Source organism: Sphingomonadaceae bacterium OTU29LAMAA1, assembly GCA_024072375.1.
Lineage (GTDB): Bacteria > Pseudomonadota > Alphaproteobacteria > Sphingomonadales > Sphingomonadaceae > Sphingomonas.
The window spans coordinates 3,870,743-3,927,865 of sequence record CP099617.1; the positions used below are offsets into that span (position 1 = coordinate 3,870,743).

A 57,123-nucleotide genomic window follows, 5' to 3' on the forward strand; every position below is an offset into this window, starting at 1 on the left:
GATGGGACGAAGGATGACGAAGCGGTTCGCGAGGTGGCGCGGCGGATGATCGTCGGCGCCCGGGCCGAAGGCATGGGGTCATCGCGTACGTGAACGCGTAGCGAGGGGAGCACAAGCAGGGAGGGGATCATCGCCGACGCAGGGATGAGGTTCGCTCCTGCTCGGTCATCCCGGACTTGTTCCGAGGTCCGCCGGGCGGCAAGGGATTCAGATCGAGCATCTGGCCCATCCTTCGCGGTCGGGTGGACCCCCGAGCATGTCCGGGGTGACTGAGGGGAAGTAATACAGTGATGATGACGACGGTATCTGGCATCCGCAATTGCGACACTATGAAGAAAGCGCGGGCGTGGCTGGATGCCGAGGGCATCGCCTATCATTTCCACGACTATAAGATCGCCGGGGTCGATCGCACCACGCTCGAAGGCTGGGTTGACCGGATCGGTTGGGAAGCACTGCTCAACCGCGCGGGGACGATGTTTCGCAAATTGCCCGAAGCGGACAAGGTCGGGCTGGATGCCGGCAAGGCGGTTGACCTGATGCTCGCGCACCCGTCGATGATCAAGCGGCCGGTGGTCGCGCATGGCGATACGCTGCTTGTCGGGTTTAGACCGGCGGAATGGGCGGCTGCATTCGGACGCTGACCCCCGCCCTGACTGGTTGCGCTTCCACGACGAACGGAGCAGCATGGCCCCAGCCAAGGAGAGGGGTGGAATGACCGGCTTTCACAAACCGATACCGGGATGGTTTCGCGTGATCGCGGTGATGCTGACGATCTGGGGCGTGGTCGGGGTGTTCGCGTGCGTGCAGCAGTTCCGGCTGGGCGCGGAGGCGATGGGTCCAGCGGACGATTACTACCGGCGGCTCTATGCGACGTTTCCGGCATGGTACAATTGGATATATGCGGTGGCGACGGGAAGCGGATTGCTTGCGGCGCTGGCGCTGCTGTTCGGGTCGCGGCTCGCACGGCCGCTGTTCGTGGTGTCGCTGATCGCCATCGTCGTTCAGTTCGGCTGGCTGTTCCTCGCGACCGACATCATCGCGGTACGTGGCGTAGCGCAGGTGGTGCCGTTCCCGGCGTTCATCGCCATGGTCGCAACTTTCGGAGTGTGGCTGTCGGATCATGCAGGGCGGCGGGGATGGATCGGGTGAGCGGGGCGCGGTAAAGCAAGACATGTCCACCACCTACACGATCGACACCGCGACCAGTCGCGCCAATCCGACGCCGGCGCCGCTGAAGCGGCTGACGGTGCCCGCGATCCGCAAGCGCAAGGGCGGCGAGCCGCTGGTGATGCTGACCGCCTATACCGTGCGGACCGCGCAGTTGCTCGATCCGCATTGCGACATGCTGCTGGTCGGCGACAGTCTGGGGCAGGTAATCTATGGTCTGCCATCGACGGTGCCAGTGACGCTCGAGATGATGGCGGCGCATGGCGCAGCAGTGGTGCGCGGCAGCTATCATGCGGTGGTGGTGATCGACATGCCGTTCGGCAGCTACGAAGCCTCACCGCAACAGGCGTTCGAGAGCGCGGCCTATCTGCTGAAGCAGACCGGCGCGGCGGCGGTGAAGCTGGAGGGGGGCGAGGCGATGGCACCGACGGTGCGCTTCCTGTCCGAACGCGGTATCCCGGTGATGGGGCATGTCGGACTGACGCCGCAGGCGGTGAACGTGCTCGGCGGCTATGGCGCCCGCGGCAAGACCGATGCCGAAGCCGTGAAGATCGTCGCCGATGCGACTGCGGTGGCAGACGCCGGCGCCTTCGCGGTGGTGATCGAGGGCGTGATGGAGCCGATCGCGATCCGCATCACCGAAGCGGTGGCATGCCCGACGATCGGCATCGGCGCGTCGGCGCAATGCGACGGGCAGGTGCTGGTGGCGGAGGATATGCTTGGCCTTTTCGAACGTACCGCGCGCTTCGTAAAGCGCTATGAGGACATGGCCGGCCGCATTTCCGCCGCAGCGCAGACCTATGCCGCCGAAGTGCGGGCGCGCAGCTTTCCCGGACCGGAGCAGATCTATCCGCCGAAAAGCTGATCGTTACGCTCCCTTTTGTTTCCCGGCCGCGACCGCTAAGGATGCGCGCCATTCCCCCGTATCTTGTTCCGGAGCCCTCCTTGGCCCTTACGCCGCAAAACAACGAAGCGTTCCTGCGCGAAGTCGACGACGAGTTGCGCCGCGACCAGTTGATGACCTTCTGGGAACGATACGGCCGTTGGACGATCGGCGCGATCGTGCTGGCGCTCGCCGCCTTCGCCGGGTTCCTCTACTGGCAGCATCGCAGGACCGAGGCGGCCGGGGTGCAGGGCGAGCAATTGCAAGCGGCGTTCGATGCGCTGGGCAACAGCCAGCCGGATCAAGCGGCGAAGACGCTGGCGCCGGTCGCCGCGTCGAAACGTGACGGCTATCGCGCGCTCGCGCGGATGACACAGGCCGATATCCTGTTGAGCAAGAAGCAGGACAAGGCCGCAGCGGCCAAATTCGCCGAGGTCGCGGCGGATACCGGCGTGGCGCAGCCATTCCGCGATCTGGCGCTGATCCGTCAGACCGCCGCCGAATATGACGCATTGAAGCCCCAGGTGATCATCGAGCGGCTGCGGCCGCTGGCAGTCCCCGGCAATCCCTATTTCGGCAGCGCGGGCGAACTGGTCGCGATCGCCTATCTGAACAGCGGGCGCAGGGATCTGGCGGGACAATTGTTCAGCCAGATTGCGCAGAACGACACGGTGCCCGAATCAATCCGTCAACGCAGCATTCAGATGGCGAGTTCGATGGGCGTCGATGCGGCTGCGGCCGCCGCCGCGGACGTCCGCGTCGTTACGCCCGCCAGCCTGCCCGCGGCACAACCCAAGGAAGCACCTGCGCAATGACGACGAAGTTCCGGGCCTCCGTAGGGATCGCTGCGCTGATGGCGGTGTCTGCTTGTGGTATTTTTAAGGGCGGTGGGCCGAAGAAGACGCCGACCGTTGGCGAACGCATTCCGATCCTCGCGTCGGAGAATGCGATCGAGGCGGACAAGACGATCGCGGACATCCAGGTGACGCTGCCTGCGGCGGTGGCGAACGATGCGTGGACGCAGCCGGGTGGCAATGCCGCCAAGTCGATGGGTCAGCTGACCCTCGCCGACAGCCCGTCGCGGGCGTGGCAGGCGACGATCAACGGCGGTTCCGCCCGCGAGCGGCTGGGTGCCGCGCCGGTGGTCGCCGACAACAAGCTGTTCGTCGTCGACGTGCAGGCACGGCTGCATGCCTTCGCTGCCAATACTGGCGCGAAGCTGTGGGATGCGGCGGTGAGCACCGGTGACGAGAACCGTCCGGCGCGGTTCGGCGGCGGCGCGAGCTACGAGGGCGGCCGGGTGTTCGCGACCGACGGCGTCGGCGACGTGGTCGCGTTCAACGCCGCGGATGGCAAGGAAGTGTGGCGGGCGAAGCCGGGTGGTCCGCTGCGTGGTGCGCCGACCGTCGCAAATGGATCGGTCTATGTCGTCAGCCAGGACAACCAGATCTTCGCGCTCGATCAGAGCGACGGCAAGGTGCAATGGGCGCAGTCCGGCACGCTGGAAACGCAGGGCGTATTCGGCGTCGCAGCGCCGGCGGCGGACAATCAGACGATCGTCGCCGGATTCTCGAGCGGCGAGCTGAACGCCTATCGCTACGAGAACGGCCGCGTGCTGTGGGGCGATGCGCTGTCGCGGACCTCGATCACGACGTCGGTGTCGAGCCTGTCGGACATCGACGCCGCACCGGTGGTCGACAATGGCCGCGTCTTCGCGGTCGGCCAGGGCGGGCGTATGGTCAGCCTCGATCTCGCGACCGGCCAGCGACTGTGGGAGCAGAATTTCGCCGGCATATCGACGCCGTGGATCGCGGGCGAATGGCTGTTCGTCGTCACCGACGATGCGCGGCTGGTCTGCCTCGCGCGATCGAACGGCAAGGCGCGCTGGATCGCGCAATTGCAGCGCTTCAAGAACGAGAAGAAGAGCAAGGGACCGCAGGTCACCTGGTTCGGCCCGGTGCTGGCGGGCAACAAGCTGGTGCTGACCAATTCGCTGGGTCGGGTGGTGTTCGCGTCGCCGAACGACGGCAGTGTGACGAGCACGATCGAGGCGAAGGACGTGTTCGCCCTGCCGCCGATCGTCGCCAACGGGACGCTGTACACGCTGGGCCAGTCGGGGAAGATTTCCGCGTATCGGTGACGTTCAACTCCTCTCCCGCGAGGGGGAGGGGGACCATTCGGCGTCCGCCGAATGGTGGAGGGGGAGGTAAGCGGCGTCTTCGGTAACGAAGTTCCTCGCTTGCCTCCCCCTCCGTCACGGCTTCGCCGCGCCACCTCCCCCTCGCGGGGGAGGACTTGTATTGCGGCCTCGACGCAGTCGGTTCCCTTATCGCGCCACTTCTTCTAGGAGCGCGGGATGTCCCGTCTCCCTATCGTCGCGATCGTCGGCCGTCCGAATGTCGGCAAGTCGACGCTGTTCAACCGTCTCGTCGGCAAGAAACTCGCGCTGGTCGATGATCGGCCCGGCGTCACCCGCGACCGGCGTGAAGGCGATGCGCACCTGATCGGTCTCGATTTCCGCGTCATCGATACCGCGGGCTACGAGGATCACGACGCGCAGACGCTACCCGGCCGGATGCGATTGCAGACCGAAGCGGCGATCGGGCAGGCCGATGTCGCCCTGTTCCTGTTCGACGCACGCGCCGGCATCGTGCCGCTCGACGAAGAGATCGCGCGCTGGCTGCGGTCGTCGTCCACCCCGGTGATCCTCGCCGCGAACAAGGCGGAAGGAAAGGCGGGCGAGCAGGGTATCCTCGAATCGCTGGCCCTCGGTTTCGGTGACCCCGTTCAGCTGTCCGCCGAGCATGGCGAGGGCATGGGCGACCTGTTCGAGGCGCTGCTGCCGCATCTGGAGCGCGCGATGGCCGCCATGCCGGAGGAAGAGGACGACGATCGTCCCGACGCACCGCTGAAGCTGGCGATCGTCGGCCGGCCGAATGCGGGCAAGTCGACGCTGATCAACCGCATGCTGGGCGAGGACCGGATGATCACCGGTCCGGAAGCCGGCATCACCCGCGATTCGATTGCGGTCGACTGGCTGTGGCAGGATCCGAAGGGCGAGCCCCGCCCCGTACGGCTGATCGACACGGCCGGCATGCGCAAGCGCGCCAAGGTGCAGGACAAGCTGGAAAAGCTTTCGGTCGCCGACGCGCTGCACGCGGTCGATTTCGCGGAGGTCGTCGTGCTGCTGCTCGACGCGACGCTGGGGCTGGAGGCGCAGGATCTGCGCATCGCCGACAAGGTGCTGGAAGAGGGCCGCGCGCTCGTCATCGCGCTGAACAAATGGGATATCGCCGAGAATGCGTCGTCGCTGTTCAATGGCGTCAAGCGGGCGCTGGAGGACGGCCTCAGCCAGGTGAAGGGCGTCACCGTGATGACTGTGTCGGGTGCGACCGGCAAGGGCATCGACCAGCTGATCCAGGCATGTTTCGACACGCGCGAGGCGTGGTCGAAGCGGGTCGGTACGGGCGAAATGAACCGCTGGTTCGAACGCGCGATCGAGGCGAACCCGCCGCCTGCACCGGGCGGCAAGCGGATCAAGATGCGTTACGTGACGCAGGTGAAGACGCGGCCGCCCAGCTTCGTGATCTTCGGCACGCGCGTCGACCAGCTGCCGGCGAGCTACGAACGCTATCTGGTCAATTCGATGCGCAAGGAACTCGGCTTCGGCGCGGTTCCGGTGCGGATCACGTTTCGCGCTCCCAAGAATCCGTTCGACAATAAGGATTAGGTCGAGCGCTCGGCAACGTCATGTTTACCGATGTGCAGGTAACACCGGGCCGAACCTGAGTGGGGTCGGGCCCGGGGCCGAGGGAGAAGGCAGTGTCGTTCGTAGGCAGCACGTTGGTGGATTGGGCGGCGTTCGCGCAGGCGCGAAGTGAGCTCGGTGCCGGGTTCGTGCGCATCCTCGGCTATTTTCGCGAGGACGGCATCAAATCGGTCGCCGCGATCGAACAGGCGATGCGCAGCAACAGCGCCGCCGCGATGGTCATCCCCGCGCATACGCTGAAGGGGGAATCACGGCAGTTCGGCGCCGATCCGCTGGCGGCACTGGCCGAGACGATCGAGGAGATCGCGCGCGATTGCGTCGAGCGTCAGGATACCTGCGAAGAGGCGCTTGAGCACGTCGTCCGGTTGCGCCCGCTGTTCTTCGAAACGCTCAATCTGCTGGAACGCGAGGCCAATCCGCTGGTGTCGCGGCGCCCCGCGGGCAGTGGATTCGGACGCAAGCCCGCGGGTCTTTGAGTGAGGGTTCCGCGGCGGTGGCGCACTGACCCGCACGATTGTCCGTCGGTTATCGATCCGTCATCGCGAAAATAGCGGAGAAATCCGGAGCGGCATCGGGATGTGCCCGATGGCCTCGGCGTTCCCGGGATGACAGCATTCCGGCAACCGGTTCGTGTCGCCGCGCCGGGATTTCCACACCACCGATGCCGGTGACGGCGTGCCAAGCCCTGGCGGGCCGCCTCTCGACGGACGATGGCGGCGCGCGCATAGCTTCGGGGTGATCATCGCCCTTTCGCACGGTCCGTCATGCCCCTAGCCGGCGTCAGCGCTGCCGACGAGATGGTGCCACGCGCGGTCGACCGGTCGCGACTGTTGCTGTTCGGGCTGCTCGGCTTTTCCGCCGGCTTGCCGTTCTACATGTTCTCCACGGTGCTGGCGCTGCGGCTGACGCAGCATGGCGTCGGGCTGGTCGTGATCGGCTTCTTCGCCTGGATCACGCTGTTGCCGACCGCCAAGTTCCTGTGGGCGCCACTGCTGGATCGTGTCGGCGTGCCCGGCTTCGCGCGGTTCTGGGGCAAGCGGCGCGGGTGGATCATGCTCGCGCAGTTCGGCATCGCGACGTCGCTGGTCGCGCTGGCGATCGGCAGCGACGATCGCAGCCTGCCGCTGACCGCATTGGCGGCAGTGCTGCTGGCGTTCTGGACGACGACGCTGGAGGTCGCGGCGGATGCATGGCGGATCGAGGTTGCGCCGACCGCAGGCGACCAGGGGCCGATCGTGGCCGCCAATCTGTGGGGCTATCGCAGTGCGATGGTCGCGGCGGGCAGCGGTGCGCTGATCTTCGCCGACGGGGCAGGGTGGGCGGCCGCTTACCTGTTGATCGCCGCCGCCGCATTCGTACCGTTTCCCATCCTTGCGACGATGCGACCCGACGTGGCCGGCGGGGGTGGGCGGATGGTGGCACTCGCGACCGGACTGGCGGCGAGCGTGCTGATCCTGCTGGGTGTGGCGGCCGCGGCCGGCATGATCGGGTGGATCGTGCTGAGCGTGGCCGATGCGTGGGGCATCGATTCGCGCAGCAACGTGACGCCGGCGGTGCTGATCGTCTGCCTGTTGCCCTTCGTCGCGATGGCGCTGGCCTTGCCCCGTATCCGCCGCGCCGCGCCGCAGGATCCACTGCGCCGATCGGCGGCGGTCGGTCCGTATGTCGATGTATTCTGGCGATATGGCTATGGCGCGCTGGCGGTGCTTGCGTTCGTCTCGCTCTATCGCATGGGCGACGTGCTGGCGCTGACCCTGTCCAAGCCGCTGGTGAAGGCGGCGGGCTATAGCCTGCGGGCGATCGGTATCGCGGACGGCGCGGTGGCGTTGGCGGCGAGCATGGCGGGCGTGGCGCTGGGCGGCTGGCTGGCGACGCGCTGGCGACAGGGATGGGCGCTGGCGCTCGGCGCATTGCTGGCGGCGTTGGGCAATTGGGGGTTCGTGTGGCTGGCGCACCAGCCCGCCGGCACCGCCGTGCTCTATGTGGCGACGGCACTCGATCAGTTCGGCAACGGGTTCGCGGGGGCGGTGTTCGTCGTCTACCTCTCGATGCTGGTCAATCCGCGCTATCCGGGCGCGCAATATGCGTTCCTGTCGGGGTTCGCCTTTCTGTTGCCGCGGCTGCTGGCGGGGGCATCGGGGTCGATGCAGGCGGCGATCGGCTATGACGGATTCTTCCTGCTGTCCGGTGCGCTCAGCCTGGCGGCGATCGTGCTGCTGCCGTGGGTGACGCGCCTGCGCCCTCATGCCGACGACACGGCCGCGTGATCGACGTGGCCTTCGCACCCGCCGCGGCGGCGGTGGCACGGGGAGACCTGCCCGGCGCGATATTGGGGCTGGTGACCCGCGCGGGTGTGCGTGCGGTGCGAACGGCCGGGCATGCTGTGCTGGTGCCCGGACAGGAGTTGCTGACCCGCGATCACTGGTTCGATCTCGCTTCGCTGACCAAGGTGATCGCGACGACGACGATGATCCTGACGCTCGCCGAACAGGGGCGGATCGGGCTCGATCGCCCGCTGACCGACGCGATCCCGGATCTGCGGCAATATGACGTGGAGGGGGCGGCGGAGCGGCAGCTGACGTTTCGCGACTGCCTGTGTCACCGGACGCATCTGCCGGCGGTGGCGCCGATCTACACGTACGGCGACGATCCACAGCGGCTGCGCGCGTTCGTCCTGCAACGCGAATGGCCGGCAGGGCCGGCGGTCTATTCCGACATCAACTTCATCCTGCTCGGCATCGCGATCGAGCGGATCACCGGTGCGCCGCTGCGCGCCTGGCCGTTACCCGAGGGGTTGGGATATGCTCCGGTCGACGGCCCGGTCGTGGCGACCGAGGCGTGCCCGTGGCGCGGTCGGGTGCTTTGCGGCGACGTGCATGACGAAAATGCGGCGGCACTGGGCGGTGCGGCGGGACATGCCGGCTTGTTCGGCACCGTCGACGGCGTGCTCGATTTCGCGCGGGGATTGCTCGACGGCACCGGTGCGTCACCCGCGCAGTTGCAGGCGATCGTCGAGCGGCAGCAGGGCGACCGCACCTGCGGCTGGGAGCGGCGCTTCGCCGGCTGGCATGGCGGGGAGGCCTGTTCGGACCGGACGATAGGCCACACCGGCTTCACCGGCACGGGGCTGTGGATCGACATGGATCGCGGCCTTGCCTGGACGTTGCTGACCAACCGGGTGCATCCGACGCGGCATCGCGACAGCGGCATCTTCGCCTTGCGTCCCGCGGTCGGCGATGCGGTGATCGCCGCATATGACGCCGTCTGACGCCGGTCGGGACGCGCTCAGTCGATCGATCCGGTCGCGAGATAGCGGTTGAGCCAATCGCCGATGGCGGCATTGTCGCCTGGTGCCGCCATCGATCCCAGCGCGCGGCTGCGCAACGCGTCGTCGATATCGGGAGCGGCATGTGCGCCGATCAGGGCGCGACCATAAGCGGCGTCGAATTCGGGATGGAATTGCAACGTCAGCGCCTCGCCGTGCGGATAGGCGAGTGCGGCACAGGGGGTGAAGGCGGTCGACGCGATCACCGTGGCTCCGGCGGGCGGTTCGATCACCTGATCCTGATGCGAGGCCATCGCCGCGACCTGTGGCGGCAGTCCGGCGATCGGCCGTTCCAGCACGTAGCGCGTGATGCCGAGACCCCATCCCTGCGGGGCTTTTTCGACGCGTCCACCGAAGGCGTGTGCGATCGCCTGATGCCCGAAACAGATGCCGATCAGGCGGGCACGCCCGCGTGCGGCGCGCAGGAAGGCGGCAAGCGATCCGGTCCATGGCAGGCCGTCGTTGACCCCGGCCGCGGATCCGGTGACGACATAGGCGTCGCATTCGCCCGGATCGCCGGGCAGGCCGCCGGCGCGAACGTCATAGCGGGTGTAGAGGTGGTCCGGACCCAGCAGCCGTGCGACCATGCCGGCGTAATCGCCGTGCTGTTCCGAAAGATCGCCGGGTGGTGCGCCGGTTTCGAGAATACCGATATGCATGAGCGAATGGTCCGACCGATGCCGTCGCAGGATACAGCGGGGGAGAATCCGGATACGCCGATGGACTCGATCCCCCGCGTCCCCAACGCACCGCTGCCGGTTTCACCGGCGGGCTCCGCTCCATATATCTCGTTGACGGTGCGTTCTGGACGGATGCGGCCTACGCCGGAACGCGAACAAAAAAAAGACCGGTCAAAGACCGGCCGGAAAGTTTTTAGGAGAGGATGCCTGAAAGGCACAGTCGTTGTGCATCGCAGCACGGGTTCATGCAATTGCAAAATACGCAATCCAGCGTTCGTGCCGTGCAATCGTAGCGCTATCATTGCCAACGTGCCGATGGTTGCGCGCCGCCTGTCATTCTCATAGCCGGGATCGATCATGCATATTTTTTCCACCATCTTCGCGGTTGCAGCGCTGTCGACAGCAGCGTCTGCCGCCGCGCCGCGTGAACCGGCGATCGTCCGGGTGCGTCTCGAAACCCCTTATGGCCCGATCGTGCTGGCGCTGGAGGCACGGCGCGCGCCGAAAACGGTCGCCAATTTCATGGGCTATGTCGACGACAAGCGTTTCGACGGGATGAGCTTCTATCGCTCCGCACGCAATCGCAGCGCGCCGACCTATGGCTTCATCCAGGGCGGCATCCGCACCGACGCGCGCCGCATCCTGCCGCCGTTCCCGCTGGAAACGACGGCGATGACGGGGATCAGGCATGTCGACGGCACGATTTCGATGGCGCGCCGCGCGGATGCGGGATCGGCGGGCGGCAATTTCTTCATCACCGTCGGTCCGATGCCCAGCATGGACGCGAAGGGCGCCTACCCCGGCTATGCGGCGTTCGGCCACGTCGTGTCGGGAATGCCGGTGGTGAAGCGTATCCTGGCGCTGCCGACGGGTGGCGGCATGGGCGGGCAGTTATTGCTCCGTCCGATCAAGCTGATCGCCGCCCGCCGGCTGAACGGCACGCCGCACCCCACCGGTCTGGTCAAGCCGTGGCTGGTGAAGACGAAACCGGCCGCGGCAAAGCCTGCGCCGGCTCGACCGGCACCAAGATAGGACAGGATGAGCAACCAAATTCCGGTCGTGCGGTTATCCAGCATCATCATGAGGAGGATCACCGATGAAGACTGGATTGCTAAGCCTGCTGGCCGCAGTGGCGATGGTATCGCCGGTCGCGATGGAGCCTGCCGCCGCACAGCGCGGCGACTATCGCTGGCAGGGTGACAGGGGCCGCAACTGGGAACCGTCGCAGCATTACCGGTCGGGCAAGTATCGCGAGCGGCGCCTCGGACGCAACGACCGGATCTACAAGGGCCGTGATGGACGGGCCTATTGCCGGCGCAACGACGGCACGACCGGGCTGGTGGTCGGCGCATTGGGCGGCGGCGTGCTCGGGAATCTGGTCGGCGGCGGCACGCTTGGCACATTGCTCGGTGCCGGCGGCGGCGCGGTACTGGGTCGGTCGATCGATCGCGGCAACGTAAAGTGCCGTTGATGTGAGACAGGGCGGCCACGAGGCCGCCCGCCTTCAATACGCGTCGGCGATCAGCAACAAGGCCGCATCGACGGCTGCGCTCGCCGACGCATCCGCAGGCATGTCGTTGGCGAAACTCGCGAAAACGAGATTGCGCCCGCTGCGCGCCTGCATGAAGCCGGACAGCGCCGACGCGGCGTTGAGCGTTCCCGTCTTCGCACGCAGCCGGCCAGCCAGCGCCGTGCCTGCGAACCGCCGCCGTAAAGTGCCGTCCACGCCCCCCACCGGCAGCGTCGCCTGCCACGCCGAGCCCCATGGCCGGGTCTGCGTCCAGCGGAGGAACCGCGCCATGCCGCGCGGCGACATCCGATTGTAGCTCGACATGCCCGAGCCATCGGCAAAGTCGTATCGCCAGCGTTCCACCCCGGCGCGCGCCAACATCGCCGCGATGCGGACCTGTCCATCGGCGATCGATCCGCTGCCGTCGATCCGGCCGATCCTGCGCAGCAGCAACTCCGCGTGCAGATTCTGGCTCACCCGGTTGGTCAGCAGCAGATCCCCGGTCAGCGGGAGAGGGATCGCGCGGGCGAGCGCCGGAGGGGCGGGCGGCCGGACGACGGGCGCAGCGCCGCGCAGGACAGGATCGTCGTCGGGGCCAGCCGCACGATGGCGAACCCGCACCATTCCCGCGACGCGAACGCCCCGTGCCAGCAGCATTGTCCGGAGGCGCCACGCGGCATAATCGGCCGGGTCGTCGATGCCGACGCGCAACGTCTCCGGGGCGGAACCCGGTGCAATGGTGCCGTCGAGGCGCAAGGTCCGGCTGCCCGGCATCCGATCGTAGGAGATCGCAGTCCGGCCGCCCGTCGTGATGCGGTTGTCGATCATGAAATAGGGCAGGGCTGCGATGAGCGCCACACCGTGTCCGTCGGGCGAAGGCGTGACGGTGACACGCAATTCATTGTCGTCCAGCGTCAGCGCCGACACACCGGTGCCCGATCGGGTAGGGATGTTGTTCCAGCTCATGCCGGGGCTCCAGCGCTGGTCCGGGAACAGGCTGTCGTCGCCGATCACATCGCGCACGCGCCGTGTCCGTGCGGCGACCGCATCGGCCAGCGTTGAAAGGCAATCGTCGATACAATCCGTCGCGCTCGACAATCGGGCATCGCCATGTCCGGCGAGAATCACGTCCGCGCCTTCGACCCTGACAGTCGCGCCGGCATCCGTGTCGGGCAGGGTGACGTCACCGAGCGAATCGAATGCGGCGGCGGTCGTCGCGATCTTGGTGTTGGACGCGGGAACGAAGCGGTCGTCAGGCGCGATCGCGACGATCTCGCGGCCGGTATCGTCGAGGACGACCAGTCCGAAGCGCGTGCCGGGTCCGTTCGCCCGCAAGATGGCGGCCACGCGATCCTGCAACGTCGTCGGCTCGTCCGCCGCTGCCGGTGTCGTCAGCAGCGTCGTCGCCGCTGCAAGGATCGCAATTGCCCGCATCGGACGACAGCGTACCCGCCGCCGTCCGATGCGCAAGCCGGTCAGCCCTTCAGATAGGGAGCAGCGCCGGACTTCGGCGAATCGTGCTCGCTGATCGAATTCAGCTGGATGTAGTTGTGGATACCCATGCGCTCGATCATCTCGAACTGGCGCTCCAGCGTGTCGACATGCTCTTCCTCGCTGGCGAGGATGCGGGCGAACAGGTCGCGGCTGATATAGTCGCGTACCTCTTCGCAATAGGCGATCGCGCCCTTCAGCTGTTCGACCGCTTCCAGTTCCATCGCGAGGTCGGACTTAAGCACCTCCTCGACGGTTTCGCCGATGCGCAGGCGACCGAGCAGCTGGAAGTTGGGCAGGCCATCGAGGAACAGGATGCGCTCCGACAGCCAGTCGGCGTGCTTCATCTCGTCGATCGATTCCATCCGCTCGTATTGGGCGAGCTTGTAGACGCCCCAATGGTCGAGCATCCGGTAGTGGAGCCAATATTGGTTGATTGCAGTCAGTTCGTTCCTGAGCGCTTCGTTCAGGAATTCGATGACCCGTGGGTCGCCCTTCATCGCCATGACTTTCTTACCCTTTTCGGATCATCCGTTACGGAGCCGGTCTAGGCGTCAAATGGCCGTGGCCGCAACCCTGAAAATGGCGGATTTCTGCGGGTTTCAGATGCTGCGAACGTTATGCAGCAGCGCGTTCGGTATCGATAATGGCTCGCGCTACCACGGTGCATTGCCCGCATTTCGCCTGACAGCCGAGCGAGCGATACGCCTGACACGCTGTCATGCAGCCGCTGCGCGCGGCGGCGCGGACCTGGGATTCCCGGATGGCATTGCACACGCAGACGACCATGGATGCTCCTTCGCTTCGCCCCATCGAATAGGGCTAATGCGAGGCGCTCGCAAGTGAATATGCGACTGATTCGCAGTCGCTGACGCACGGTTCGTCGCAACGGCCTTCAGTCCTCCCCCGCAAGGGGGAGGTGGCAGCGAAGCTGACGGAGGGGGAGGTAAGCGACCAATCCAATAATGGAATGCGTCGCTTACCTCCCCCTCCACCATTCGGCTGGCGCCGAACGGTCCCCCTCCCCCTGGCGGGGGAGGAATGCCGTCAGTTTACGCCAGCGCGGCGTCGGCGCCCATCAGCTTGGGGAAGAAGCCCTCGTGCGCCTCGCGCAGCGCATCCAGCGCCACCACGTCGTCACGATCTGGGCGTTCGAAGATCAGGCGCTTGCCACCGGTGCGACCGAGCGGCTCCGCCTCGACGCCCGCCGCATGCGCCGCGCCGAGGAAGTCGAGCAGGGCGTGATCGTGGATGGTGACGACGTACACGCCCTGATCCTCGGCGAAGAACGACCGGGCGCAGCCGAAGGGTTGCTTGCGATCGATCATCGCCCCGATGCCGCCCGCCAGCGCCATTTCGGCGACCGTCACCGCGATGCCGCCATCGGACACGTCATGGACTGCGGACAGCCAGCCATCCGCAATTGCGGTGCGGATCAGGTCCCCGGCCTTGCGCTCCGCGTCGAGATCGACCGGCGGGGGCGGGCCTTCCTCGCGGCCATGGCATTCGCGCAGGTACAGCGACTGGCCGAGGTGACCGCCACGCGCGCCAACGACGAGGATCATGTCGCCGGTGCCCTTGAACGCGATCGTCGCGTTCCTCGTCCAGTCCTTGAGCAGGCCGACGCCGCCGATCGCCGGGGTCGGCAGGATCGCCGAGCCGCCGCCGGTCGCCTTCGATTCGTTGTAGAGCGACACGTTGCCGCTCACGATCGGGAAGTCCAAGGCGCGGCACGCCTGCGCCATGCCGTCGAGGCAGCCGACGATCTGGCCCATGATCTCCGGCCGCTGCGGGTTGGCGAAGTTGAGGCAGTTGGTGATCGCGAGCGGCGTCGCGCCGACCGCGGTCAGGTTGCGCCATGCCTCGGCGACGGCCTGCTTGCCGCCCTCGACCGGGTCGGCGAAGCAATAGCGCGGGGTGCAGTCAGTGGTTATCGCCAGCGCCTTGTCGGTGCCGTGGACGCGGACGACGGCGCTGTCGCCGCCGGGCGCCTGCACGGTGTCGGCGCCGACCATGTGGTCGTATTGCTCCCAGATCCAGCGGCGGCTGGCGACGTCGGGCGACCCCATCAGCGTCAGCAGGTCGCGGGCGATGTCGTTGCTTTCCGGCACGTTCTCCAACGGCGTGGGCTTCGGCGTCGGCACGTGCGGACGATCGTACAGCGGTGCCTCGTCGGCGAGCGGCCCGAGCGGGATGTCGCAGACGACCTCGCCCTGCCACTTCAGCACCATCCGCTCGGTATCGGTGACATGGCCGATGACAGCGAAGTCGAGTGCCCATTTGCGGAAGATCGCCTCCGCCTCACCCTCGCGGCCGGGCTTGAGCACCATCAGCATGCGCTCCTGCGATTCGGAGAGCATCATCTCGTATGGCGTCATGCCGGTTTCGCGCTGCGGCACGTCGTCCATCACCAGTTCGATGCCGACGCCGCCCTTCGACGCCATTTCGACCGACGACGAGGTGAGGCCGGCCGCGCCCATGTCCTGGATCGCGACGATCACGTCGGTCGCCATCAGCTCCAGACACGCCTCGATCAGCAACTTTTCGGTAAAGGGGTCACCGACCTGCACGGTCGGGCGCTTGGCATCGGCGTCCTCGCCGAAGTCCGCGCTCGCCATGGTCGCGCCGTGGATGCCGTCGCGGCCGGTCTTCGATCCGACATACACGATCGGATTGCCAATGCCGCTGGCGGCGGAATAGAAGATCTTGTCCTGATCGGCGATGCCGACCGTCATCGCGTTGACGAGGATGTTGCCGTCATAGGCGGGGTGGAAGTTGACCTCGCCGCCCACGGTCGGCACGCCGACGCAATTGCCGTAGCCGCCGATGCCATGGACGACGCCGCTGATCAGATGGCGCATCTTCGGATGGGTCGGCGATCCGAAGCGCAGTGCGTTCATGTTGGCGATCGGCCGCGCGCCCATCGTGAACACATCGCGCAGGATACCGCCGACGCCGGTCGCCGCGCCCTGATAGGGCTCGATGTACGATGGGTGGTTGTGCGACTCCATCTTGAAGATCGCCGCCTGATTGTCGCCGATATCGATCACGCCGGCATTCTCGCCCGGCCCGCAGATGACCTGCGGCCCTTCCGTCGGCAGCTTCTTCAGGTGGATGCGGCTCGATTTATAGCTGCAATGCTCGGACCACATGACCGAGAAGATGCCGAGTTCGACGAGGTTCGGCTCGCGGCCGAGCGCGGTCAGGACGCGCTCATATTCTTGCGTGGACAGGCCGTGGTCGGCGACGATCTGGGGCGTGATCTCGGTCATGCCCGCGCCCATAGCTTGAGCGGGCGCGGGCGTCACCCCATCAGGCGAACGGCGGCTGGTGGTATCCGGCGGGAGACGAGGTGAAGATCTCGCACCCGTCCTCGGTGATGCCGATCGAATGTTCGAACTGCGCCGACAGCGAGCGGTCGCGCGTCACCGCCGTCCAGCCGTCGTCGAGCAGCTTCACGTCGGGCCGCCCGATGTTGATCATCGGTTCGATCGTGAAGATCATGCCGGGCTTCAGCTCGGGGCCGGTGCCGGGCTTGCCGACATGGACGACTTCTGGCGCATCGTGGAACAGCCGGCCGACGCCATGGCCGCAGAAATCGCGCACGACGCCATAGCGGTGCTTCTCCGCATGCCGCTGGATCGCGTTGGCGACATCGCCCATGTGGTTGCCCGGCTTCGCCTGTTCGATGCCGAGCATCAGGCATTCGTAGGTCACCTCGACCAGCCGCTTCGCTTTTAGCGGCACGTCGCCGATCAGGTACATCCGGCTGGTGTCGCCGTGCCAGCCGTCGATGATCGGCGTCACGTCGACGTTGACGATATCCCCGGATTTGAGCGTCTTCTCGCTCGGGATGCCGTGACAGACGACGTGATTGATCGAGATGCAGGTGGAATGGGTGTAGCCGCGATAGCCGAGCGTCGCGGGAACGCCGCCGCCCGCGAGGATGAAGTCGTAGATCAGCTTGTCGACCTCGGCAGTCGTGACACCCGGCACCATGTGCGGGGTCAGCATGTCGAGCGTTTCGGCGGCAAGGCGCCCGGCCTTGTGCATACCGGCAAAGGCCGCCGGGCCACGCAGTTTGATGGCGCCGGTGCGCCCTTCCGGCGCGTCTGAGGTCACGGTTACGTATTCGGTCATGCCCGACGATATAGCGTGGTCGCGACGATTTTGCGAGGCTATGGCGAGGCCATGGAGCAGGGCACACCGCAGGAACGCATCTGGACCGCCGCGCTGATCGTGATCGGCGACGAGATCCTGTCCGGTCGCACGCAGGACAAGAACATCGCCCAGCTGGCGAGCTGGCTCAACGTGCAGGGTATCCGCCTGGCCGAGGTGCGCGTCGTCGCCGATCGGACGGAGGCGATCGTCGAGGCGGTGAACGTCCTGCGCGCGCGCAACGATTATCTGTTCACCACCGGCGGGATCGGCCCGACGCACGACGACATCACCGTCGACGCGATCGCCGCGGCACTGGGCGTTGCGGTGGAGCATCACCCGGAAGCGCTGGCGGTGCTGGAGCGCTATTACGAAACCCGCGGCGGGCTGACCGAGGCGCGGGCGCGGATGGCGCGGGTGCCGGCGGGCGCGGGGCTGATCGTCAACAAGGTGTCGGGCGCGCCGGGCATCCACATCGGCAACATCTTCATCATGGCTGGCGTGCCGCACATCACCGCCGGCATGCTGGATGCGCTGACCGGTACGCTGGAGGGCGGACGTCCGGTGGTGTCGGGCACGATCGGCTGCTGGGTGGGCGAGAGCGAGGTCGCCGACCTGCTCCGTAACGCCGAGAAGGCGCACGAGGGCGTGGCGATCGGATCATACCCGTTCTTCCGCGAAGGGCGGACGGGCGCGAATTTCGTGGTGCGCAGTCCGGATGCGGGGCTGGTCGAGGCGTGCCTGACGGACCTCACGCGGGAGCTCGAGGCGACCGGGCGCGAGGTGTTCGCGGGCGGGATCTGATTTGGGTGTCTGGCCAATGGCTTGCCACTGACTGATCGCACCGGCCGCAACCTTCCGCGGCTAACGCGGCTCCCTCCCTCTCCCGGCTGGAGAGGGAGGGAGTCGAGGGCGCGCCGGGTGAGGCTACTTCGCCAGAAACGCCGTTAAAGCTGCCTCGAAGCGCTCCGGCTGGTCCAGCATCACGAAATGCGCCGCGTCGCCGACATCCACGAATGTCACGTGCGGGGCGTCGGCATAGGCCGTCTTGTACAGCCCCTCCGCGGCGGTTCTGGTCGGACCGGCGTCGCTCCATGGATAGACCAAGGTGATCGGTGTCGCGATCTGCTTCATCGCCGGGCGCAGGTCGGTCGTCATGTCCTCGTACATCGCCTGCGCCGACACGCGCGGGTCGGCGGCTTTCACCCATGACACGACCTTCGCCCGCGATGCCGGCTTCGACGCGAGCTGGTTTGCGGTGGCGGTCGCCATGGCGTCGTTGGCTGGCTTGCCATAGCTGGCGGCCTGCATATCGCGCATCGCCTTCGCCCGCGGCTCGATCATCGCGACGGTGGCGGCGGGCGAAAACAGCGTGCCGATGAAGGGCAGCGAATCGACGATCATCAGCTTGCCGGCGTCCGCGGGATGCGCCTTCGCCAGCATCAGCGCGGCGAGACCGCCCATCGAATGGCCGACCAGTGCGACACTGGCGATCTTCTCCTTGCCGATCAGCGTGTGCAGGTCCGCGACGATGCCGTCGAGCACGCCCGGCGACAGGTTCGCCCCCGGTGCGTCGCCGCCGAAGCCGTTGACCTGCACCGTATAGACCCGGTGATCCTTCGCCAGTATCGGCACGACCCCGTCCCACACGGCGCGTGGCGAGGACAGGCCGGGGATCAGGATCACCGGCGTTCCCTTGCCCGTTGCGACCACCGAGATGTGCGGCATCTGGATCGCAGGCGCAGCGGTGGCGGCATGGCCGGGGGTGGGCTGGAGCACGATGCCCAGCGTCAGGGCCGAGGCGGCGAGGCGCAGGCCCCAATGAGTGGCACGGATCATATCAATTCTCCCTGGACGGGCTGACGAAGACGTCTTCGATGGCGAGCTCGAACAGCTCGGCGATCTTGAAGGCGAGGGGAAGCGACGGGTCGTAGCGGCCCGTCTCGATGGCATTGACGCTCTGGCGGCTGACCTCGAGCTGTTCGGCGAGATGCTGCTGGCTCCAGCCGCGGGTCGCGCGCAGATCGCGCAGGTGGTTGTTCATGCCGCCCGGCCATAGGACAGCTTGTTGACGCAGCCGCCGATACCGAGACCGCCGAACCAGACGATCGGCCAGACGTAGGCGACGGCATGCGGCACCAGATCGAAGTTTTCCAGGAAGCCCCAGAAGGTCGCTGCCGTCATGGTGATCCCGGTCGCGATCAGCGACTGGCGTGCCATCAGCATGCGAACGTATTCGTCGCGTTCGTCGGCGAAATAGAGACCGATGACGACGAAGAATCCGCATACCGGCACGGCGGGCAGAATACCCAGAACATAGGCGACCGGGCCGGACACCAGATGGCGCGCGAACAGCCAGCACACCGGCATCAGCACGGCAGCGTAGACGATGGAGAGGATGATGATGCGACGGTTGTACCGACGCTGGGCAGGCGATGCGACCATGAGAACCTCCTTCGATTCGTTGTGAAGGAAGCTTTACATGGAAAGTCAGCTTTACGTCAAGTGCGCTTTACATCAGATGATGAACTCGACCGATCGTTGCTGCACCGCGTCGCCGCGCTTCGCGACGATCTTGCCGTGCAGCGCCTCGATCGTGCGGCTGCCGGTGGTCTTGAACAGGAACGGGAAGACGCCGTGCAGCACGGCTGCGACGCCGCCCGCGATCATGCGGACGCCGAAGCCGGTCGCGACGCGCAGATGTTCGGGGTAGCTTTCGCCGACCGAGGCCGGGTGATCGGTGAAGGGGTTCATCGCAGCGTTCCTTCCGACGGCCAGTCTAAGCCTTTGCGGCGAGCCCGGCCAGCATGTCGGCGGCGAGCAGGCTGAGCGTGTCGTCGCGCGCGCCCATCACGACGATGCGGTCGCCCGGCCGTGCCATCGCGACGAGGCGGTCGGCGGCGGCGGCGCGATCGGGGATGTGGACCGCCTCGCGGCCGGCAGCGGCGACGTCCGCGACGATCTCCGCGCTGCCGACCTCGCGCGCGACGGTGCCGCCCTGGTAGACGGGGTCGGGCAGCACCAGCACGTCTGCGGGGGCGAGCCGAGCGGCGAACATCTCCACCAATTCACGCCGCATCACCTTCAGCGGGCCATAGCCGTGCGGCTGGAACAGGACGAGCAGGCGGCCGGGGAAGGCGTGGAGCGTGTCGAGCGTCGCGGCGATCTTGTCGGGGTTGTGGCCGAAATCGTCGATCACCGCGATGCCGCCCGCTTCGCCGACCAGATCGAAACGGCGGCGCAGCCCGGTGAAGCCGCCGATCGCCTCTGCGGCCCGCGTCAGCGGTACGCCGGCGGCGACCGCGGCGGCGATCGCGGCGAGCGCGTTGGCAACATTGTGGCGGCCCGGTACCTGCAACGTCACCGGGATGGCGGTGTTCCCCGCCGCGATCAGGTCGAACGTCACCGAGAATGGCGCCTCGACGATCTGCCGCGCGGCGAAATCGGCGTCGCGGTCGAGGCCGAAGCTGGCGATCCGCTCCGCCGGAAGCGTGCGGGCCAGCGCGGCGGCGTCGTCGTTGTCGAGGTTGACGATCGCCGTCTCCGCCTTGGCGATGAAGTCGGCGAACAGGCGGCGGAGTTCGTCCAGCCCCTTGTGGTCGAGGCTGACGTTGTTGAGGACGGCGATGCGCGGGCGGTAGTTGGCGATCGAGCCGTCGCTTTCGTCCACCTCGCTGACGAAGGCCTCGCCGGCGCCGACCAATGCGCTGGCGAATTGCGCGTCGTGATGGGCGAAGTTCTTCATCACCGCGCCGTTCATCACCGTCGGATCGCCGCCGCTCGCTTGCAGAACCCAGCCGATCATGCCGGTGACGGTCGATTTGCCGCTGGTGCCGGCGACTCCGATCGGCAGGCGGCTCTGGTTGAACAGGGTGGAGAGCAGGTCGGCGCGGCTGAGGCGGGTGCAGCCGACCCGTTCCGCCGCGACGATGTCCGCCACCGTCGCCTCGACCGCGGCGGAGGCGACGACGATCTGGTCGGCCGACACGATGCCGCTGCCGTCCTGTGGGAACAGGCCGATACCCCGCGCGCGCAGGCTGTCGAACTTGGCGGGAACGCGGCCCTGGTCGAGGCCGCGGTCGGACCCTTCGACGATGGCGCCGCGGCCGCGCAGGATCGTGGCGAGCGGCATCATCCCCGACCCGCCGATCCCCACGAGGAAGAAGCGCTTGCCCCCGACGGAGCCCCGGATGTTGCCGTTGGTCATCCGCCCGCGCTATCGACGCCGCGACGCAGGGGCAAGGCTCTGTGGACGAGCCGGGGTAACGACACGATGCGCATTGGAGTGGTGGCGCCGGCCAGCATCGGCAACAAGGATGCCGAGGCGCCGTTCCTCGCCTTCGCCGCATTGGCCTATCCCGAGGTGGATCTGGTCGTGCATCCGCAATGCTGGGAGGTCGCCGGCCATTTCGCCGGCGACGATGCGCGGCGAGCGTCCGCGTTCCTCGAATTTGCCAATGATCCCGGGTTCGACGCGATCTGGTTCCTGCGTGGCGGCTATGGATCGAACCGCATCCTGCCATTGGTGATGCCGCAACTGGGACCGGCGGCGCGCCACAAGAGCTATCTCGGCTATTCCGACATGGGGTTCCTGCTGGGCGCGCTGTACGCGCGGCGGATCGGGCGGCCCTGTCATGGCCCGATGGCCAGCGATATACGGCGCAAGGGCGGGGACGTGACGGTAGCGCGGTCGCTCGGGTGGCTGGCGCGGGGCGACCGGCAAGGGCTGGAGCCGGGGCTGGACGGGCGGCCGGCGGCGGCGTTCAACCTGTCGATCCTGGGTGCGCTGATCGGCACGCCGTATCTGCCCGACCTGACCGATCACGTGCTGCTGATCGAGGAGGTGTCGGAGCCGATGTACAATATTGACCGGCTGCTGTTCCATATGGGCCATGCGACGCAATTGCAGGGGCTGGCCGGCGTGCGGCTGGGCAGCATCACCGCGGTGACGCCGAACGAGCCGGAATGGGCGGACAATCTGGAGTTCATGGTGCGGCGGTGGTGCGGGGATCTGGGTGTGCCGTATCTGGGGAGGGCTGACGTGGGGCATACGCAGAGCAACAGGGTGGTGCCGTTCGGGGTGGTTTGAGCGGCCGGTCCCCTCCTCAAACCGCCGTCATCCCCGCGGAGGCGAGGACCCATATAGGATAACGTGTCGGCTCCATCATCGGCCTTCGTGATTATGGATCCCCGCCTACGCGGGGATGACGAGGGCGAGCGGGAGGGGAGGATTTTAGGCAAAGCTTGCCTATATACCTCGCGCCGCTTTATTCGGCCCTCCTCAACCAAGCTGAAAGTCCACCATGTCCGCCATGTTCCGTATCACGCTGCCCGACGGTTCCGTCCGCGAGGTTGCGCCCGGGACTACCCCCGCGGACGTCGCCGCCGCGATCGGCCCGGGGCTCGCCAAGGCGGCGCTCGCCGCGCGGATCGACGGGCAGGTGCGTGACCTCAACCGGCCGTTCGAGGGTGATACCAACCTTGCGCTGGTGACTGCCAAGGATGAGGCCGACGCGCTCGAACTCGTCCGCCACGACCTTGCGCATGTGATGGCGGAGGCGGTGCAACATCTGTTCCCGGGTACGCAGATCACCTTCGGCCCGGCGACGGACGATGGCTTTTACTACGACTTCGCGCCGAAGGACCGTCAGTTCACCGAAGACGATCTGCCCGCGATCGAGGCCGAGATGCGCCGCATCATCGCGCGCAACGAGCCGTTCACGCGCGAAGTGTGGAGTCGCGAGCAACTCATCGAGACGTGGACCAGGCAGGGCGAGACCTTCAAGGCCGAATGGGCCGCCGAACTGCCCGATGGCGAGGAACTGACGATCTATCGTCAGGGCCAGTGGCTCGACATGTGCCGTGGGCCGCACATGGTGTCGACCGGCAAGCTCGATCCCAATGCCTTCAAGCTGACGCGCGTATCGGGGGCCTATTGGCGCGGCGATCAGAAGAACGCGATGCTGAGCCGCATCTATGGCACCGGCTGGCTCAACAAGAAGCAACTCGACCAGCACCTCTTCATGCTGGAAGAGGCGGCGAAGCGCGATCATCGCAAGATCGGCGCGGAGATGGACCTGTTCCACCTCCAGTCCGAGGCGCAAGGCAGCGTGTTCTGGCACCCCAAGGGCTTCATCCTGTGGCGGCAGCTGGAAGCATACATGCGCCGCCGGTTGGACGCGGCCGATTATGCCGAGGTCAAGACGCCGCAGCTAATGGACGCCAAACAGTGGGAGCAATCCGGCCACTGGGGCAAGTATCGCGAGAACATGTTCGTGGTGCCGGACGAGGTGCCTAACACCGAAGACGAAGGGCAGGTCCTGTCCGGCGAAGGCGATTTGATGGCACTCAAGCCGATGAACTGCCCGGCGCACGTGCTGATCTTCAAACAGGGGATCAAGAGCTATCGCGACCTGCCGATCCGCATGGCCGAATTCGGCTGCTGCCACCGCAACGAGCCGCATGGCGCGCTGCACGGCATCATGCGCGTCCGTCAGTTCACGCAGGACGACGCGCATATCTTCGTCCGCGAGGACCAGTTGGTCGATGAGGTCCGCAAATTCTGCGAACTGCTCGACAGCGTCTACCAGCATTTGGGCTTCGACAGCTATGCGATCAAGCTGGCGCTGCGTCCCGAAAAGCGCTTCGGTTCGGAAGAGATGTGGGACTGGGCCGAGCAGTCGCTGCGTGACGCGGTTGCGGCGACGGGCCGAGACACGCCGGAATACGGCTGGGAGGAATTGCCGGGTGAGGGCGCCTTCTACGCACCCAAGCTCGAATTCCACCTGACCGATGCGATCGGGCGGACGTGGCAGGTCGGCACGATCCAGACCGACACCGTACTGCCCGAACGGCTCGATGCGAGCTACGTCGGCGAGGATGGCAATCGCCATCGCCCGATCATGCTGCATCGCGCGATCCTCGGCACCTTTGAGCGCTTCATCGGCATCCTGATCGAACACCACGCCGGCCGCTTCCCGCTGTGGCTGTCACCGGTACAGGTGGTGGTCGCGACCATCGTGTCGGATGCCGACGGTTATGCCAACGAGGTGGCGGCGACGCTGCGCAAGGCCGGCATCCGGGTGGAAACCGACCTGCGCAACGAGAAGATCAACTACAAGGTCCGGGAGCATTCGGTCGCCAAGGTCCCGGTGCTGCTCGTCGTCGGCAAGCGCGAGGCGGAAGAGGGCAAGGTCGCCGTCCGCAGGCTGGGGAGTCAGGCGCAGGAGTTCGTGACGGTGGACGAGATCGTCGCTAAGCTGCGCGACGAGGCGACTCCGCCTGATCTGCGGTAATCCCTTTTACCTCTCCCGCACGCGCGGGAGAGGAAGAGGTCCCTTTCAAAAACGGCCGCGATCCCCTATATCCGAACCCAAACCACCACAGGAGCAATACCCATACGTCCTCCCATGATGCGCCGGCCGAACCAGGCGCCGCCAATGAATGGCCCTCGTTTCAACGAGTGGATCGTCAGCCCCAAGGTCCGCGTGATCGACCATGAGGGTGAGAATCTTGGCGTGATGTACACGCGCGAGGCGATGGCGCAGGCGCAGGAACTCGGCCTCGATCTGGTCGAGGTGTCGCCGAACGCCGACCCGCCCGTCGCGAAGTTCCTCGACGTCGGCAAGTTCAAGTACGAGGCGCAGAAGAAGGCGAACCTCGCGCGCAAGTCGCAGAAGACGCAGGAGATCAAGGAGATCAAGATGCGTCCGAACATCGACGACCACGATTACGACACCAAGATGAAGAAGGTCGCCGAGTTCATCGAGGAGGGCGACAAGGTGAAGGTCACCATGCGCTTCCGCGGTCGCGAACTCAGCCACGGCCAGCTCGGCATGGCGGTGCTCCAGCGCGTCGCGGAGCAGGTCGCCGAGACGGCCAAGGTCGAGGCTTATCCGCGCATGGAAGGCCGGCAGATGCTGATGGTGCTCGCACCCAAGTAAGCGTTGCTTCCCTGTCTTTTCCGATACGGCGATTGCCGTAGCGAAACGCACTTTTGAACACCGGGTCCGGCAACGGGCCCGGTGTTGCGCATTGGCGACACTTCGTTCGAAAATCGGATACCGGCATCACAAAATACTAGACGCTCACGCCTGTGTGGCCCTAGCCTGAAAAGAAAACCCGATATTCGAAAAACGAAATCGTTCAGGAGAGAGATGACCATGCGCCTTACCGCGTACCTACTGTCGGCAGCGACTATCGCGATCGCCACCCCCGCGATGGCGCAGAACAATTCTCCCGAACCGTCCAGTGCCGCGACGCAGAGCACCTCGACCGCGACCGCGGGTTCTGTGTCGCAGGACGATAACAACCAGGCCGACATCGTCGTCACCGCGCAGGGCCGTGCGCAGGCGCTGGCCGATGTCCCCGTCGCCATCTCCGCGATTTCCGCCGAAACGCTCCAGAATTCCGGTGCCAACGATATCCGCCAGCTGAACCAGCTCGCCCCGTCGCTGCTGGTGTCCTCGACCGGTTCGGAAGCGAATGGCTCTGCACGTATCCGCGGCATCGGTACGGTCGGCGACAATCCCGGCCTGGAAAGCTCGGTCGCGGTGTTCATCGACGGCGTCTATCGCTCGCGCTCCGGCATCGGCCTCACCGAGCTGGGCGAGATCGACCGGGTCGAGGTGCTGCGCGGTCCGCAGGGTACGCTGGGCGGGCGCAACTCGTCCGCCGGCCTGATCAGCATCATCAGCAAGGCACCTTCGTTCCAGGGCGTCAGCGGCGGTGCCGAGGCGACCTACGGCAATTACGATTTCTACCGTCTCGCCGGCAACGTGAACCTGCCGCTGACCGAGACGATCGCCGCCCGTGTCGATGGCGTCTACGTCAAGCGCGACGGCTTCTATCGCGATTACACCAACAACACCGACGTCAACGATCGCGATCGCTATTTCCTGCGCGGGCAGTTGCTGTTCGAGCCCAGCAGCGACATCAGTCTGCGCCTGATCGGCGACTATACCAAGCGCAATGAGAAATGCTGCGCGGCGACCTATGTCGACCGTTCGGTCAACCCGGCGATCGGCAATCTCAACGAACCGGCGTCGCCCCTGCTGCAACCCGGGGCAACCCCGGGCCGCATCAACGACAGCGGCAACAACATCGTTAACGTGATCAGCGATCTCGGTCAGCCGCTCAGCCTGATCAATCGTCCGGGCTACGGCCGCGACGTGTCGGTCAGCCCGGGTCGCAGTTTCGCCGGCACGACCAAGGACTGGGGCGTATCGGGGCAGCTCGACTGGAATTTCGGCACGACCAAGCTGACGTCGATCACGGCCTATCGCGACTATGATTCGGATCAGGGTTCCGACACCGATTATAGCCGCGTCGACATCCTGTACCGCGCCGCCAACGGCAATTCGGCGCGCCGTTTCCGCACCTTCACGCAGGAACTGCGCCTCAACGGCTCGCTGTTCAACGACAAGCTCGACTGGCTCGTCGGCGGCTTCTTCGCAAACGAAGATCTGCGGGTCCTGGATAACCTGCGCTTCGGCACGCAGTACGGCCGCTTCGCCACGTGCCGTGCCGTGTCGGGCGGCGCTCTGGCGAGCTTCTATCTCCCGACCGGCGCATCCTGCCTTAGCCCGACCGGTCGTGCCGTTATCGGCAGCGGCGCGGCGACGGGGGGATCGGCACCGCTCGGTGGCGTGCTACTGGCCGCGTTCGACCGTCTCGACGGTGTCAATGACAAGGGTTCGACACGCGACGTCTACAATCAGAACAGCCGCAATTACGCGATCTTCACGCACAATATCTTCCATGTCACCGATACGGTCGATCTGACGATCGGCGCCCGTTACACGAACGAGCGCAAGAAGTTCGATGCGACGTTCACTAACGACAACACCGCCTGTCTTGCCCAGCAGAACGCGCTGGCACCCTTCCGGGCAGCTCTGGGCGCGACCGCTGCCGCTCTGATCGGCCTGACGTGTCAGGGCAATTCGACGTCCGAACTGAACGGCGTTTCGATCAACAGCAAGCGCAAGGAAGACAAGATCACCGGCACGGCGATCCTGTCGTGGAAGCCGATCGACGATCTGCTGGTCTACGGCAGCTTCTCCCGCGGGTACAAGGCGGGCGGGTTCAACCTCGACCGTTCGGCGCTGAAGCCGCCGACGGCGACGTTCGCGTCTGTCGGAGGCGCGCAGGCGTTGGCGAATTCACTGCAGTTCGCGCCGGAAACCGTCGATGCCTTCGAAATCGGCGCCAAGTACGCGACCGGTCCGTTCACGCTGTCCGCCGCGGCTTTCATCCAGGATTTCAGCAACTTCCAGCTGAACACCTTCAACGGCACGGTATTCCTCGTGCAGAACATCAATGGCTGTTCGTCGAACCTGAATGGCGGCGATCGTGATCAGGACAAGTTCGCCGCTGCGGCGAGCTTCAACGCGGCGGCGGCCACGTCCGGCGTCTGCCCGTCGGGCGACGTCGGTTACGGCGTGCGGTCGAAGGGCATCGAGCTGGAGGCGTCGCTGGTGCCGGCGCGCGACTTCCGCGTCACGATGGGCCTGACGCTGACCGATACCGGCTATCGCAGCCAGCTGGTCGGCACATCCGCGGGCGCGCCGCTCGATCAGGCGCTGCGCCTGCTGCCGGGTAACAACCTGTCCAACTCCGCCGATATCGTCGCCACGTCGTCGGCATCGTGGACGCCGCAGATCGGTGGTGGCTATTCGGCGCTGTTCTACGTCGATACACGCATGACGAGCGACTATAACACCGGCTCCGACCTGTTCCCGCAAAAGGCGCAGGACGGCTATGCGATCGTCAACGCCCGCATCGGCCTGCGCACGCCGGACGAGAAATTCTCGCTGGAGCTGTGGGCGCAGAACCTGACCAACGTCGATTACGCCCAGGTCGCGTTCAACTCGCCGTTCCAGGAAGGCGCGACGACGGCAGCCTTCCAGGACCCGCAATATCCGGGTGGCCGCCAGCTGTTCTCGCAGTATCTCGCCGAACCGCGCACTTATGGTGCAACGATCCGCGCACGTTTCTGATTTCACGAGGCAACGACCGACTGGGCCGGCCGCAGCGATGCGGTCGGCTTTTTTTTACATTTGGAGACGCGCTCGCCGCGGTCGCGCTTCGCCGCGTCGCAATGCGATTGTCGGATCTCGACCGGAACCCCCATCCCGTGCCGGTATTTAGGTTCGGCAAAGGGGAAAGCCGCTGATCTTCGATTCCATGCTGGTGAAATTCGCGCTGATCGGCGTGCTCGGTATCGGCGCGCAGTGGATCGCGTGGCGCACCGGCCGCCCGGCGATCGCGCTGATGCTGATCGCGGGCGTGCTCGCCGGGCCCGTCACGGGGCTGATCGACCCGCAACGCGATTTCGGCGCGCTGCAACAGCCGATCATCAAGCTGGCCGTTGCGGTCATCCTGTTCGAAGGCGGTCTCAGCCTCAACTTCCGCGACCTGCGCCATGCCGGATCGGCGGTGCTGCGGCTAGTGCTGATCGGCGTCCCCGTCGGCTGGGTGCTCGGCACCGCCGCGGCCTTTTATGGGGCGGGGCTGCCGCTCGGCATCTCGGCGCTGTTCGGCGGCATTCTCGTGGTCACGGGACCGACGGTGATCGGGCCGATGCTGCGCACGTTGCGCGTACCGGCACGCGTCCGCGATACGCTAAAGTGGGAAGGGATCGTCAACGATCCGATCGGTGCGCTGCTCGCCGTCGCGATCTATGCCTACATCACCTATGTCGGGCCGGATCGCAGCGCGATCGCGATCGGCTTCGACGTCGCGGCGGCGACGTTGATCGCGGGTCTGATCGGCGTCGGACTGGGCTTCGGCATCACCACGGCGTTCCGCCGCGGCTATATCCCCGAATATCTGAAGGCGCCCAGCGTATTGGTCGCGGTGATCGCCGGCTTCGTCGCCGCCGATCTGATCAAGCATGAAACCGGCCTCATCACCGTAACGGTGATGGGTGTCGTCATGGCCAACCGGCCGACGCAATCGACGGCAGCGCTGAAGCATTTCAAGGAGGACCTCGCCGTCCTGCTGATCTCCGGCGTCTTCATCATCCTGTCGGCGACGTTGCAGTGGAACGTCGTCGAGCGGTTCCAGGCGCGCTTCCTCGTGTTCCTGTTCCTGCTGCTGTTCGTGGTCCGGCCGGTGACGGTGATGGCCAGCCTGCTGTTCTCGAACATGCCATGGCGCGAGCGGCTGTTCGTCGCGTGGATCGCGCCGCGGGGCGTGGTGGCGATCGCCGTCACCAGCCTGTTCGCGCTGCGGCTCGACGATTTCGGGATGAAGGATGCCGACGCGCTGGTGCCGCTGGTGTTCGGCGTGGTGGTCGCGACGATCTTCGCGCACGGCTTTTCCGCCGGCTGGGTCGCGCGCCGGCTCGGGATCGACAAGGGCAAGGGCGAAGGCGTGCTGCTGGTCGGCGCCAACGCCTTCACCACGGCATTGGGCGTGGCGTTGCAGGGAATGGGGCTGAAGGTCACGGTAGCGGATACCGCCAAGTTCGCGCTGCGCGCCGCCCGCAAGCGCGAGCTGGAGGTCTATCGTGGCGATATCCTCGACGAGGTTACGCAGGATACGCTCGACATGCTCCAGTTCCAGCATGTCATCGCCGCGACCGACAGCGATTCGTACAACGCTTTGGTCTGCGCGGATCTGGGGCCGGAGGTCGGCACCGACCGCCTTTCGCATACCGGCATGGATGAGGAGCGTCGTGCCCGCGGGCGGGGCAGGGTGCTGCTGGAAGACGGCGAGACGATCGACGAATTGCAGACCCGGGTGGCCGCGGGATGGGGCTTCGGCCGCACCCGGATCACCGACGTCTTCGGTTACGACGCCTATCGCGCGCGACTGGCGCGAGGCGCAGAGCCGGTGGCCGTGCTGAAACCCGATCGCCGGCTGCTGCTGTTTTCGACCACGCAGCGCCCGGTGGTGGAGGCGGGCGATACGATGCTTACCTTCGCGCCTCCGGAGCCCGTCTAGGCCGCCTCGTCCATGGCCTCTCCCGCCGCGGCCATGCGCAGCCGCTTTTCCAGCGTCTTCAGGCGCAGCGTGGCGGTGATCCGGTCGCCGGTCAGGTCGGTGACGTAGAAGGTATCGACGGCGCGTTCGCCATAGGTTGCGACATGCGCCGAATGCAGCGTCACCTTCGACTGGAACAGCGCCTGCGCCAGCTGGTTGAGCAGCGCCGGACGATCTCGCGCGTTGACCTCGATCACGGTGAACCGGTTCGACGCGTGATTGTCGATCAGCACGTTGGGTTCGATCTCGAACGCATCCGCCCGTGTCCGCGGCGCCGGCTTGGCGACCAGCCGATCCGCCAGCTTGCCGCGATTGGCCAGCGCATCCTCGATCGCGGTCTTCAGCCGATCCAGCTGATCCAGGTCGTCGAACGGCCGCCCGAACGGGTCCTGCACCAGGAAATTGTCGATCGCCATGCCGTCCCGGGTCGTATGGATGCGTGCGTCGATGATGTTGCCGCCCGCGACGTGGATTGCGCCGGCGATGCGATAGAACAGACCCGGGTGGTCGGCGGCGTAGATCGTCACCAGCGTCGCGCCGCGCTCTGAATAGACCTGCGCGTCGATCGATAGCGGCGTGTCACCCGCCGCGGCGATGAAGCGGGCGTTGTGCGCAAGGACATCGTCGGGTTCGGCGATCCAGTACGCTTCGGGAAAACGGCGAACGAAGGCATCGAACCGCGCCACGTCCCAGCCCAGCGTCGCTTGCAGCGTGGCCTGCCGCGTGGCGATCCGCTCCGTCCGTCCCCGCTGCTTGTGACCCAGCCGCAGCACCTCTTCCGCCGCCTCGAACAGGTCGGCGAGCAACTGCCGCTTCCATCCGTTCCACGTGCCGGGACCGACCGCGCGGATATCGACGATCGTCAGCACCAGCAGCAGCCGCAGTCGCTCGGGGCTCTGCACCACCTCGCAGAAATCGAGGATCGTCTTGAAATCGCTCAGATCGCGTTTGAAGGCCGTCGCCGACATCAGCAGGTGCCAGCGGACCAGCCACGCCACCGTCTCCGTCTCGGCCGGGGTCAGCCCGAACCGCGGGCACAGCCGCTCGGCGACTTCCGCACCCAGGATCGAATGATCGCCGCCGCGTCCCTTCGCGATATCGTGCAGCAGCACCGCGACGAACAGCACCCGCCGCGACAGGATATGCTTGATGATCGCCGACGACAGCGGATGATCGTCCTTCAGCGCCCCGCTTTCGATCCGCGCCAGCAACCCGATCGCGCGGATGGTGTGCTCGTCGACGGTGTAATGATGGTACATGTCGAACTGCATCTGCGCGACGACCCGGCCGAAGTCGGGCACGAACCGCCCGAACACGCCCGCCTCGTTCATCCAGCGCAGCACCAGCTCGGGGTCGCGGGGGCTCGTCAGCACGTCGAGGAACAGCGCGTTGGCGCGGGGATCGCGCCGGTGCCGGGCGATCAGCCGGGCATCGCGGTTGGCCGCGCGCATCGCCAGCGGATGGATCTCGACGCCATGCAGGTCGGCAAGCTGGAATATCTCGATCAACCGGACCGGATCCTCGATGAAATAATCGTCGCGCGGCAGCGCCAGCCGCCCGCGATCGAGTACGAAGCCGTGCAGCTTTCCGGGCCGCCGCCGGATCGTCGGCAATCCGAACCGCCGTCCGCGCGCCGCGAACCGCTCGTCGAGATGCGCGAGGAACACCCCCGTCAGATCGCCGACCGTCTTCGCCTGCAGAAAGTAATATTGCATGAAGCGTTCGACTGCGGATTTGCCGGGACGGTCCGAAAAGCGCATCCGCGTCGCGATCTCGCGTTGCACGTCGAAGGTCAGCCGGTCCTCCGCCCGCCGCGTGACGCTGTGCAGGTGGCAGCGGACGGCCTGCAGGAAATTATCGGCACGGTGGAACAGCTTGTATTCCGCTTTGGTCAGCAGCCCGACGTCGACCAGATCGGCACCGCGCTGTACGTCATGGATATACTTGCCGATCCAGAACAGCGCGTGGACGTCGCGCAGGCCGCCCTTGCCCTCCTTGACGTTGGGCTCGACGACGTAGCGGGTGTCGCCCATCTTGCGGTGGCGCGCGTCGCGTTCGGCGAGCTTGTCGGCGATGAACTGGCGCTCGGTGCCATGCTGCACCTCCGCCTTAAAACGCTTCGCCGCCTCGTCGTACAGGCTGGTGTCCCCGGTGACGTAGCGCGCCTCCAGCAAGGCGGTGCGGATCGTCACGTCGCCTTTCGCCTGGCGCACCATCTCGTCCAGCGATCGACTGGAATGGCCGATCTTCAGCCCGATGTCCCATAGCGCGTACAGCATCGATTCGATGACCTGTTCCGCCCACGGCGTCTGTTTGGCGGGGGTCAGGAAGCCGATGTCGACGTCCGAATAGGGCGCCATCTCGGCCCGCCCGTAGCCGCCGACGGCAATGAGGGTCAGGCGTTCGCCGGAGGTGGGATTGGCGAGCGGGTGCAGCCGCTGCGTCGCGACGTCGAACAGCACGCGGAGCAGCGCGTCGGTAAGATACGCCTGCGCGTTCGAGGCCTCGAGTCCGCGAGAGGGATGCGTGGCGAGGCGTCGCTCGATCTCCGCGCGGCCGTCGGCAAGGGCGACCTTGAGCATCGCGGCGACCTGACCGCGCAACGCGGCGTCGCTGGCATCGATCGCAGCGATGCGTTCGGCGAGCGCGCGCCGATCGACGATCGTGCGGCGGTTGGGAATGTGATCGAAGCGGCCGTTCATGCCCGCGTCATAGCGGCGGGATGGTTAAGGGGACAGCCGGGGTGACGAGGGAGTGGACGGAATTCAGCCCTCCCGCGCGAGCGCCTTCAGCCGGTATAGCGTATCCAGCGCCTCGCGCGGGGTCAGCGCGTCGACATCCAGCGCCTCCACCTCGCTGCGGATCGCGTCGCATTGCTCCTCTTCGGCCACCTGCGCTGCGGCGAACAGGGGCAGGTCGTCCAGCCCCGCCGCCAGCCCGCCGGTCTTCGCGCGGCCCGCCTCCAGCTTGGCCAGCACCGCCTTCGCCCGCGCCACCGTCGCCGGCGGCATCCCCGCCAGCCGCGCCACTGCCAGCCCGTAGCTGCGATCCGCGGGGCCCTGCGACAGCTCGTGCAGCAGCACCAGTTCACCCTTCCACTCGCGTGCACGCACATGATGCAGCGTCAGCGCCTCGCAGCGCTCCGCCAGCCGGGTCAGTTCGTGGTAGTGCGTGGCGAACAGGCAACGGCAGCGATTGTCCTCGTGGATCGCCTCCACCACCGCCCAGGCGATGGCGAGCCCGTCGTAGGTGCTGGTGCCACGCCCGACCTCGTCGAGGATGACGAAGCTGTTCGGCGTCGCCTGCGCCAGGATTGCCGCGGTCTCGACCATCTCGACCATGAAGGTCGATCGCCCGCGCGCCAGATTGTCCGACGCGCCAACGCGGCTGAACAGTCGATCGACTAGGCCCAGCGTCGCCTTGCTCGCCGGCACGTAGCTGCCCGCCTGCGCCAGCACCGCGATCAGCGCATTCTGGCGCAGGAAGGTCGACTTGCCGCCCATGTTCGGACCCGTCACCAGCCACAGCCGCGAATCCGGCGACAGCGCGCAATCGTTGGCGACGAAGCGGTCGCCCGACTTCGCCACCGCCGCCTCCACGACGGGGTGCCGCCCGCCGGCGATCTCGAAACAGGCGTGGTCGACCAGATGCGGCCGCGCCCATTGCCCCTCCGCCGCCCGCTCGGCGAGCGCGGCGGCGACGTCGATCCGCGCCAGCGCATCGGCGGTGGCGGCGATCGCCTCGCGGTGGGCGAGGGCGGCGGCGGTGAGTTCTTCCAGATGCGCGGCTTCCGCGGCGAGCGCATGCGCTCCCGCCTGCGATACGCGCGCGGCGACCTCATGCAGCGCCGGCGTGTTGAAGCGGACCACACCGGCCAGCGTCTGGCGATGGGTGAAGCCGCTGTCGGGCTGCATCAGCGGGTCGGCGGCGCGGGCCGGCACCTCGACATGATAGCCCAGCACGTTGTTGTGGCGGATCTTGAGCGCGGTAATGCCGGTGGTGGTCTTGAACTCTGCCTCCAGCGTCGCGATCGCCCGTCGCCCACCCGCGCCGGCATCGCGCAGATCGTCGAGCGCGAGGTCATAGCCCGCGGCGATATACCCGCCATCGCTCGCCTCGATCGGCGGCGACGGCACCAGCGCACGCTTGAGCAGGTCGATCAGCGCGCCATGCCCGCGCAAGCGCGGCGCGACGCGGTCCAGCAGCGCCAGTGGCGCATCGATCCTGCCCAGCCGCTCGCCGAGATGCCACGCACCATCGAGGCCATCGCGCAACTGCCCGAGATCGCGCGGGGATCCACGCCCCGCCGCCAGCCGCCCGATCGCGCGACCGATATCCGGCAACGCCCGCAACGCGGCACGAACCTGCTCGCGCTGCCCGGCGGCATCATGGAAATACTGCACCAGATCGAGCCGAGCATCGATCGCCGCCTTGTCCATCAGCGGCGCACCGAGGTCGCTCGCCAGCAGCCGCGCGCCCGCGCCGGTCACCGTCCGGTCGATGCAATCGAGCAGGCTGCCCTTGCGCTGCCCGCCGGTGGTGCAGGTCAGCTCGAGGCTGTCGCGCGTCGCCGCATCGATCGCCATCGTCTCCGCCGCCTGCGTCAGGCGCGGCGGGCGCAGGAAGGGCAGGGCACCCTTGGCTGTATGCTCCAGATAGGCGACCAACCCGCCCGCCGCCGCCAGTCCCGCCCGGCTGAACTGGCCGAAGCCGTCGAGCGTCGCCACGCCGAACAGCGCCTTCAGTCGCGTCTCGCCGCCGCCGCTGTCGAACCCCTGTTTCGGCCGCAGCGTCGTTGCCGCATGCGCCTGGTCGCCCGCCTCGGACGCAACCACTTCGGCCGCAGCCAGCCGCGCAAGCTCCGCACCGAGTGCATCGACGGAACAGTCGATCACCTCGAACCGCCCGGTCGACACGTCCGCAGCGGCCAGCGCCACCGCACCCGCCGCCTCGCCGATCGCGACGCACCAATTGTCTTGCCGCGCGTCGAGCAGCGCCTCCTCGGTCAGCGTCCCCGCGGTAACCACCCGGACGATCCCGCGCGACACCAGCGCCTTGTAGCCGCCTCGTGCCTTGGCCTCGGCGGGCGTCTCGGTCTGTTCGGCGATGGCGACGCGGTGCCCCGCCTTGATCAAGCGTTGCAGATAGGCGGTGGAAGCATGCACCGGCACGCCGCACATCGGGATCTTCTCGCCCTCATGCTCGCCGCGCGACGTCAGCGCGATGTCGAGCACCTGCGCCGCGATCCGCGCATCGTCGAAGAACAATTCGAAGAAATCGCCCATGCGATAGAACAGCAGGCAATCCTCCGCCTCGGCCTTCAGCCCGAGGTATTGGGCCATCATGGGGGTAGGGGTGGTCGCGAGAGTCGCCATCGACGGTCTGATAGCCGCTCGCCATATTCAGGCAAGGCGGCGAACGACCGCATCGCTGACCAGCGCGGGTTGAAAGCCCCGTCCGAAACGGTCAAGAGCCGTAGCGTCAGCCCGTCAGCGAGGTCCCATGTCCGACGAAGCGTCCATCCAATTCTCCGAGCGCGAGGCGCTGCTGTTCCATTCGGAGGGGCGTCCCGGCAAGCTCGAGATCATCGCTTCGAAGCCGATGGCAACCCAGCGCGACCTCGCGCTCGCCTATTCGCCGGGCGTCGCCGTGCCGGTTCAGGCGATCGCCGACGACCCCGCAACCGCCTACGATTACACCGCAAAGGGCAACCTCGTCGCGGTCATCTCCAACGGCACCGCGATCCTCGGCATGGGCAATCTCGGCGCGCTCGCATCGAAGCCGGTGATGGAGGGCAAGGCGGTGCTGTTCAAGCGGTTCGCCGACGTCGATTCGATCGATATCGAGCTGAAGACAGAGGACGTCGACCGCTTCATCGACGCGGTCGAGCTGATGGAACCGACCTTCGGCGGCATCAACCTCGAGGATATCAAGGCGCCCGAATGCTTCATCATCGAGCAGACGCTGCGCGAACGGATGAACATCCCGGTCTTCCATGACGACCAGCACGGCACCGCGATCATCGCCTCGGCCGGGCTCATCAACGCCTGCCTGCTGACCGGGCGAAAGCTGCAGGACGTGCGGCTCGTCGTCAACGGTGCCGGCGCGGCGGCGATCGCCTGTACCGAATTGATGAAGGCGATGGGCGTACGCCACGACAACGTCATCATGTGCGACAAGGCCGGCGTGATCTATCAAGGCCGCGACGACGTGAACCAGTGGCAGTCGGCGCATGCGGCGAACACCGACCGTCGGACGCTGACCGAGGCGCTGGCGGGTGCCGACGTGTTCCTCGGCCTGTCCGCCGCGGGCGCGCTCAAGCCCGAGATGGTCGAGCATATGGCCCCATCCCCGATCATCTTCGCGATGGCCAATCCGGAACCGGAAATTCGCCCGGAACTGGCCAAGGCGGCGCGCCCCGATGCGATCGTCGCCACCGGTCGATCGGATTATCCCAACCAGATCAACAACGTGATCTGCTTCCCCTTCATCTTCCGCGGCGCGCTCGACGTACGTGCGACCGGCATCAACGACGCGATGAAGATCGCCGCGGCGAATGCCATCGCCGAACTGGCGCGCCAGCGCGTGCCGGAGGAGGTGGCGGTCGCTTATGGTGTGCAGCACAGCTTCGGCCCCGAATATATCATCCCGTCGCCGTTCGACCCGCGGCTGATGGAGATCGTGCCGACCGCCGTCGCCAGGGCGGCGATGGATTCCGGCATCGCGCTCAAGCCGATCCTCGACATGGAGGCGTATCGCCAGTCGCTGCGCGCACGGCTCAACCCGACGACCTCGGTGCTCAGCCTCGCCTATGAAGGCGCGCGCGCGCGGCCGAAGCGGGTGCTGTTCGCCGAGGGCGAGGAAGAGGTCGTGCTGCGCGCCGCGATCTCGTTCAAGGAAGGCGGCTATGGCACCCCGGTGCTGGTCGGCCGCGACGACGTCTACGATCGCCTGAAGGCATTGGGTGTGACCAATCCGCAGGAATATGAGGTTCACAACAGCCGCCATTCGCCGCTGGTCCCGAAGATGGTCGATTTTGTCTACGCCCGGCTCCAGCGGCGTGGTTACCTGCGCCGCGATGTTGAGCGGATGATCAACCAGGATCGCAACGTCTTCGGTGCGGCGCTGCTCCAGCTCGGCGAGGCGGATGCGATGATCACCGGCATCACCCGAACCTGGGCGGAATCGATGCGTCAGGTGAAGCGCGTCATCGATCCGGAGGCGGGTCGCACCCCGTTCGGCATCCACGTGCTGGTCGGGCAGAGCCACACCGTGTTCATCGCCGACACCACGGTCAACGAACGCCCGACCGGCGAACAGCTCGCCGACTTCGCCGAACAGACCGCGCAGGTCGCGCGCCGCATGGGCCACGAGCCGCGCGTCGCGATGCTCAGCTATTCGACCTTCGGCAATCCGAAGGGCGCGTGGGTCGACAACATCCGCGATGCCGTATCGGTGCTCGACGGCCGCAACGTCGGCTTCGAATATGAAGGCGAGATGCCGCCCGACGTCGCGCTCAACCCGAAGCAGATGAAGAACTATCCGTTCGCGCGCCTGTCCGGCCCCGCCAACATCCTCATCATGCCGGGCCTGCAATCCGCGCATATCTCGGCCAAGCTGTTGCGCGAACTGGGCGGCGACAATGTCATCGGCCCGATGCTGATCGGCATGGAAAAGCCGGTGCAGATCGCGCCGATGACCTCTACGGCGAGCGAATTGGTGACGCTCGCCGTGCTCGCGGCGGGTGGTATCGCCCGCTGATACTGCTTCCGCTTGCATATTAAATAAAATTGCTTTCCATATCTCCCGCGGCCTCGAGACCGCGGGAGACAGGAGAGAGCTTATGAGGGGGTTGCTGTACGCTGCGCTGGGCGTGACCGCGCTGGCATCGGTGCCGACCGGATCGGCACAGACCGGCGATATCCTGCAAAAGGCGATCAACACGCCGGGCGTCGCCTATAGCGTCTATGGCGCGGGGCAGACCAACAAGCCGTTGAAGGCGGATGTCGTCGGCGGCCGTGCGCTCCAGGTCGTCGTCACCGCGACTGGTGGCAACGTCTGGGATGTCGGCGCCAGTTCGCCGATCGCCAAGCCGATCGCAAGGGGGGACAGGATCGTCGTCGCCTTCTGGGCGCGCGCGCCGAAGCTGGCGGGCGACGCCACCGCGCCCATCCCCTTCGCCGGGGTTGCGATGGCCGCCACGCCCTACACGCCGATCGTCACCGGTTCTGCGGCCGTAGGACGCGAATGGAAGCTGCAACAGGTTACCGGGGTCGCGGCCAGCGATGCCGCGGCCGGCGCGGCGATGGTGTCGCTGCACCTCGGCGGGGCCAAGGCGGTGTTCGAATTCGGCCCGATCTTCGTACTCGATCTCGGCAAAGGCGGTTGATCCGCGTGCCCGCTATTCTTGAAGGAATTATCCATGTTTGACCGGCGTTCGATCATCGTTGGGGGCGCGACGCTGGTCGCCGGTTGCGCGACGCCCGTGCGTCCCGGCACCGCCGGCACGGCACCGTCCCGCTTCGTCGGTGTCGACGGCCTGCACTTCGTGCGCGACGGCAAGCCCTATCGCTACGCCGGTGCCAACGTCTGGTATGGCGCATGGCTGGGCGCGGACACCGCCTATGGCAACCGTGCGCGGCTGGGGCGCGAACTCGACCGGCTACAGGCGCTCGGTGTCCGTAACCTCCGCATCATCGGTTCGGCGGAGGAATCGCCGCTGAAGAACTCGATTACGCCGGGCTTCCGCGGCAAGGGCAGCAGCTACAACGAAGATTTGCTGAAGGGCCTCGACTGGACGCTTGCCGAAATGGCGAAGCGCGACATGACCGCCATCGTCTACCTCGCCAATTTCTGGGAATGGTCCGGCGGGATGATGACCTACCTGTCGTGGGTCAACGGCGGCAACTTCATCAACATGAACGATCCCGCACATCCATGGCCGGAATTTCCGGATCGCAACGCCGCTTTCTACACCAGCCGCCCCGCCCAGACGCTGCTGCGCGATTATATCAGGGCGGTGGTGCAGCGGACCAATAGCGTCACGGGCATCCGCTATGCCGACGATCCGACGATTATGGCATGGCAGCTCGCCAACGAACCGCGCCCCGGTGGATCGGATGCGGTCGCGGTGCCGAACCTGCCCAACTTCTACCGCTGGATCGACGAGACGGCGCGGTACATCAAGGCGCTCGATGGTCATCATCTGGTGACCACCGGGTCGGAGGGGCTGAAGGGCTCGATCGAGCGCGAAGACGTCGTGCTCGACGCGCATCGCTCGCCCGCGATCGATTACATGACGACGCACATCTGGCCTAACAACTGGAGCTGGATGGACGCGGGCAATCTCGCCACCACCTATGACGCCGGCTCCGCCAAGGTCGCCGACTATATCGCGGCCCACGTCCGGCTGGCCCGCCAGCTCGGCAAGCCGTTGGTGATCGAGGAGTTCGGCTATCCCCGCGATGGCGCGACCGCTTACGATCCGAAGATCGCCACGACGTTCAAGGACCGCTTCTATCGCCAGATCTACGCGGCGGTCGAAGCGGACACTGCCGCCGGTGGACCGCTCGCCGGTTCCAACTTCTGGGCGTGGAACGGCGAGGCGCGGACGCCGCATGCCGACTATCGCTTCGTGCGCGGCGATCTCGGCTACATGGGCGACCCCCCGCACGAGCCGCAGGGCTGGTACGGGGTGTTCGATAGCGACGCGAGCACCATGGCGGTGATCAAGGCGCACGCGGCGGCGCTGGCGGGGTGACTCCAACCGAGAACCGTCACCCCAGCGTAGGCTGGGGTCTTTAGCCGCGGAAGACCCCAGCCTGCGCTGGGGTGACGGTTTGGGGGCTAGGCGTCGATGCTCGTCCCCAGCGCGGCATGCACCAGCCCGCCGTCGACGGTGATCGTTTCGCCCACCACGTAATCCCCGGCGCGGCTGGCGAGATAGATCGCCGCGCCCGCCATGTCCTCGTCTGTCCCGATCCGCCCGGCGGGAATGCCGCGCGCGATCGCATCGCCATGGTCGCGTGCCGCCTTGTTCATCTCGCTCGGGAACGCCCCCGGCGCGATCGAGGTGACGTTGATCGCATCCTTCACCAGCCGCGCCGCCAGCCGCTTGGTCAGATAGATCAGTGCCGATTTCGACGCGTGATAGCTGTAGGTTTCCCACGGGTTGAGCCGCTGTCCGTCGATCGAGGTGATGTTGATCACCTTGGCCGGCCGCCCCGGCGTACCCGCGGCCTTCAAGGCGGGATGCAGCGCCTGCGTCAGGAAGAATGGCGATTTGACGTTGAGGTCCATGACCTTGTCCCAGCCGCTCTCCGGGAACTCCTCGAACGGCACGCCCCACGCTGCGCCGGCATTGTTGACGAGGATGTCGAGCCGCTGCTCATGCTCGGCGAGTTGCGCGGCGAGCGCCTTGCAGCCGGCGACGGTGCTGACGTCCTGGGGCAGGGGGATGCAATTCGGTCCCAGTTCCGCGGCGGCATCCTCGCACGCGCCTGCCTTGCGCGACGAGATATAGACCCTCGCCCCCTGCGCGATGAAGCCAGCGGCGATCATCTTGCCGATCCCGCGACTCCCCCCGGTGACGAGCGCGACCTTGCCGTCGAGGCGGAAGAGGGTGGTGGTGTCCATGAATGTCTCCAAATCGTCACCCCAGCGCAGGCTGGGGTCTTGTCGCGATGTGCGATGGCGCATGCGTGGGGGGGGGGGCAGCCTGCGCTGGGGCGACGGACGTCAGGTCACCCGCCGCGCTTCATCGTCTCGCGGGCGATGATGACCTGCTGGATCTGGCTGGTGCCCTCGTAGATGCGGAACAGCCGGACATCGCGGTACAGCCGCTCGATCCCGTAATCCGCGATGTAGCCGGCGCCGCCGTAGATCTGCACCGCCTTGTCGGCGACGCGTCCCACCATCTCGCTGGCGAAATACTTCGCGGCCGCCGATTCCAGCACGACATCCTCGCCGCGATCCTTGGTAGCCGCGGTTTCCAGCACCATCGCGCGGGCGACCAGCGCTTCGGTCTTCATGTCGGCGATCATGCCCTGGATCAGCTGGTGGTTGGCGATCGGCTGGCCGAACTGGCTGCGACTGCCGGCATAGGCGACGCTGTCCGCGATCAGCCGCTCCGCAACCCCGACGCAGACCGCGCTGATGTGCAGCCGGCCGCGATCGAGCACCCGCATCGCGATCTTGAACCCTTCGCCCTCCGCGCCCAGCCGGTTGGCAGCGGGAACGGGGACGTCGTCGAAATGGACATCGGCGACCTTCGCGCCCTTCTGCCCCATCTTCTTTTCGGGTTCGCCGATGGTGATGCCGGGCAGGTCCCTGGGTACGAGGAAGGCGGAGACGCCCCGCGCGCCCTTCTCCTCGCCGGTGCGGGCCATGACGGTGAACAACTGCGCCTTGTCGGCATTGGTGATGTAGCGCTTCGTGCCGGACAGCCGATACACGTCGCCGTCCCTCACCGCCCGCGTCTTCACCGACCCGGAATCGCTGCCGACGTCCGGCTCGGTGAGGGCGAAGCTGGTGACGATCTCGCCGCTCGCGATCCGCGGCAGCCAGTCGGCCTTCTGTTCCGCCGTGCCGGCCATGACGAGGCCCTGACTGCCGATGCCGACGTTGGTGCCGAAGCTGGAGCGAAAGGCGGGCGTCGTCCGCCCCATCTCGATCGCGACACGGCATTCCTCGACCATGTTCAGGCCGAGGCCGCCGTATTCCTCCGCGATCGACAGCCCGAACAGGCCCATCTCCTTCATCTCGGCGATGACGGTGTCCGGGATCGCATCGGCAGTCTCGACATCCGCTTCCAGCGGGCGAAGGCGTTCGGCGACGAAGCGCCGGACGGTGTCGATCAACGCGTCGAATGTCTCGGGATCGAGGGCCATGTCGCTTCCAGTGCAATACCCCGTACGGGGCCGGTCATGTCGTCGCCCCTGGGTAGATCGCGCCGCCGGCGCGCGCAAACCCGAAATTCAAATTCGACAGCGTTGACGATGAGGAGCACCATACTATCATCGGTGAAAAGGTCAGGAGCCAGGATGCGATTTGCAGGTAAACGCGCGGTCGTCACCGGCGGCGCATCGGGCATCGGGCGCGCGACGGCGCTGAGACTCGCGGACGAGGGCGCGCAGGTGCTGATCGGCGACATCGACCGGGAGGCAGGGGAGGCGCTGGCCGCCCGTTCCGGCGGCGCGATCGCCTTTCAGCCCACCGATGTCACCGACGCGGCCCAGATCGAGGCGTTGATGCACGCAGCCGATGCGGGGGGCGGGCTCGACATCGTGTTCAACAACGCCGGCGCCGGCGGCGCGCGCGAGCGGATCGGCGATATCGCGGCGGAGGATTGGGACCGGACGATGGCGCTGCTGCTGCGTTCGGTGGCGCTCGGGATCCGCTTTGCGGCGCCGCTGATCGCCAGGCGGGGCGGCGGCGCGATCGTCAACACCTCATCGGTATCGGCGCTCGGCACCGGTTATGCGCCGACGGCCTATTCGACCGCCAAGGCCGGGGTGCTGCACCTGACGAAGCTGGCCGCGGCCGATCTGGCCGCCGCGCGGATACGCGTCAATGCGGTGGTGCCGGGTTTCATTCTCACCGGCATCTTCACGCGCAACCTCGATCTCGACGCCGACCGGCGCACGCAGGCGGATGCCATGATCGCGCGCAACGCCGCCAGGGCGCAGCCGGTCGCGCGCGCCGGCCGGCCCGAGGATGTCGCTGCCGCCGTCGCCTTCCTGGCCAGCGATGATGCGGCGTTCGTCACGGGCACCCACATACTGGTCGATGGCGGCCTGACATTGGGTACGCGCGCAAGCTGGGATCCAGCCGAATCGTCGTTGCTTTCCGCGCTGGCGGCGATGCGATGAACGGCGCCGGCGCACGCAGCCCGGTCGCGACACCCGCAGCGCGGCGGCTGCCCGGGACAGGCCGACTGACCTATTCCCGGTAGTTCCGCCCGTTCAGGCGAGCGACAGGAACATCGCATTTTCGTCTGGTCGGCGCGCAAACACCGTTCGTCTCTTATGGTTCCCGCGGCCATTGGAGAAAAGAATAACCCCGGCTAGCGACATCCTCGACGAACGGGTTTTGACCGGGGGGTCAGCAAATGACTGTGAAGACGTTGGCGGCGCGCTTTGCGCTGGTGGTTTCGTGCGGCCTGATGACGGCCACACCTGCGATGGCCCAGTTCTGGCAGTGCGCACCTTATGCTCGCGAGATTTCGGGCATCTCCATCCATGGCAACGCCAACACGTGGTGGGGACAGGCCGCCGGCAAATACGCTCGCGGTCATGCGCCCAAGGTCGGCGCCGTACTTGCCTTCCAGTCCACCCGTCGCATGCGTGTCGGTCACGTCGCAATGGTGTCGCAGATCGTCAGCGATCGCGAAGTCCTGCTGACCCACGCCAACTGGTCGCGGCCCGGTGCGATCGAACGCAACGTGCGGGCGATCGACGTTTCCGCTGCCGGCGACTGGAGCGAGGTGAAGGTGTGGTACGGACCGCTCGGTGGGCTCGGCACCTCCAGCTACCCGACCAACGGCTTCATCTATTCGGATCATGCGCCGGTTAACGACGCAGCACCGATGGCGGATACCAACGTGATCGCAACCGTCGCGGCGGTGCCGGTCATCCCCACCGCGGGCGAATGAGCCTCAGGCTGGCTTGAAGGTCATCGCCACGCCGTTCATGCAGTAACGCTTGCCGGTCGGCTTGGGGCCATCGTCGAATACATGGCCCAGATGTCCGCCGCATTGCCGGCAATGGACCTCTACGCGCTCCATCAGCAACGAACGATCCGTCGTGGTCGCGACCGCATTGGGCAGCGGCGCCCAGAAGCTGGGCCAGCCGGTCCCGCTTTCGAACTTGGTTCTGGACGAGAACAACGGCAGCGCGCAGCCCTTGCAGGCGAAGGTGCCGGCGCGATGCTCGCCGTTGAGCGGGCTGGAGTACGGCCGCTCGGTGCTCTCATGGCGCAGCACGCTCCACGCCGCATCGCCCAGCTTCTTGCGCCATTGGGCGTCGCTCATCTGCACGGGATAGCGTTCGGCCGCGGCTGCGGGGGCGCTGCGGCAGCCCCACAGGGCGACACCCGCCAGACCGCTGGCAGCGAGGGTTAGGAACGAGCGGCGATCGGAAACATGAACCATACGGGGGATATAGGCACCGCCGCCCCCGTCCGCATCCCCGACGGGCAGATCAGTAGCGGCTGATCTCGACGGGCAACTGGCGATAGCCGTGGACGAAGCAGGCGGCGACGCGGGTCGGTTCGCCGACGACGTTCACGCGCATCCGCCGCTTCGCCATCTCTTCCAGCAGGATACCGATCTGCATCTCGGCAAGACGCGCGCCGACGCAGCGGTGGATACCGTGGCCGAATGCGAGATGCCGCCGCGCGTTGGGCCGATCGACGACTATGGCATCGGCATCGGGCCCGAACACGCTTTCGTCGCGGTTGGCCGACAGATACCAGAGCGCCAGCTTGTCGCCCTCGCGGATGGTCCGTCCCATCAATTCGGTATCGCGGGTCGCCGTCCGCCGCATGTGCGCGAGCGGCGTCTGCCAGCGGATGATCTCCTGCGTCGCGTTGGGGATCAGGGCAGGGTCCGCTTCCAGCTTTGCACGGCTGTCGGGAAACCGGTCGAGGCCATAGGCGAGGGCGGACATCGTATTGCGTGTCGTGTCGTTGCCACCGACGATCAGCAGGATCAGGTTCCCGATGAATTCGAAATGATCCATGTGGCTCATCGCGTCCGAATGGATCATCATGCTGATCAGGTCGGGCGTCTGCGGCTTGCCGACCTTGCCGTTCCAGAGCTGCTGAAAATAAGCACCGCATTCGTACATGTGTCCGAGCCGCTGTCTGCGCAGTTCCTCGTTTTTGATCAGCTCGATATCGCCCGCCCAGTCCGACCAGAAGGTCAGCTTGCGCCGGTCTTCCCACGGGAAGTCGAACAGGATCGCCAGCATCTGCGTGGTCAGTTCGATCGACACCGTATCGACCCAGTCGAAACGGGTATTCCACGGCAGGCCGTCGAGCAGTTCGGCGGTGCGCTGCCGGATGTCGTCGCTCATCCGCGTCATCTCCGACGGCGTGAACGCGGGCGCCACCGTCCGGCGCTGGGCGGTGTGGACCGGCCGGTCGCGTGCGATGAACATCGGCATGCGGACGTCGCGTTCCGGGATAAAATCGGCCAGCGTGATGCCGCCGATCTCCGACGAATAGAGTTCCGGAAGCGATTCGACCTCGACGATCGGCTTGTAGGTCGAGATCGACCAATACGGGCCGTAGTCGCTGTGTTCGCAATAATGGACCGGCGCCTCGGCCCGCAATCGGGCGAACGGCGCCTGCCATCGGTCGTCGCGGTAAAGTTCGGCGCGGCTGACGTCGAGCGGATCCACCTGCACGTCCGCCGGCTGCATCAGGGTCGCCATGATCTCTCTCCTGCTCTTTTGCCGGGAGGAGATACCCAACTGACACCTATGTCAATTGACTACGTCAAAGCGACGACATGCGCGCGGGATGCGCTACCCGCGCGCGCGTTTCCAGAACGGCTTGGCACTGCCCGACTGCAACACGCCGCGACGGAACAGCCGTGCCCCGAGCGTGATAAAGATCGATACCCACAGCAATTGCCACGCGATCGCCGCGATGTGGGGCCACAATTCGGGCGACGTCGCCGCGCGACCGGCCATTGCGAACGGCGAGGAGAGCGGGAACATCTCGGCCAGCGTCGCGATCCAGCTGCCCGGCCGCGCGGTCCCGGCCAGCGCCAGTGCCAGCATGCCCATCTGCAGGACGGATATCGGCAGCGCCAGCATCTGGATTTCGCGCGGCGTCGACGCCTGTGCGCCAACGACGAGGAATGCGGAACCCAGCAACAGATACGCCATCGTGAAATAGGTGACGAACAGCGCGACGAATGCCGGCATGCCGACCGCGGCCTGAATGGCGAGCGCCGATGCCACTTCCGGCGGCAGCAGCGATCCCAGCTTTGCGATGATCGTCCCCCAGAAACAGACGAACAGGATCGCGACGCCGAACATGCCGAGCAGCTTGCCGAGGAACACGCTTTCCAGCGGCACGGCGGCGGCGAGCACCTCGATCACCTTGTTGTTGCGCTCTTCGGCCATCGTGCCGACGGCCTGGCTGGCGAGGAACAGGTTGAGCAGGAAGACACCGAAAACGGCGAACGACGCCGACTGGCGACGATTGCCCATCGACCCGCCTGGCCGTTCCATCGCCGTCTTCACCGCATTCACCTGCGGTACGTTGCCGTTCAGCCGGTCGGCGGCGAGCGTTTCCGCAGCAAGCAGTGCCAGATAGTCCGCGGCGCGGCGGCCGCGCGGGCCATAGAGGACCTGCGGCCTGTCGAGCGAGCCATAGAGCACGGCGGTCGCCTCGTAATCCTTGGCGGCGAATGCGGCCCGCGCCTGCGCGGCGGCATCGCCGGCGGGGCGCAGCGTGGTCAGTCCGGGGGGCGCTTCCTCGCCGCGTCGAAACACGCTGCGCAACCGGGTGTCGGCGGCGGCGATGGTTTCCGCCTGCGCGTCCGGCACGATCGCCACGATCCGCGTCTTGTCGGCCCGCCCGTCCGCGACACTCGCCGCACCCAGACCGCCGACGGCACCGAACGATCCCATGATGACGGGGGCGAACAGGAACAGCAGGAAGATCGGCGTGAACACCGTGGCGATGAAATCGCGCCGGGCGATGGTCAGCGCCTGACGAACCGTACGGGCGAGGCTCATGCTGCGGTCTCCTGAACGACATCGCCCGCTGCATCGCGACCGACGATCCGGACGAAGGCGTCGTGCAGGCTGGGCCGTTCGATCGACAATCCGCCGATGCCGTACCCGCGCTCGATCAGCGTCACCAGCAATCCCTCTATCCCTTCACGCGGCAACTGGAACCGCCAGCCCCCGTTGCCGTCCGGCACGGCGTCATGCGGCAGCACCGTGGCCACCGCGGCATCGGAACGGGTCGGCAGATACCGGACCTGGCTCGGCAGCGTGCCGCGGGCATCGTCCACGGTCCCCTCGAACCGGCGCTTGCCGCCGGCGATGATCGCCAGCCGGTCGCACACGCGCTCGGCATGGGCCATGATATGCGTCGAGAACAGGACGGTCGCACCGCGATCCCGCTCGGCCAGGATCAACGCCTCGAGCTTTTCCTGATTGACCGGGTCCAGCCCGGAGAACGGCTCGTCGAGGACGAGCAGGTCCGGGCGATGCACCACCGATCCCAGCAGCTGGACGAGCTGGGCCATCCCCTTGGACAGCTTCTTGATCTTCTCGTCGATCGCGTGGCCCAGCCCGGCCGCTTCCATCATCTCGGCTGCGCGTGCCCGGCCGGTGCGACGATCCAGCCCGCGCAGGGCACCCATGAAGGCGATCGCATCGCGCGCCTTCATCGACGGATACAGGCCGCGTTCCTCCGGCAGGTAACCGACGCGGTCGCTTGCCTCGCGCGGGGAAAAATGGCCCAGGATCGATCGCCGGCCCTCGTCGGGTTCGATGATGCCCAGCAGCGTCCGCAACGTCGTCGTCTTGCCTGCGCCGTTCGGCCCCAGCACGCCGTAGATCGCACCGCGCGGCACCGACAGGTCGACGCCGTCGACGACGCGACGATCGCCGAAACGCTTCACCAGATGTTCGGCGAATACCGCCGCTTGATCGTCCGCCAAAATCGCATCCCGCCCGTATGCCGGGCCGATGACCTCGACCCCCGATCTGTGGTAGCGGCGCGACGTGTTCGAACACAAGCAGCAACCCGGCATCGAGGCGCGCATCAAGGCGAAAGCGGCGGAGCTGGGCTTCGTCGCCTGCGGCATCACCCGCGCGGACGCCGCGCCGTTGACAGCGCTCCGGTTGCGACAATGGCTGGACGAGGGACGCCACGGCGACATGATCTGGATGGAGGAGCGGGCGCACCAGCGCGGCTCTCCGGCCGGTCTCTGGCCGGACGTGCGCAGCGTCATCGCGCTCGGCATGAGCTATGCCCCCGCCGCGGACCCGCTGCGGCTGGCGGCGGCGGGCGAGATCGGCCGCATCTCCGTCTACGCACAGGGCGGGGATTATCACGATGTGGTGAAAAAGGCGCTGAAGGCACTCGGCCGCTGGCTGGCGCAAGAGGCGGGGTGCGACCTCAAGGTGTTCGTCGACACCGCGCCGGTGATGGAAAAGCCGCTCAGCGAGGCGGCGGGGCTGGGCTGGCAGGGCAAGCATACCAACCTCGTCAGCCGCGATTCGGGCAGCTGGCTGTTCCTCGGTGCGATCTACACGACGCTCGACCTGACGCCCGACACACCCGGTCGCGACACTTGCGGCTCGTGCGACGCGTGCCAGCGGGCCTGCCCGACCGACGCCTTTCCCGCGCCCTATCGGCTCGATGCGCGGCGTTGCATCTCGTATCTGACGATCGAGCATGCCGGTCCGATCCCGGACGAATTTCGTGCGAGCCTCGGCAACCGCATCTACGGCTGCGACGATTGCCTGAGCGTGTGCCCGTGGAACAAGTTCGCGGCATCGGCGGCGGCGAACATGGCGTTCCATCCGCGTGCCGAGCTGACGGCACCGGCGCTTGCCGACCTGCTGGCGCTCGACGATGCCGGGTTCCGGCAGGTGTTCGCCGGATCGCCGATCAAGCGCATCGGCCGCAATCGCATGGTTCGCAACGCTGCGATCGCTGCGGGGAACAGCGGGTCGCGGGCGTTGCTGCCGGTGCTGGAACGCCTGCGCGACGATGCCGACGCGGTCGTGGCCGAGGCGGCGGCATGGGCGATCGGGCGATTGACCCGGGTCTAGGGCAATCCCGTCCGTCGCGAAGCCGGCATCATTTACCCCCGTCGCGCCGCGTCAGTGCGGCCACGCAGCTTGCGCGATCGATCGTACTGCCATCGAGTTCCCGCGCGTCGACATACGTCACGCGCGGCGTCTCCGACCCCTTGCCGTAAAAATAGGCGTCCAGCACACAAATAGCCCCAACAAACTGGAGCTTGCGGGCGGTGCCTTCGCGGATGTCGGCATCCGGCTGGCCGAACAATTGCGTCAGGCTCGCCGCATCCTGACCGAGCACGCGCTCCAAACCGGCGGTGGTATAGGGGATGACGGCCCGTCCGACTTTCGGCGCGACGACGCCGGGTGCGGCGCACGCACTCACCGTCAGGGTCAGAACGATCGCCGCCAGTGTCTTCACGCGTCGGTTCCCTTTCGCGACGCGTGGAACAGATGCGTCGCCATCGCTGCACCGAGGATCGGCGCAAACAGGTTTAGCAGCGGAACCACGAACAGGCCGGTGCCGGCAAGCCCCAGCACGAAGCGGCGCGCCCGCGTCGCCTTGCGCCAGGCCCGCATCGTCGCATCGTCCATGTGGCGGCTGGCGACGGTCTCGCCCAGATCGCGACCCAGTAGCCATGCGTTGACGAGGAAGAAGGCAATGGCCGGCCCGATCGCGGTAAACAGCAGCGCGATATAAACCGGGATCAGCGCAAGGTTGATCGCGATCGCGCGGCCCGCCGAAGCCAGCGCCATGCGACCGGAGCGGGTGAACGCAACTGGCCGCGCCCGAGCATGCGCGACGGGGTAATGCCGTGCCTCGACCGCGGCGACCACCTCGTCGCCGAACACGCCTATGACGGCGACAGCGACGACGCGGAACAGCAGCCACGCGCCGAGCACGAGCAGGACGATGGCGGTAGCACCGGCCCATCCGCTGCCGGTGTCGCTGCCCACGATCGCATCGAAGGCGGCCTTGAGCGCGACGTAAAGCACGCCGCCGATCGCGGCGAAGATCGCGAGTGTCGTCGTAAGGGACTTGGCAAGAACGCGCAGGATTGCGACGTCACCGAGTTGAGCGAACGACAGGATAAGGGCGCGCAGCATTCGTCCGGCGTGGCAATCGATCCGCATGCCGTCAACCGTCGGTACGTTGCGTGGCGGGCACCGCGTCTCTAGGAGGCGGCATTTGGCAATCTTTCGGAGCGACGATCCCTTGTCCCACCCCAAATATGACGTGGTCGCGATCGGCAATGCCATCGTCGACATCCTCGCGCAGGCCGACGACGCCTTTATCGAATCGATCGGTGTCGCGAAGGGATCGATGCAGCTGATGTTCTCGCCTGAGGACGCCGACGCGCTTTATGCCAAGATGGGTCCGGGACGCGAAGTGTCGGGCGGGTCAGCGGCGAACACCGTGGCCGGAATCGCGGCGCTCGGCGGGCGCACTGCCTTCATAGGGCAGGTCGCCGACGACCAGCTCGGCGAGGTGTTCGCGCACGACATCCGGGCGGCCGGGGTTGCTTTCGACACCGCGGCACGGCCGGGCCAGCCGACGACCGCGCGCTGCCTGATCTTCGTGACGCCGGATGGACAGCGGACGATGAACACCTACCTCGGTGCATCGCAGTTCCTGCCCGAGGCAGCGCTCGACCTGTCGGTCATCGAGGATGCGGCGATCCTGTACCTCGAGGGGTATCTGTGGGACCCCGAGGAACCGCGCGCAGCGATGCGCGCGGCGATCGAGGCGGCGCGAAAGGCGGGGCGCAAGGTGGCCTTCACGTTGTCCGACGTGTTCTGCATCGGTCGCCATGGCGGCGATTTTCGCAGCCTGATCGCCGATGGCCTGATCGACATCCTGTTCGCCAACGAGGGCGAATTGACGGCGCTGGCCGAGACCGACGATTTCGAGGCAGCGGCGGTAAAGCTGTCGGCGCAGGTGCCGACGCTGGTCGTGACGCGCGGCGCATCGGGTGCGTGCGCGATCCAGCACGGTACGCGTGCCGAAGTGGCCGCCGAGCCGATCGAGCGGGTGATCGACACTACCGGCGCGGGCGACCTGTTCGCGGCAGGCTTCCTCCACGGTCAGGCGCAGGGCAAGGGACTGGAACAGTCGCTTCGCCTAGGCGCGATCTGCGCGGCGGAGATCATCAGCCACTTCGGCGCCCGCCCGAACGTCGACATGAAGGCACTTGCAGCTTCCAAGCTGGGCTGACCTACCTTCCCTCTCCCATCGGGAGAGGTAACAAGCCGGCGTTAGCCGGCGAGCGGTGAGGGCAGGAGCGATGCGCTGTCTTTTTACGCGCAGAGGCGCAGAGGTATTTTTGCCTCCCGCGGCATGCGCGCCGTGAGCGCCCTCCTTGCATCTTCGTGTGAAATTACCGTCTTTGGACATGAAAAAGGGCCGGTGGGTCGCTCCACCGGCCCGTTTATTCGTTCACCAAAGCCTCAGTTCAGCGGCTTGGCGATCTCCGGCTGCATCGCGGGATCGTCCACCACGTCGGTGATGCCGCGGCCCACGTAGGACCGGTTGCGGCTGTAACCGAAGTAGATCAGCAGGCCGATCAAGCCCCAGCCCGGCAGGACCAAGATCGCGATCAGCGGCAGCGAGAAGAACAGGTACAGGCAGCCCAGGATCGCGGCCGGCGCGACGAGCCACACCAGTGGGGTGCGGAACGGACGCTTGCGGCCTGGATCGGTCTTGCGCAGTACCAGCACCGAAATCGCCACCATCAGGAAGGCGAACAGCGTCCCCGAATTGGAGTAATCGGCGAGCTTGCCGACCGGCAGGAACGCGGCGGCGAGCGTCGTCGCAATGCCGGTGACGATCGTCACGACATGCGGTGTCCGGTATTTCGGGTGGACCGTGGCCAGCTTAGCCGGAAGCAGGCCGTCGCGCGCCATCGTGAAGAACACGCGGGTCTGGCCGAACATCATCATCAGCACGACGGACGGCAGCGCCAGTGTGGCGGCGAGTCCGATCAAATTGCCGACCTGCACCCAGCCGATCGTGCGCAGCACGTGGGCGAGGGCTTCACGCGAACAGGACAGCGGCTCCAGCGCACCACCGGCGACGATCGCACGGCAGCGGTCGGCGAGTTCCGACGTACCTGGCGACAACAGCGTGCCGGCCGCATCGCGCACCGGCTGTGCGCCGAGCGGCGAACCGATCGCACCCGCTGACACAAGCAGGTAGAAGATGGTGCAGAAGCCCAACGACGCGATCAGACCGATCGGCACGTTGCGCTGCGGGTTCTTGGTTTCTTCTGCCGCGGTAGAGACGGCGTCGAAACCGACATAGGCGAAGAAGATCGATGCAGCAGCACCGGCGACGCCGGTGAAGCCGGTCGGCATCAGCGGTTCGAAATGCTCGAGGTTCATAACCGGCAGCGACAGCGCGACGAACAGCGTCAGCGCCGCGACCTTGATGCAAACCAGCACCGCGTTGACGCGTGCGCTCTCGGTGGTGCCGATCACCAGCAGCCACGTAACGAGGCCGGAGATGATCACTGCCGGCAGGTTGATATAGCCGCCTGCGGAGGGGCCGTTGACCCATTCCATCGGGACCTCGACCCCGAGCAGATTGCGCAACTGCCCAACCATATAACCCGACCAGCCGACGGCGACCGCAGAGGCACCGACCGCATATTCGAGGATCAGCGCCCAGCCGACCATCCAGGCGAGCAATTCGCCCATGACCGCATAGGTGTAGGTATAGGCGGAGCCGGCGACCGGAACCATCGAGGCAAGTTCGGAATAACACAGCGCCGCGACCGCACAGACGAAACCGGCGATGATGAACGAGATCATCATGCCCGGCCCGGCCTTTTGCGCGGCTTCGGAGGTGAGGACGAAGATGCCGGTGCCGATGACGGCGCCCACGCCCAGCATGGTGAGCTGGAACGCTCCGAGTGAGCGATGCAGGCCGCGTTTTTCGGCCGTGGCGAGAATGGCGTCGAGTGGTTTGACGCGCCCGAATAGCATTATGATGTATCCCCCCAGATACGGACGGTCCTTGAAGCGCCGCCGCATGGTGAAGCGTCCGATGCTAACCGCAAATGGGGCAGAGGCAATCCCTTATCGTGGATGAGGGCTGCGGACGGCCCGCGTGTGGGGGGCGCGCCTTCAACCCGCGAGCATCAATCCCAGCGGCTTGCCGCCGAACAGGTGGACGTGAAGGTGCGGCACTTCCTGTCCGCCGTGTCCGCCGACATTAGCGAGCAGGCGATAGCCGGGCACGACGAGCCCGTGTTCACGGGCGACATGGCCGATCACGCGAATAAAGCCGGCGATCTCCGCATCGGACCCGCGCGCGGAGAAGTCATCCCAAGACACGTACGATCCACGCGGGATCACCAGAATGTGTATCGGCGCTACGGGCGCGATGTCGTGGAAGGCAACGGCGTAATAATTCTCGTACACGCGTTTCGAGGGGATCTCGTCGCGCAGGATCTTCGCGAAGATGTTCTGGTCGTCATAGGGCAGGGTGGCATCGATCGGCATCGTGCGGTCCTTCAGCGGGAAGCTTTCTCGTCATGCCCGGACACGCCGTCGCGCCGGGCGAGTTCGGCGCGGACGTCGTGGAGGCCCAGCCCGGCATCGGCGAGCAGGACGAGCAGGTGGAACATCAGGTCGGCGGCCTCGGACGCGAGCTTGTCGGGCTCGGCGAGGGCGGCGATCACCGTCTCGGTCGCTTCCTCCCCGACTTTTTGCGCGATCTTGGCACGACCCTTGGCGAACAGGCTGGCGACATAGGAGCTGCCGGGGTCGGCAGCGTCGCGGCGGGCGCGGATGGTGGCTTCCAGGCGATCGAGCGGGTCCATGGCCCCCGCTTGGCGCGGGAGGCGGGGAGGGGTCAATCCTTCTTTGCGGCCCGATGCGCGAACCGGCGGCGCATCGCCCGGCGAACGAGCCATACGCCGAACGCGGCGACGACGAACAGCGCGATGTCGGACCATTCGGGTCCGGTCTTGCGATGGACGATGCCGGAATGGCCGCCGGCGACGCTGAGGACCGCGACCGCGGTCACGCCGCCAGTGCCGCTTCGTCGGACGAGACGAGCCAGTCGAGCGCGGCGTCGGCAGAATCGAAGATGCGCAGATAGGGCTGGGTCATGAAGCGGCGCACCTGCAACCGCGTGATCGCGCTGGTGGTGACGATCGCGATCCGGCTGGCGCGGTGGAACGCGCCGAGCCGGCGGTTGATCGCCTGCGCGGCGTCGACCGGCTGGACGCTGGTGGCGCTCATGTCCATCCGCAGGCGATAGCCGGGCGCGAACCCTTCCTCGCGGAAGCGGCGGACCAGTTCGTCGGCATAGGCATCGACCGACGGCTGATCGAACAGGCCGCTCCACCGGATGTCGATGAGGTTGAGGTTGTGGCGAAAAACGATCGAATACATGGGGCAAGCTTGTGCCACGCAAGCGTTGCCGAAGCGCTAAGGGTTTGTTTGGAAATGCGCTGAAGCGCATTTCGCGGTGCCGGCCCGCTCCCCCTCCCGTCCACCCACACGGTATCCTGAATGGGTGGACGGGAGTGGGTAGCCCTGCAAAGTATTACTCTGCAGCGACCGAGGGGGAGCGGGCCGGCACCGCATCGAAACTTGCTCTTCCGCGAGTTTCCAAACAAGCGCTAAACGATCGGTCGGCGCACCGGAATGCCCGCCGCGGCGAGGGCCGCATGCGCATCCGCGATGCTCGCTTCGCCGAAGTGGAAGATCGATGCGGCGAGGACGGCGCTGGCATGGCCGTCGCGGATGCCGGCGACGAGATCGTCAAGGCCGCCGACGCCGCCGCTCGCCACGACGGGAACGCTGACCCGGTCGGCGATGGCGCGGACGAGCGCGAGGTCGTAGCCGCTGCGCGTGCCGTCGCGGTCCATCGACGTCACCAGCAACTCGCCCGCGCCGAGTTCGGCGAGGTGGACGGCATGGGCGATCGCATCGATACCGGTCGGGCGGCGGCCGCCGTGGGTGAACACCTCCCACCGGTCGCCGACCTTGCGGGCGTCAACCGAGGCGACGCAGCACTGGCTGCCGAAGCGTTCGGCGATGTCGGCGACGACTTCCGGGCGCGCGACGGCGGCGGAGTTGACCGCGACCTTGTCCGCGCCGGCGAGGAGGAGCGCGCGGGCGTCGTCGGCGGTGCGTACGCCGCCGCCGACGGTCAGCGGCATGAAGCACACCGCGGCGGTGCGGCGGACGACGTCGAGGATGGTGCCGCGGTCTTCGTGGCTGGCGGTGATATCGAGAAAGCAGAGTTCGTCCGCGCCGGCGGCATCATAGGCGCGCGCCTGCTCGACGGGGTCGCCGGCGTCGCGCAGTTCGACGAAGTTGACGCCCTTGACGACGCGGCCGTTGGCGACGTCGAGGCAGGGGATCACGCGGGCGCGGACGGTCATGCTGCTTGCCTGAAGGATGATTGTTCACGCGAAGACGCGAAGACGCGAAGAGAAGCAGGTTTTGCCCGCGGAGGCGCGGAGGACGCAGAGTCCCTTGTGGCACGCCGACCGCGCCAGCGGTCATTCGTCGATACGCCGCGGAGTGAGGAGGACAGCGTTTCGCGCGATTCCCGACATCTCTGCGTCCTCTGCGCCTCTGCGCGCAAAACCTTCTTCGCGTCTTCGCGTCTTCGCGTGAACATCATTCTGCTGCCGCCCGCGCCACTTCGAGCGCTGCGGAAAGGTCGAGGCGACCGTCGTACAGCGCGCGGCCGGTGATGACGCCTTCGACGCCGTCGCGGACGTGGAGGGCGAGGACGTGGATTTCGGCGATGCCTTTCACGCCGCCGCTGGCGATGACGGGAATCGATACCGATCGGGCTAGGTCGACCGTCGCCTCGACATTGCAGCCCTTGAGCAGCCCGTCGCGACCGACGTCGGTGAACAGCAGCGAGGCGACGCCGGCATCCTCGAACCGGCGGGCGAGATCGACGACGCTGGTGGTCGAGACATCCGCCCAGCCCTTGGTCGCGACCATGCCGTCGCGAGCGTCGACCGCGACGACGACGCCGCCGGGGAAGTCGCGCGCGGCGGCGCGGACGAACTCCGGGTCCTCCAGTGCGGCGGTGCCGATGACGACGCGCGACACGCCGAGGTCGAACCAGCGTTCGACGCTGGCGCGGTTGCGGATGCCGCCGCCCAATTGGACGTGGCCGGGGAAACGCTCGACGATCGCGCGGACCGCTTCGCCGTTGACCGATTCGCCGGCGAAGGCGCCGTCGAGGTCGACGACGTGGAGATGCTGTGCGCCCGCGTCGGCGAACAGCATTGCCTGTGCGGCGGGGTCGTCGCCGTAGATCGTGGCGCGGTCCATATCGCCCTCGGCGAGGCGGACGACCTGGCCGTTCTTCAGGTCGATGGCGGGGAAGACGATCAGGGACATGGCGTGCTCTTGCTCCCCTTCCGGTGAGGGAGGGGCTTGGGGGTGGGTTGAGGCTTGGCGATACTGCTGACGTGAGTGCAATCCGACCCGTATTGCGGACACGCGACCCACCCCCGGCCCCTCCCTTGCAGGGAGGGGAGCGCTTACGGGCGCCATGCGAGGAATCGCTCGAGCATCGCGAGCCCGTAGCGCTGGCTCTTCTCGGGATGGAACTGGACGCCTAGCATCGTGTCGCGGGCTATCGCGGCGGCGACGGGGCCGGCATGATCGCTGGTCGCGATCACGTCATCGCCCTCATAGGCATAGCTGTGCAAGAAGTACGCCTCGCCAGCCGGGACCAGCGCGTGGTCGGACACCGGCACGACGTCGTTCCATCCCATGTGCGGGACCTTCGCCTCCATCGTGCCGGGCTCGAGCCGGCGGACGCGGCCGCGGATCCAGCCGAGGCCGCGGTGCTGGCCCATTTCCTCGCCGACATCCGCCATCAGCTGCATGCCGACGCAGACGCCGAGGAACGGCGCGGCTTCGCGACGGACGCGCTGATCCATCGCCTCGACCATGCCGGGGACGGCGCGGAGGGCATTGGCGCAGGCGCCGAACGCGCCGACGCCGGGCAGGACGATGCGGTCGGCCTTCGCCACGATCTCCGGATCGGCGGTCACCGCCAGGTCGGTCGCACCCGCCGCGCGCAGGGCATTCTCGACCGAATGGAGGTTGCCCGCGCCGTAATCGATCAGCGCGATCGTCATGACGACAGCAGGTCGGCGAGCGGAGTCGCAGCCATGCTCGCGGTGAAGGCGATGATCTCCGCGGTCGCCAACCCCTTGGCAACGAACGGATCGTTGGCGATCAGCGCCTCGACCTCCGCCTTGCTGCCGATCGCGATGATGACGCCGCCGGTGCGCGGCTGCTTGCGGCCCGAGGCGAGCAGCAGGCCGTTGGCATAGGCATCCGACAGCCAGTCGACATGCGCGCTCATCGCGGCGTCGATCGCGTC

The 57,123-nt window shown here is 66.7% G+C and carries 55 protein-coding genes (2 of these 55 only partly in view); 25 read left to right on the plus strand and 30 right to left on the minus strand.

The annotated features are described in order from the left end of the window. From NF699_18650 to NF699_18695, 10 genes are all read left to right on the plus strand, one after another. Positions 1 to 93, plus strand: the end of a protein-coding gene (locus NF699_18650) for a hypothetical protein (protein ID USU05022.1). The gene continues 150 nt to the left of window position 1, outside the view; only the last 93 of its 243 coding nucleotides appear in the window; its start codon lies off the left edge, out of view; it ends in the stop codon at positions 91 to 93. 197 nt (positions 94 to 290) lie between these two features. Continuing rightward, positions 291 to 641, plus strand: a complete 351-nt coding sequence (locus tag NF699_18655; protein USU05023.1) for an ArsC family reductase — start codon at positions 291 to 293, stop codon at positions 639 to 641. 70 nt (positions 642 to 711) lie between these two features. Continuing rightward, complete coding sequence (locus NF699_18660) at positions 712 to 1,149, plus strand: hypothetical protein (GenBank protein ID USU05024.1); 438 nt, start codon at positions 712 to 714, stop codon at positions 1,147 to 1,149. A 22-nt stretch (positions 1,150 to 1,171) separates the two neighbouring features. Then, a complete protein-coding gene (gene panB, locus NF699_18665) occupies positions 1,172 to 2,032 on the plus strand; it encodes a 3-methyl-2-oxobutanoate hydroxymethyltransferase (protein USU05025.1) in 861 nt (286 codons plus the stop codon). An 80-nt stretch (positions 2,033 to 2,112) separates the two neighbouring features. After that, the gene (locus tag NF699_18670; protein USU05026.1) at positions 2,113 to 2,865 is read left to right on the plus strand and encodes a tetratricopeptide repeat protein; all 753 of its coding nucleotides are present in this window, start codon (positions 2,113 to 2,115) and stop codon (positions 2,863 to 2,865) included. Further along, entirely contained in the window at positions 2,862 to 4,190 is a 1,329-nt protein-coding gene (locus NF699_18675) for a PQQ-like beta-propeller repeat protein (GenBank protein USU05027.1), read from the plus strand. Before NF699_18670 ends, NF699_18675 begins: the two co-directional genes overlap by 4 nt. A 216-nt stretch (positions 4,191 to 4,406) precedes the next feature. Further along, positions 4,407 to 5,780, plus strand: a complete 1,374-nt coding sequence (gene der / locus NF699_18680; protein ID USU05028.1) for a ribosome biogenesis GTPase Der — start codon at positions 4,407 to 4,409, stop codon at positions 5,778 to 5,780. Between the two features lie 92 nt (positions 5,781 to 5,872). After that, positions 5,873 to 6,295, plus strand: coding sequence for an Hpt domain-containing protein (locus NF699_18685; GenBank protein USU05029.1), 423 nt, complete (start codon positions 5,873 to 5,875; stop codon positions 6,293 to 6,295). Between the two features lie 288 nt (positions 6,296 to 6,583). Next, entirely contained in the window at positions 6,584 to 8,086 is a 1,503-nt protein-coding gene (locus NF699_18690) for a permease (protein ID USU05030.1), read from the plus strand. Then, complete coding sequence (locus NF699_18695; GenBank protein ID USU05031.1) at positions 8,083 to 9,087, plus strand: beta-lactamase family protein; 1,005 nt, start codon at positions 8,083 to 8,085, stop codon at positions 9,085 to 9,087. The genes NF699_18690 and NF699_18695 overlap by 4 nt, the downstream gene beginning before the upstream one ends. 17 nt (positions 9,088 to 9,104) lie before the next feature. Here NF699_18695 and NF699_18700 read toward each other — a convergent pair whose 3' ends face one another. Then, positions 9,105 to 9,803, minus strand: a complete 699-nt coding sequence (locus NF699_18700; protein ID USU05032.1) for a type 1 glutamine amidotransferase — start codon at positions 9,801 to 9,803, stop codon at positions 9,105 to 9,107. A 378-nt stretch (positions 9,804 to 10,181) separates the two neighbouring features. Here NF699_18700 and NF699_18705 point away from each other — a divergent pair, with 378 nt between their 5' ends. Both NF699_18705 and NF699_18710 read left to right on the plus strand, forming a co-directional pair. Further along, on the plus strand, positions 10,182 to 10,856 hold the full coding sequence (locus NF699_18705; GenBank protein ID USU05033.1) for a peptidylprolyl isomerase: 675 nt from the start codon (positions 10,182 to 10,184) through the stop codon (positions 10,854 to 10,856). A gap of 64 nt (positions 10,857 to 10,920) precedes the next feature. Further along, entirely contained in the window at positions 10,921 to 11,295 is a 375-nt protein-coding gene (locus NF699_18710) for a glycine zipper 2TM domain-containing protein (GenBank protein USU05034.1), read from the plus strand. Between the two features lie 33 nt (positions 11,296 to 11,328). Here NF699_18710 and dacB read toward each other — a convergent pair whose 3' ends face one another. From dacB to map, 5 genes are all read right to left on the minus strand, one after another. Next, entirely contained in the window at positions 11,329 to 12,768 is a 1,440-nt protein-coding gene (gene dacB / locus NF699_18715) for a D-alanyl-D-alanine carboxypeptidase/D-alanyl-D-alanine-endopeptidase (protein ID USU05035.1), read from the minus strand. A gap of 41 nt (positions 12,769 to 12,809) precedes the next feature. Further along, positions 12,810 to 13,325 (minus strand): bacterioferritin, encoded by a 516-nt coding sequence (gene bfr / locus NF699_18720; GenBank protein USU05036.1) that lies wholly within the window; start codon positions 13,323 to 13,325, stop codon positions 12,810 to 12,812. 118 nt (positions 13,326 to 13,443) lie between these two features. Further along, the gene (locus tag NF699_18725; GenBank protein USU05037.1) at positions 13,444 to 13,614 is read right to left on the minus strand and encodes a (2Fe-2S)-binding protein; all 171 of its coding nucleotides are present in this window, start codon (positions 13,612 to 13,614) and stop codon (positions 13,444 to 13,446) included. Between the two features lie 263 nt (positions 13,615 to 13,877). After that, a complete protein-coding gene (gene purL, locus NF699_18730) occupies positions 13,878 to 16,097 on the minus strand; it encodes a phosphoribosylformylglycinamidine synthase subunit PurL (protein USU05038.1) in 2,220 nt (739 codons plus the stop codon). A gap of 40 nt (positions 16,098 to 16,137) precedes the next feature. Then, a complete protein-coding gene (gene map, locus NF699_18735; protein USU05039.1) occupies positions 16,138 to 16,965 on the minus strand; it encodes a type I methionyl aminopeptidase in 828 nt (275 codons plus the stop codon). A 51-nt stretch (positions 16,966 to 17,016) separates the two neighbouring features. Between map and NF699_18740 the strand changes: the two genes are divergently transcribed. Next, on the plus strand, positions 17,017 to 17,787 hold the full coding sequence (locus NF699_18740; protein USU05040.1) for a molybdopterin-binding protein: 771 nt from the start codon (positions 17,017 to 17,019) through the stop codon (positions 17,785 to 17,787). 123 nt (positions 17,788 to 17,910) lie between these two features. Here NF699_18740 and NF699_18745 read toward each other — a convergent pair whose 3' ends face one another. From NF699_18745 to NF699_18765, 5 genes are all read right to left on the minus strand, one after another. Beyond that, positions 17,911 to 18,822 (minus strand): alpha/beta hydrolase, encoded by a 912-nt coding sequence (locus NF699_18745; protein ID USU05041.1) that lies wholly within the window; start codon positions 18,820 to 18,822, stop codon positions 17,911 to 17,913. Position 18,823: 1 nt separating this feature from the next. Then, complete coding sequence (locus NF699_18750; GenBank protein USU05042.1) at positions 18,824 to 19,027, minus strand: helix-turn-helix transcriptional regulator; 204 nt, start codon at positions 19,025 to 19,027, stop codon at positions 18,824 to 18,826. Continuing rightward, complete coding sequence (locus tag NF699_18755) at positions 19,024 to 19,428, minus strand: hypothetical protein (protein USU05043.1); 405 nt, start codon at positions 19,426 to 19,428, stop codon at positions 19,024 to 19,026. The genes NF699_18750 and NF699_18755 overlap by 4 nt, the downstream gene beginning before the upstream one ends. A 72-nt stretch (positions 19,429 to 19,500) precedes the next feature. Continuing rightward, positions 19,501 to 19,737: a DUF6356 family protein gene (locus NF699_18760; GenBank protein ID USU05044.1), complete on the minus strand. Its 237-nt coding sequence runs from the start codon at positions 19,735 to 19,737 to the stop codon at positions 19,501 to 19,503. Positions 19,738 to 19,762: 25 nt separating this feature from the next. Next, a complete protein-coding gene (locus NF699_18765) occupies positions 19,763 to 21,190 on the minus strand; it encodes a Mur ligase family protein (protein USU05045.1) in 1,428 nt (475 codons plus the stop codon). A 66-nt stretch (positions 21,191 to 21,256) separates the two neighbouring features. On the opposite strand from NF699_18765, the gene NF699_18770 reads away from it, so the two are divergent. The 5 genes from NF699_18770 (at position 21,257) to NF699_18790 (ending at position 29,931) form a co-directional block, all read left to right on the plus strand. Beyond that, positions 21,257 to 22,072 carry an LD-carboxypeptidase gene (locus NF699_18770; protein USU05046.1) on the plus strand — a complete coding sequence of 272 codons (816 nt, stop codon included), beginning with the start codon at positions 21,257 to 21,259 and terminating at the stop codon, positions 22,070 to 22,072. A 214-nt stretch (positions 22,073 to 22,286) separates the two neighbouring features. Then, on the plus strand, positions 22,287 to 24,278 hold the full coding sequence (thrS, locus tag NF699_18775; protein ID USU05047.1) for a threonine--tRNA ligase: 1,992 nt from the start codon (positions 22,287 to 22,289) through the stop codon (positions 24,276 to 24,278). Between the two features lie 114 nt (positions 24,279 to 24,392). Further along, positions 24,393 to 24,926 carry a translation initiation factor IF-3 gene (gene infC / locus NF699_18780; GenBank protein ID USU05048.1) on the plus strand — a complete coding sequence of 178 codons (534 nt, stop codon included), beginning with the start codon at positions 24,393 to 24,395 and terminating at the stop codon, positions 24,924 to 24,926. A gap of 219 nt (positions 24,927 to 25,145) precedes the next feature. Then, complete coding sequence (locus NF699_18785) at positions 25,146 to 27,980, plus strand: TonB-dependent receptor (protein ID USU07151.1); 2,835 nt, start codon at positions 25,146 to 25,148, stop codon at positions 27,978 to 27,980. Positions 27,981 to 28,167: 187 nt separating this feature from the next. Beyond that, positions 28,168 to 29,931: a cation:proton antiporter gene (locus tag NF699_18790; GenBank protein ID USU05049.1), complete on the plus strand. Its 1,764-nt coding sequence runs from the start codon at positions 28,168 to 28,170 to the stop codon at positions 29,929 to 29,931. Here the strand turns inward: NF699_18790 and NF699_18795 are convergent. Both NF699_18795 and mutS read right to left on the minus strand, forming a co-directional pair. After that, entirely contained in the window at positions 29,928 to 32,672 is a 2,745-nt protein-coding gene (locus NF699_18795) for a [protein-PII] uridylyltransferase (protein ID USU05050.1), read from the minus strand. The genes NF699_18790 and NF699_18795 overlap by 4 nt on opposite strands. 63 nt (positions 32,673 to 32,735) lie before the next feature. Continuing rightward, complete coding sequence (gene mutS / locus NF699_18800; GenBank protein ID USU07152.1) at positions 32,736 to 35,315, minus strand: DNA mismatch repair protein MutS; 2,580 nt, start codon at positions 35,313 to 35,315, stop codon at positions 32,736 to 32,738. A 157-nt stretch (positions 35,316 to 35,472) separates the two neighbouring features. Between mutS and NF699_18805 the strand changes: the two genes are divergently transcribed. The 3 genes from NF699_18805 to NF699_18815 all read left to right on the plus strand — a co-directional run bounded on the left by NF699_18805 (position 35,473) and on the right by NF699_18815 (position 39,730). Beyond that, on the plus strand, positions 35,473 to 37,731 hold the full coding sequence (locus tag NF699_18805) for an NADP-dependent malic enzyme (GenBank protein USU05051.1): 2,259 nt from the start codon (positions 35,473 to 35,475) through the stop codon (positions 37,729 to 37,731). A gap of 82 nt (positions 37,732 to 37,813) precedes the next feature. Then, positions 37,814 to 38,359 carry a hypothetical protein gene (locus tag NF699_18810; protein ID USU05052.1) on the plus strand — a complete coding sequence of 182 codons (546 nt, stop codon included), beginning with the start codon at positions 37,814 to 37,816 and terminating at the stop codon, positions 38,357 to 38,359. A 33-nt stretch (positions 38,360 to 38,392) separates the two neighbouring features. Further along, positions 38,393 to 39,730 (plus strand): cellulase family glycosylhydrolase, encoded by a 1,338-nt coding sequence (locus tag NF699_18815; GenBank protein USU05053.1) that lies wholly within the window; start codon positions 38,393 to 38,395, stop codon positions 39,728 to 39,730. 86 nt (positions 39,731 to 39,816) lie between these two features. Here the strand turns inward: NF699_18815 and NF699_18820 are convergent, their stop codons facing one another. Next, positions 39,817 to 40,605 carry an SDR family oxidoreductase gene (locus tag NF699_18820; protein USU05054.1) on the minus strand — a complete coding sequence of 263 codons (789 nt, stop codon included), beginning with the start codon at positions 40,603 to 40,605 and terminating at the stop codon, positions 39,817 to 39,819. A gap of 107 nt (positions 40,606 to 40,712) precedes the next feature. Continuing rightward, complete coding sequence (locus NF699_18825; GenBank protein USU05055.1) at positions 40,713 to 41,858, minus strand: acyl-CoA dehydrogenase family protein; 1,146 nt, start codon at positions 41,856 to 41,858, stop codon at positions 40,713 to 40,715. Between the two features lie 153 nt (positions 41,859 to 42,011). On the opposite strand from NF699_18825, the gene NF699_18830 reads away from it, so the two are divergent. Beyond that, the gene (locus NF699_18830; protein ID USU05056.1) at positions 42,012 to 42,839 is read left to right on the plus strand and encodes an SDR family oxidoreductase; all 828 of its coding nucleotides are present in this window, start codon (positions 42,012 to 42,014) and stop codon (positions 42,837 to 42,839) included. Positions 42,840 to 43,078: 239 nt separating this feature from the next. Continuing rightward, positions 43,079 to 43,621, plus strand: a complete 543-nt coding sequence (locus NF699_18835) for a CHAP domain-containing protein (GenBank protein USU05057.1) — start codon at positions 43,079 to 43,081, stop codon at positions 43,619 to 43,621. A gap of 3 nt (positions 43,622 to 43,624) precedes the next feature. On the opposite strand, the gene msrB is transcribed toward NF699_18835, so the two are convergent. The 4 genes from msrB to NF699_18855 form a co-directional block, all read right to left on the minus strand. Then, on the minus strand, positions 43,625 to 44,119 hold the full coding sequence (msrB, locus tag NF699_18840) for a peptide-methionine (R)-S-oxide reductase MsrB (protein ID USU05058.1): 495 nt from the start codon (positions 44,117 to 44,119) through the stop codon (positions 43,625 to 43,627). 49 nt (positions 44,120 to 44,168) lie between these two features. Continuing rightward, positions 44,169 to 45,404: a cytochrome P450 gene (locus NF699_18845; protein ID USU05059.1), complete on the minus strand. Its 1,236-nt coding sequence runs from the start codon at positions 45,402 to 45,404 to the stop codon at positions 44,169 to 44,171. Between the two features lie 93 nt (positions 45,405 to 45,497). After that, positions 45,498 to 46,721: an ABC transporter permease gene (locus NF699_18850; protein USU05060.1), complete on the minus strand. Its 1,224-nt coding sequence runs from the start codon at positions 46,719 to 46,721 to the stop codon at positions 45,498 to 45,500. Beyond that, entirely contained in the window at positions 46,718 to 47,656 is a 939-nt protein-coding gene (locus tag NF699_18855; GenBank protein ID USU05061.1) for an ATP-binding cassette domain-containing protein, read from the minus strand. Before NF699_18855 ends, NF699_18850 begins: the two co-directional genes overlap by 4 nt. Positions 47,657 to 47,720: 64 nt before the next feature. Here NF699_18855 and queG point away from each other — a divergent pair, with 64 nt between their 5' ends. Further along, positions 47,721 to 48,776 (plus strand): tRNA epoxyqueuosine(34) reductase QueG, encoded by a 1,056-nt coding sequence (queG, locus tag NF699_18860; GenBank protein USU05062.1) that lies wholly within the window; start codon positions 47,721 to 47,723, stop codon positions 48,774 to 48,776. A 28-nt stretch (positions 48,777 to 48,804) separates the two neighbouring features. On the opposite strand, the gene NF699_18865 is transcribed toward queG, so the two are convergent. Next, positions 48,805 to 49,167, minus strand: coding sequence for a hypothetical protein (locus tag NF699_18865; protein ID USU05063.1), 363 nt, complete (start codon positions 49,165 to 49,167; stop codon positions 48,805 to 48,807). Further along, a complete protein-coding gene (locus NF699_18870; protein USU05064.1) occupies positions 49,164 to 49,853 on the minus strand; it encodes an EI24 domain-containing protein in 690 nt (229 codons plus the stop codon). The genes NF699_18865 and NF699_18870 overlap by 4 nt, the downstream gene beginning before the upstream one ends. A gap of 109 nt (positions 49,854 to 49,962) precedes the next feature. On the opposite strand from NF699_18870, the gene NF699_18875 reads away from it, so the two are divergent. Next, positions 49,963 to 50,961, plus strand: coding sequence for an adenosine kinase (locus NF699_18875; protein ID USU07153.1), 999 nt, complete (start codon positions 49,963 to 49,965; stop codon positions 50,959 to 50,961). A 233-nt stretch (positions 50,962 to 51,194) separates the two neighbouring features. Here NF699_18875 and NF699_18880 read toward each other — a convergent pair whose 3' ends face one another. From NF699_18880 to NF699_18920, 9 genes are all read right to left on the minus strand, one after another. Next, entirely contained in the window at positions 51,195 to 52,730 is a 1,536-nt protein-coding gene (locus tag NF699_18880) for an amino acid permease (GenBank protein ID USU05065.1), read from the minus strand. A 141-nt stretch (positions 52,731 to 52,871) separates the two neighbouring features. Then, positions 52,872 to 53,249 carry an HIT domain-containing protein gene (locus NF699_18885; protein ID USU05066.1) on the minus strand — a complete coding sequence of 126 codons (378 nt, stop codon included), beginning with the start codon at positions 53,247 to 53,249 and terminating at the stop codon, positions 52,872 to 52,874. Between the two features lie 11 nt (positions 53,250 to 53,260). Further along, the gene (locus NF699_18890) at positions 53,261 to 53,569 is read right to left on the minus strand and encodes a phosphoribosyl-ATP diphosphatase (protein ID USU05067.1); all 309 of its coding nucleotides are present in this window, start codon (positions 53,567 to 53,569) and stop codon (positions 53,261 to 53,263) included. A 32-nt stretch (positions 53,570 to 53,601) separates the two neighbouring features. Then, complete coding sequence (locus NF699_18895) at positions 53,602 to 53,775, minus strand: hypothetical protein (protein USU05068.1); 174 nt, start codon at positions 53,773 to 53,775, stop codon at positions 53,602 to 53,604. Further along, complete coding sequence (locus NF699_18900) at positions 53,772 to 54,146, minus strand: STAS/SEC14 domain-containing protein (GenBank protein USU05069.1); 375 nt, start codon at positions 54,144 to 54,146, stop codon at positions 53,772 to 53,774. The genes NF699_18895 and NF699_18900 overlap by 4 nt, the downstream gene beginning before the upstream one ends. A gap of 230 nt (positions 54,147 to 54,376) precedes the next feature. Beyond that, positions 54,377 to 55,144 carry an imidazole glycerol phosphate synthase subunit HisF gene (gene hisF, locus NF699_18905; protein ID USU05070.1) on the minus strand — a complete coding sequence of 256 codons (768 nt, stop codon included), beginning with the start codon at positions 55,142 to 55,144 and terminating at the stop codon, positions 54,377 to 54,379. Positions 55,145 to 55,385: 241 nt separating this feature from the next. After that, positions 55,386 to 56,126, minus strand: coding sequence for a 1-(5-phosphoribosyl)-5-[(5-phosphoribosylamino)methylideneamino]imidazole-4-carboxamide isomerase (hisA, locus tag NF699_18910; protein ID USU05071.1), 741 nt, complete (start codon positions 56,124 to 56,126; stop codon positions 55,386 to 55,388). A gap of 143 nt (positions 56,127 to 56,269) precedes the next feature. Then, a complete protein-coding gene (hisH, locus tag NF699_18915) occupies positions 56,270 to 56,875 on the minus strand; it encodes an imidazole glycerol phosphate synthase subunit HisH (protein ID USU05072.1) in 606 nt (201 codons plus the stop codon). After that, positions 56,872 to 57,123: the 3' portion of a YciI family protein gene (locus NF699_18920; protein ID USU05073.1), read on the minus strand. The gene runs 69 nt beyond the window's last position; the window shows 252 of its 321 coding nt (coding positions 70-321); the start codon falls outside the window, past its right edge; it ends in the stop codon at positions 56,872 to 56,874. The genes hisH and NF699_18920 overlap by 4 nt, the downstream gene beginning before the upstream one ends.

What these genes read in the sequence shown, in the direction of transcription:
- hisA (USU05071.1), bottom strand. Translation starts at nt 56,126, where the DNA reads ATGTCCCTGATCGTCTTCCCCGCCATCGACCTGAAGAACGGCCAGGTC.
- NF699_18750 (USU05042.1), bottom strand. Translation starts at nt 19,027, where the DNA reads ATGAACAACCACCTGCGCGATCTGCGCGCGACCCGCGGCTGGAGCCAG.
- NF699_18880 (USU05065.1), bottom strand. Translation starts at nt 52,730, where the DNA reads ATGCTATTCGGGCGCGTCAAACCACTCGACGCCATTCTCGCCACGGCC.
- NF699_18845 (USU05059.1), bottom strand. Translation starts at nt 45,404, where the DNA reads ATGGCGACCCTGATGCAGCCGGCGGACGTGCAGGTGGATCCGCTCGAC.
- NF699_18830 (USU05056.1), top strand. Translation starts at nt 42,012, where the DNA reads ATGCGATTTGCAGGTAAACGCGCGGTCGTCACCGGCGGCGCATCGGGC.
- NF699_18765 (USU05045.1), bottom strand. Translation starts at nt 21,190, where the DNA reads ATGACCAACGGCAACATCCGGGGCTCCGTCGGGGGCAAGCGCTTCTTC.
- NF699_18850 (USU05060.1), bottom strand. Translation starts at nt 46,721, where the DNA reads ATGAGCCTCGCCCGTACGGTTCGTCAGGCGCTGACCATCGCCCGGCGC.
- map (USU05039.1), bottom strand. Translation starts at nt 16,965, where the DNA reads ATGACCGAATACGTAACCGTGACCTCAGACGCGCCGGAAGGGCGCACC.
- purL (USU05038.1), bottom strand. Translation starts at nt 16,097, where the DNA reads ATGACCGAGATCACGCCCCAGATCGTCGCCGACCACGGCCTGTCCACG.
- NF699_18790 (USU05049.1), top strand. Translation starts at nt 28,168, where the DNA reads ATGCTGGTGAAATTCGCGCTGATCGGCGTGCTCGGTATCGGCGCGCAG.
- NF699_18755 (USU05043.1), bottom strand. Translation starts at nt 19,428, where the DNA reads ATGGTCGCATCGCCTGCCCAGCGTCGGTACAACCGTCGCATCATCATC.
- NF699_18760 (USU05044.1), bottom strand. Translation starts at nt 19,737, where the DNA reads ATGAACCCCTTCACCGATCACCCGGCCTCGGTCGGCGAAAGCTACCCC.
- hisF (USU05070.1), bottom strand. Translation starts at nt 55,144, where the DNA reads ATGACCGTCCGCGCCCGCGTGATCCCCTGCCTCGACGTCGCCAACGGC.
- NF699_18745 (USU05041.1), bottom strand. Translation starts at nt 18,822, where the DNA reads ATGATCCGTGCCACTCATTGGGGCCTGCGCCTCGCCGCCTCGGCCCTG.
- NF699_18740 (USU05040.1), top strand. Translation starts at nt 17,017, where the DNA reads ATGGAGCAGGGCACACCGCAGGAACGCATCTGGACCGCCGCGCTGATC.
- NF699_18805 (USU05051.1), top strand. Translation starts at nt 35,473, where the DNA reads ATGTCCGACGAAGCGTCCATCCAATTCTCCGAGCGCGAGGCGCTGCTG.
- NF699_18870 (USU05064.1), bottom strand. Translation starts at nt 49,853, where the DNA reads ATGCTGCGCGCCCTTATCCTGTCGTTCGCTCAACTCGGTGACGTCGCA.
- NF699_18710 (USU05034.1), top strand. Translation starts at nt 10,921, where the DNA reads ATGAAGACTGGATTGCTAAGCCTGCTGGCCGCAGTGGCGATGGTATCG.
- thrS (USU05047.1), top strand. Translation starts at nt 22,287, where the DNA reads ATGTCCGCCATGTTCCGTATCACGCTGCCCGACGGTTCCGTCCGCGAG.
- der (USU05028.1), top strand. Translation starts at nt 4,407, where the DNA reads ATGTCCCGTCTCCCTATCGTCGCGATCGTCGGCCGTCCGAATGTCGGC.
- bfr (USU05036.1), bottom strand. Translation starts at nt 13,325, where the DNA reads ATGAAGGGCGACCCACGGGTCATCGAATTCCTGAACGAAGCGCTCAGG.
- NF699_18655 (USU05023.1), top strand. Translation starts at nt 291, where the DNA reads ATGATGACGACGGTATCTGGCATCCGCAATTGCGACACTATGAAGAAA.
- msrB (USU05058.1), bottom strand. Translation starts at nt 44,119, where the DNA reads ATGGTTCATGTTTCCGATCGCCGCTCGTTCCTAACCCTCGCTGCCAGC.
- NF699_18825 (USU05055.1), bottom strand. Translation starts at nt 41,858, where the DNA reads ATGGCCCTCGATCCCGAGACATTCGACGCGTTGATCGACACCGTCCGG.
- NF699_18700 (USU05032.1), bottom strand. Translation starts at nt 9,803, where the DNA reads ATGCATATCGGTATTCTCGAAACCGGCGCACCACCCGGCGATCTTTCG.
- NF699_18690 (USU05030.1), top strand. Translation starts at nt 6,584, where the DNA reads ATGCCCCTAGCCGGCGTCAGCGCTGCCGACGAGATGGTGCCACGCGCG.
- NF699_18770 (USU05046.1), top strand. Translation starts at nt 21,257, where the DNA reads ATGCGCATTGGAGTGGTGGCGCCGGCCAGCATCGGCAACAAGGATGCC.
- panB (USU05025.1), top strand. Translation starts at nt 1,172, where the DNA reads ATGTCCACCACCTACACGATCGACACCGCGACCAGTCGCGCCAATCCG.
- hisH (USU05072.1), bottom strand. Translation starts at nt 56,875, where the DNA reads ATGACGATCGCGCTGATCGATTACGGCGCGGGCAACCTCCATTCGGTC.
- NF699_18835 (USU05057.1), top strand. Translation starts at nt 43,079, where the DNA reads ATGACTGTGAAGACGTTGGCGGCGCGCTTTGCGCTGGTGGTTTCGTGC.
- NF699_18890 (USU05067.1), bottom strand. Translation starts at nt 53,569, where the DNA reads ATGGACCCGCTCGATCGCCTGGAAGCCACCATCCGCGCCCGCCGCGAC.
- NF699_18785 (USU07151.1), top strand. Translation starts at nt 25,146, where the DNA reads ATGCGCCTTACCGCGTACCTACTGTCGGCAGCGACTATCGCGATCGCC.
- NF699_18885 (USU05066.1), bottom strand. Translation starts at nt 53,249, where the DNA reads ATGCCGATCGATGCCACCCTGCCCTATGACGACCAGAACATCTTCGCG.
- NF699_18725 (USU05037.1), bottom strand. Translation starts at nt 13,614, where the DNA reads ATGGTCGTCTGCGTGTGCAATGCCATCCGGGAATCCCAGGTCCGCGCC.
- NF699_18815 (USU05053.1), top strand. Translation starts at nt 38,393, where the DNA reads ATGTTTGACCGGCGTTCGATCATCGTTGGGGGCGCGACGCTGGTCGCC.
- NF699_18705 (USU05033.1), top strand. Translation starts at nt 10,182, where the DNA reads ATGCATATTTTTTCCACCATCTTCGCGGTTGCAGCGCTGTCGACAGCA.
- dacB (USU05035.1), bottom strand. Translation starts at nt 12,768, where the DNA reads ATGCGGGCAATTGCGATCCTTGCAGCGGCGACGACGCTGCTGACGACA.
- NF699_18660 (USU05024.1), top strand. Translation starts at nt 712, where the DNA reads ATGACCGGCTTTCACAAACCGATACCGGGATGGTTTCGCGTGATCGCG.
- NF699_18810 (USU05052.1), top strand. Translation starts at nt 37,814, where the DNA reads ATGAGGGGGTTGCTGTACGCTGCGCTGGGCGTGACCGCGCTGGCATCG.
- NF699_18900 (USU05069.1), bottom strand. Translation starts at nt 54,146, where the DNA reads ATGTATTCGATCGTTTTTCGCCACAACCTCAACCTCATCGACATCCGG.
- infC (USU05048.1), top strand. Translation starts at nt 24,393, where the DNA reads ATGATGCGCCGGCCGAACCAGGCGCCGCCAATGAATGGCCCTCGTTTC.
- NF699_18820 (USU05054.1), bottom strand. Translation starts at nt 40,605, where the DNA reads ATGGACACCACCACCCTCTTCCGCCTCGACGGCAAGGTCGCGCTCGTC.
- NF699_18675 (USU05027.1), top strand. Translation starts at nt 2,862, where the DNA reads ATGACGACGAAGTTCCGGGCCTCCGTAGGGATCGCTGCGCTGATGGCG.
- mutS (USU07152.1), bottom strand. Translation starts at nt 35,315, where the DNA reads ATGATGGCCCAATACCTCGGGCTGAAGGCCGAGGCGGAGGATTGCCTG.
- NF699_18795 (USU05050.1), bottom strand. Translation starts at nt 32,672, where the DNA reads ATGAACGGCCGCTTCGATCACATTCCCAACCGCCGCACGATCGTCGAT.